Origin of the sequence: Streptomyces sp. NPDC094147 (assembly GCF_044764265.1) — a bacterium.
GTDB lineage: Bacteria > Actinomycetota > Actinomycetes > Streptomycetales > Streptomycetaceae > Streptomyces.
The window spans coordinates 1-57,671 of the sequence record NZ_JBIWHT010000027.1 but is presented as its reverse complement, the minus strand read 5'-3'; the positions used below and the strand labels follow the sequence as shown (position 1 = coordinate 57,671).

The 57,671-nt window shown below is 71.7% G+C and carries 44 protein-coding genes (1 of these 44 running past the window's edge); 18 read left to right on the top strand and 26 right to left on the bottom strand.

Features of this window, described 5'->3' with window-relative positions; all coding sequences use genetic code 11:
- The 6 genes from ACIQ8J_RS28960 to ACIQ8J_RS28935 all read left to right on the top strand — a co-directional run.
- Nucleotides 1-1,360: the final stretch of an amino acid adenylation domain-containing protein gene (locus tag ACIQ8J_RS28960; RefSeq protein WP_403607987.1), read on the top strand. The gene continues 3,947 nt to the left of window position 1, outside the view; only the last 1,360 of its 5,307 coding nucleotides appear in the window; its start codon lies beyond the left edge, outside the window; its stop codon occupies nucleotides 1,358-1,360.
- Between the two features lie 103 nt (nucleotides 1,361-1,463).
- Nucleotides 1,464-6,152, top strand: coding sequence for an AMP-binding protein (locus tag ACIQ8J_RS28955; RefSeq protein WP_403275432.1), 4,689 nt, complete (start codon nucleotides 1,464-1,466; stop codon nucleotides 6,150-6,152).
- A 178-nt stretch (nucleotides 6,153-6,330) separates the two neighbouring features.
- The gene (locus ACIQ8J_RS28950; protein WP_403275430.1) at nucleotides 6,331-9,933 is read left to right on the top strand and encodes an amino acid adenylation domain-containing protein; all 3,603 of its coding nucleotides are present in this window, start codon (nucleotides 6,331-6,333) and stop codon (nucleotides 9,931-9,933) included.
- A gap of 7 nt (nucleotides 9,934-9,940) precedes the next feature.
- Nucleotides 9,941-11,128: a Gfo/Idh/MocA family protein gene (locus tag ACIQ8J_RS28945; protein WP_403275428.1), complete on the top strand. Its 1,188-nt coding sequence runs from the start codon at nucleotides 9,941-9,943 to the stop codon at nucleotides 11,126-11,128.
- A gap of 25 nt (nucleotides 11,129-11,153) precedes the next feature.
- Nucleotides 11,154-12,092, top strand: a complete 939-nt coding sequence (locus tag ACIQ8J_RS28940) for an LLM class F420-dependent oxidoreductase (protein WP_403275427.1) — start codon at nucleotides 11,154-11,156, stop codon at nucleotides 12,090-12,092.
- 2 nt (nucleotides 12,093-12,094) lie between these two features.
- Entirely contained in the window at nucleotides 12,095-13,384 is a 1,290-nt protein-coding gene (locus tag ACIQ8J_RS28935; RefSeq protein WP_403275426.1) for a tryptophan 2,3-dioxygenase, read from the top strand.
- Between the two features lie 72 nt (nucleotides 13,385-13,456).
- Here the strand turns inward: ACIQ8J_RS28935 and ACIQ8J_RS28930 are convergent, their stop codons facing one another.
- The 20 genes from ACIQ8J_RS28930 to ACIQ8J_RS28835 form a co-directional block, all read right to left on the bottom strand.
- The gene (locus tag ACIQ8J_RS28930; protein ID WP_403275425.1) at nucleotides 13,457-14,689 is read right to left on the bottom strand and encodes a glycosyltransferase; all 1,233 of its coding nucleotides are present in this window, start codon (nucleotides 14,687-14,689) and stop codon (nucleotides 13,457-13,459) included.
- The gene (locus ACIQ8J_RS28925) at nucleotides 14,686-16,668 is read right to left on the bottom strand and encodes a PIG-L family deacetylase (protein WP_403275423.1); all 1,983 of its coding nucleotides are present in this window, start codon (nucleotides 16,666-16,668) and stop codon (nucleotides 14,686-14,688) included. Before ACIQ8J_RS28925 ends, ACIQ8J_RS28930 begins: the two co-directional genes overlap by 4 nt.
- Before the next feature lie 82 nt (nucleotides 16,669-16,750).
- Nucleotides 16,751-16,897, bottom strand: coding sequence for a LuxR C-terminal-related transcriptional regulator (locus ACIQ8J_RS28920; protein ID WP_403275422.1), 147 nt, complete (start codon nucleotides 16,895-16,897; stop codon nucleotides 16,751-16,753).
- A gap of 174 nt (nucleotides 16,898-17,071) precedes the next feature.
- Nucleotides 17,072-17,929: a zinc ribbon domain-containing protein gene (locus tag ACIQ8J_RS28915; RefSeq protein ID WP_403607985.1), complete on the bottom strand. Its 858-nt coding sequence runs from the start codon at nucleotides 17,927-17,929 to the stop codon at nucleotides 17,072-17,074.
- A gap of 343 nt (nucleotides 17,930-18,272) precedes the next feature.
- Nucleotides 18,273-18,836 (bottom strand): phage tail protein, encoded by a 564-nt coding sequence (locus ACIQ8J_RS28910; RefSeq protein WP_403275420.1) that lies wholly within the window; start codon nucleotides 18,834-18,836, stop codon nucleotides 18,273-18,275.
- Nucleotides 18,833-20,803: a putative baseplate assembly protein gene (locus ACIQ8J_RS28905; protein ID WP_403275419.1), complete on the bottom strand. Its 1,971-nt coding sequence runs from the start codon at nucleotides 20,801-20,803 to the stop codon at nucleotides 18,833-18,835. The genes ACIQ8J_RS28910 and ACIQ8J_RS28905 overlap by 4 nt, the downstream gene beginning before the upstream one ends.
- The gene (locus ACIQ8J_RS28900; protein ID WP_403275418.1) at nucleotides 20,803-21,237 is read right to left on the bottom strand and encodes a GPW/gp25 family protein; all 435 of its coding nucleotides are present in this window, start codon (nucleotides 21,235-21,237) and stop codon (nucleotides 20,803-20,805) included. The genes ACIQ8J_RS28905 and ACIQ8J_RS28900 overlap by 1 nt, the downstream gene beginning before the upstream one ends.
- Nucleotides 21,234-21,551: a PAAR domain-containing protein gene (locus ACIQ8J_RS28895; protein WP_403275417.1), complete on the bottom strand. Its 318-nt coding sequence runs from the start codon at nucleotides 21,549-21,551 to the stop codon at nucleotides 21,234-21,236. The genes ACIQ8J_RS28900 and ACIQ8J_RS28895 overlap by 4 nt, the downstream gene beginning before the upstream one ends.
- Before the next feature lie 77 nt (nucleotides 21,552-21,628).
- Nucleotides 21,629-23,458, bottom strand: a complete 1,830-nt coding sequence (locus tag ACIQ8J_RS28890) for a VgrG-related protein (RefSeq protein WP_403275416.1) — start codon at nucleotides 23,456-23,458, stop codon at nucleotides 21,629-21,631.
- Nucleotides 23,455-24,177: a LysM peptidoglycan-binding domain-containing protein gene (locus ACIQ8J_RS28885; RefSeq protein WP_403275415.1), complete on the bottom strand. Its 723-nt coding sequence runs from the start codon at nucleotides 24,175-24,177 to the stop codon at nucleotides 23,455-23,457. The genes ACIQ8J_RS28890 and ACIQ8J_RS28885 overlap by 4 nt, the downstream gene beginning before the upstream one ends.
- Before the next feature lie 84 nt (nucleotides 24,178-24,261).
- The gene (locus tag ACIQ8J_RS28880; protein ID WP_403275414.1) at nucleotides 24,262-24,690 is read right to left on the bottom strand and encodes a phage tail protein; all 429 of its coding nucleotides are present in this window, start codon (nucleotides 24,688-24,690) and stop codon (nucleotides 24,262-24,264) included.
- Nucleotides 24,691-24,708: 18 nt separating this feature from the next.
- Nucleotides 24,709-25,098, bottom strand: coding sequence for a hypothetical protein (locus ACIQ8J_RS28875; RefSeq protein WP_403607983.1), 390 nt, complete (start codon nucleotides 25,096-25,098; stop codon nucleotides 24,709-24,711).
- Nucleotides 25,099-27,778: 2,680 nt separating this feature from the next.
- Entirely contained in the window at nucleotides 27,779-27,937 is a 159-nt protein-coding gene (locus ACIQ8J_RS28870) for a DUF6760 family protein (protein ID WP_403275411.1), read from the bottom strand.
- Entirely contained in the window at nucleotides 27,934-28,404 is a 471-nt protein-coding gene (locus ACIQ8J_RS28865; RefSeq protein ID WP_403275410.1) for a hypothetical protein, read from the bottom strand. The genes ACIQ8J_RS28870 and ACIQ8J_RS28865 overlap by 4 nt, the downstream gene beginning before the upstream one ends.
- Complete coding sequence (locus tag ACIQ8J_RS28860) at nucleotides 28,401-28,841, bottom strand: phage tail protein (protein WP_403275409.1); 441 nt, start codon at nucleotides 28,839-28,841, stop codon at nucleotides 28,401-28,403. The genes ACIQ8J_RS28865 and ACIQ8J_RS28860 overlap by 4 nt, the downstream gene beginning before the upstream one ends.
- Before the next feature lie 61 nt (nucleotides 28,842-28,902).
- Complete coding sequence (locus ACIQ8J_RS28855; protein WP_403275408.1) at nucleotides 28,903-30,459, bottom strand: phage tail sheath family protein; 1,557 nt, start codon at nucleotides 30,457-30,459, stop codon at nucleotides 28,903-28,905.
- Nucleotides 30,460-30,719: 260 nt separating this feature from the next.
- On the bottom strand, nucleotides 30,720-32,861 hold the full coding sequence (locus tag ACIQ8J_RS28850; protein ID WP_403275407.1) for an AAA family ATPase: 2,142 nt from the start codon (nucleotides 32,859-32,861) through the stop codon (nucleotides 30,720-30,722).
- Entirely contained in the window at nucleotides 32,858-33,562 is a 705-nt protein-coding gene (locus ACIQ8J_RS28845) for a DUF4255 domain-containing protein (protein ID WP_403275406.1), read from the bottom strand. The genes ACIQ8J_RS28850 and ACIQ8J_RS28845 overlap by 4 nt, the downstream gene beginning before the upstream one ends.
- Complete coding sequence (locus ACIQ8J_RS28840) at nucleotides 33,559-36,732, bottom strand: hypothetical protein (RefSeq protein WP_403275405.1); 3,174 nt, start codon at nucleotides 36,730-36,732, stop codon at nucleotides 33,559-33,561. The genes ACIQ8J_RS28845 and ACIQ8J_RS28840 overlap by 4 nt, the downstream gene beginning before the upstream one ends.
- 143 nt (nucleotides 36,733-36,875) lie before the next feature.
- A complete protein-coding gene (locus ACIQ8J_RS28835; RefSeq protein WP_403275480.1) occupies nucleotides 36,876-37,547 on the bottom strand; it encodes a response regulator transcription factor in 672 nt (223 codons plus the stop codon).
- 312 nt (nucleotides 37,548-37,859) lie between these two features.
- Here ACIQ8J_RS28835 and ACIQ8J_RS28830 point away from each other — a divergent pair, with 312 nt between their 5' ends.
- Entirely contained in the window at nucleotides 37,860-39,167 is a 1,308-nt protein-coding gene (locus ACIQ8J_RS28830) for a hydrolytic protein (protein WP_403275479.1), read from the top strand.
- Nucleotides 39,168-39,384: 217 nt separating this feature from the next.
- Here the strand turns inward: ACIQ8J_RS28830 and ACIQ8J_RS28825 are convergent, their stop codons facing one another.
- Nucleotides 39,385-41,175: a DUF4157 domain-containing protein gene (locus ACIQ8J_RS28825; RefSeq protein ID WP_403275404.1), complete on the bottom strand. Its 1,791-nt coding sequence runs from the start codon at nucleotides 41,173-41,175 to the stop codon at nucleotides 39,385-39,387.
- Between the two features lie 171 nt (nucleotides 41,176-41,346).
- Nucleotides 41,347-41,895: a sigma-70 family RNA polymerase sigma factor gene (locus tag ACIQ8J_RS28820; RefSeq protein WP_403275403.1), complete on the bottom strand. Its 549-nt coding sequence runs from the start codon at nucleotides 41,893-41,895 to the stop codon at nucleotides 41,347-41,349.
- 656 nt (nucleotides 41,896-42,551) lie between these two features.
- On the opposite strand from ACIQ8J_RS28820, the gene ACIQ8J_RS28815 reads away from it, so the two are divergent.
- The 9 genes from ACIQ8J_RS28815 to ACIQ8J_RS28775 all read left to right on the top strand — a co-directional run bounded on the left by ACIQ8J_RS28815 (nucleotide 42,552) and on the right by ACIQ8J_RS28775 (nucleotide 51,707).
- Complete coding sequence (locus ACIQ8J_RS28815; RefSeq protein ID WP_403275400.1) at nucleotides 42,552-43,313, top strand: DeoR/GlpR family DNA-binding transcription regulator; 762 nt, start codon at nucleotides 42,552-42,554, stop codon at nucleotides 43,311-43,313.
- Nucleotides 43,314-43,394: 81 nt separating this feature from the next.
- The gene (locus ACIQ8J_RS28810; protein ID WP_403275478.1) at nucleotides 43,395-44,756 is read left to right on the top strand and encodes an ABC transporter substrate-binding protein; all 1,362 of its coding nucleotides are present in this window, start codon (nucleotides 43,395-43,397) and stop codon (nucleotides 44,754-44,756) included.
- 1 nt (nucleotide 44,757) lies between these two features.
- A complete protein-coding gene (locus tag ACIQ8J_RS28805; protein ID WP_403275398.1) occupies nucleotides 44,758-45,720 on the top strand; it encodes a carbohydrate ABC transporter permease in 963 nt (320 codons plus the stop codon).
- Nucleotides 45,717-46,568, top strand: coding sequence for a carbohydrate ABC transporter permease (locus tag ACIQ8J_RS28800; RefSeq protein WP_403275397.1), 852 nt, complete (start codon nucleotides 45,717-45,719; stop codon nucleotides 46,566-46,568). Before ACIQ8J_RS28805 ends, ACIQ8J_RS28800 begins: the two co-directional genes overlap by 4 nt.
- A gap of 75 nt (nucleotides 46,569-46,643) precedes the next feature.
- Nucleotides 46,644-47,633 (top strand): zinc-dependent alcohol dehydrogenase family protein, encoded by a 990-nt coding sequence (locus ACIQ8J_RS28795; protein WP_403275394.1) that lies wholly within the window; start codon nucleotides 46,644-46,646, stop codon nucleotides 47,631-47,633.
- On the top strand, nucleotides 47,630-48,640 hold the full coding sequence (locus tag ACIQ8J_RS28790; protein ID WP_403275393.1) for a carbohydrate kinase: 1,011 nt from the start codon (nucleotides 47,630-47,632) through the stop codon (nucleotides 48,638-48,640). The genes ACIQ8J_RS28795 and ACIQ8J_RS28790 overlap by 4 nt, the downstream gene beginning before the upstream one ends.
- Nucleotides 48,641-49,402: 762 nt before the next feature.
- Nucleotides 49,403-50,146 carry an alpha/beta fold hydrolase gene (locus ACIQ8J_RS28785; protein WP_403607981.1) on the top strand — a complete coding sequence of 248 codons (744 nt, stop codon included), beginning with the start codon at nucleotides 49,403-49,405 and terminating at the stop codon, nucleotides 50,144-50,146.
- A gap of 319 nt (nucleotides 50,147-50,465) precedes the next feature.
- Complete coding sequence (locus ACIQ8J_RS28780; protein ID WP_403275391.1) at nucleotides 50,466-50,699, top strand: hypothetical protein; 234 nt, start codon at nucleotides 50,466-50,468, stop codon at nucleotides 50,697-50,699.
- A gap of 90 nt (nucleotides 50,700-50,789) precedes the next feature.
- Nucleotides 50,790-51,707, top strand: coding sequence for an NADP-dependent oxidoreductase (locus tag ACIQ8J_RS28775; protein ID WP_403275390.1), 918 nt, complete (start codon nucleotides 50,790-50,792; stop codon nucleotides 51,705-51,707).
- A gap of 397 nt (nucleotides 51,708-52,104) precedes the next feature.
- Here the strand turns inward: ACIQ8J_RS28775 and ACIQ8J_RS28770 are convergent, their stop codons facing one another.
- Nucleotides 52,105-52,671, bottom strand: coding sequence for a TetR family transcriptional regulator (locus ACIQ8J_RS28770; RefSeq protein ID WP_403275389.1), 567 nt, complete (start codon nucleotides 52,669-52,671; stop codon nucleotides 52,105-52,107).
- A 121-nt stretch (nucleotides 52,672-52,792) separates the two neighbouring features.
- On the opposite strand from ACIQ8J_RS28770, the gene ACIQ8J_RS28765 reads away from it, so the two are divergent.
- Nucleotides 52,793-53,734 (top strand): SDR family oxidoreductase, encoded by a 942-nt coding sequence (locus ACIQ8J_RS28765; protein ID WP_403275386.1) that lies wholly within the window; start codon nucleotides 52,793-52,795, stop codon nucleotides 53,732-53,734.
- Nucleotides 53,735-54,467: 733 nt separating this feature from the next.
- Entirely contained in the window at nucleotides 54,468-55,172 is a 705-nt protein-coding gene (locus tag ACIQ8J_RS28760; protein WP_403275385.1) for an alpha/beta fold hydrolase, read from the top strand.
- 175 nt (nucleotides 55,173-55,347) lie between these two features.
- On the opposite strand, the gene ACIQ8J_RS28755 is transcribed toward ACIQ8J_RS28760, so the two are convergent.
- The 3 genes from ACIQ8J_RS28755 to ACIQ8J_RS28745 form a co-directional block, all read right to left on the bottom strand.
- Nucleotides 55,348-55,470, bottom strand: coding sequence for an AraC family transcriptional regulator (locus ACIQ8J_RS28755; protein ID WP_403275477.1), 123 nt, complete (start codon nucleotides 55,468-55,470; stop codon nucleotides 55,348-55,350).
- A 3-nt stretch (nucleotides 55,471-55,473) separates the two neighbouring features.
- Nucleotides 55,474-56,874 (bottom strand): S41 family peptidase, encoded by a 1,401-nt coding sequence (locus ACIQ8J_RS28750; RefSeq protein WP_403275384.1) that lies wholly within the window; start codon nucleotides 56,872-56,874, stop codon nucleotides 55,474-55,476.
- Between the two features lie 373 nt (nucleotides 56,875-57,247).
- Nucleotides 57,248-57,598 carry a VOC family protein gene (locus ACIQ8J_RS28745; RefSeq protein WP_403275476.1) on the bottom strand — a complete coding sequence of 117 codons (351 nt, stop codon included), beginning with the start codon at nucleotides 57,596-57,598 and terminating at the stop codon, nucleotides 57,248-57,250.
- Nucleotides 57,599-57,671 lie beyond the last annotated feature (73 nt).

The following is a 57,671-nucleotide window of genomic DNA, read 5'->3' as shown; positions in this document are numbered from 1 at the left end:
CGACTCGATCGCCACCTCTTCCTGGGGCGACACCCATCCGCTGTCACATCTCCAGGAACGCATCTGGCTGCTGAGCCGCCTGGAGGGCGGGAACGAGGCGTTCAACCTCACCCGGGCCTTCCACCTGACCGGCGAGGTACGACCGGACCTCCTTGAACAGGCACTCGCCGCCGTCGTCGACCGGCACGAATCGCTGCGCACTGTCATGCGGCAGTCGGAGTTCGGCCAGCAGGTACGGGCCCCCGGTGAGTGCCGTCCACCGCTGACCGTCGACAGCGCCGACGGCCCGTGGAGCCCGGCGGCGGCCGTCGAGCGGGCGAGAGGACAGGCGGGGCGCCCCTTCGACCTCGCGCGGGACGTCCTGCTCCGCGGTGCGGTGACGACGTTCGCGCACGGCGGGCACCTGCTGATCCTGACCACCCATCACATCGTCGCCGACGGATGGTCCGTCGAGGTCCTGGTGGCCGATTTCTTCGAGGCGTACGGGCGTCTGCGGGCCGGCCAGGCCCCCTTCCCCGCGCCGCTGCCCAGACGGCACCGCGACTATGTCCACGCCCTGGACGACCTGGCCCGCCGGGCCAGGGAGGAAGCCGCCGACTACCTGGAGCGCTGGGCCGACCCCTCGGTGTCGATCAGACCGTTGCCCACCGACGCCCCACGGCCGCCCGTACCGTCCTTCCAGGCCCGCAGCCTCCATCTGGAGTGCGCGCCCGATGTGTACGAAGGACTACGGGACCTGGCCCGGACCCATGGCGTGACGCCGTTCGCCGTGTGCGTCGCGGCGATCCACGCGGTGCTCGCCCAGTGGACGGGGGAGCGCCAACAGGTTCTCGCCGCCAGCCTCGCCGGTCGCGATCTGCCCGGCATACGCGACCAGGTCGGCCTCTTCGCCAACACGGTGCTGCTGCGCGGCGAAGTGGCCCCGGGCGACCACTTCGCACAGGTGGTGCGGAGCACCGGCGCCGAGGTGGAAGAGGCGCTGCGTCATCAGTACCTCGCCCTGTCCGATGTGGTCGCCCGCATCGGGACACAGCGCCACGGCGGACTGTCGAGCGCTCCTTCCGTGGGCATCACCTGGCACAGCATCGACAGGGACGCCGAGGTGGCGGGCGTCGCCGAGCGGTGTGGATTCAGCTGCGAACCCGTCGAGATGGATGAACCCGCGTCCCGCGCGGACCTGTGGTTCTTCGCCCTTCCCGGAGACGCGCTGCGGTGGCAGATCATCTACGACGCCGCACTGTTCCGCGAGGAGACGGTGGCCGCGGTCGCCCAGGACCTGTCGGAGCTGCTGCGGCAGGCGGCCCGCGACCCCGGTCTGCGGGTCGGTACCGCCGGACCGGACTTCGAGGTGTACCTGTAGCGCCCGGCACCCGCGCGCCGGTCCCGTCGCGCCGTCACCTCCCCATTCACCTCCGCACACTGCCGTTCCCCACGTCACCACTCGCTCCCCGCCGGAGGGCACGTTGATCCACAGCGCACTGTCCCAACTCCGACCGTCCCAACCGGACTTCGCCGACCAGCCAATACGGGAGGCGGAAGTCCGCCTGGAATCAGAGGCGTTGGCCGCCTTCGACCGCGCCGCACGGCACGATCGGTGGAGTGAACTGACACTCCTGCTCTCGGCTCTGACCTGGTACACGGCGGGCACGGGCGAAGACCGGCCCGTGCGTGTCACGGTGCCGGGACCGGACGGCGCGGCGCGGTCGTTCCGCGTGCCGGTGGACCGCACCGCCTCGCTCCGCGCCCACGTGGGCGCGGTCAAGGAGCAACTGACGGCCGCACTGCGCGGGCGCCGCGGGACGCCGGAGGCGGACGGGTGCGACGTGTACGCCGATGTGTCGGGCTCCGAGGAACCGCCGGAGCAGGCCGGGGTGGCCGTGCGCTACTCGGGTGAGGGCCGGATGCGCGTATGGATGCCGGCAGGCCCGGGAAGCCCGGAGGCGGTCGCCTCGGCGATCGGCCGGTTCCTGCTCGGTCTCGACGAACCCGAAACGTCCCTGGCGCGGATCGCCCTGCTCAGTGACGATGAGCGCGCGCAGGTCCTTGGCTTCGGGACCGGACGGCCGATGCCCGAGTGGACGCAGACGTCACTGGTCGAGCTGTTCCGCGCGAGCGCCCTCGCCTTCCCGCACCGGACCGCCGTGATCGACGGCGAGCGCGACATCGAGTACGCGGAACTCGACGCCGACAGCGACCGGATCGCGCACGACCTGCTCACCCGGCACGCGCTGGAACCCGGACAGGTCGTGGCCGTCGCCCTGGACAACGGGATCGACGGCATCCGGGCCATGCTCGGCGTCCTGAAGGCCCGCGGAGTGCTCCTGTGGCTCGACCCGACCTGGCCCGAGGAGCGGCTCCGCGCCCTGTGCGCGGACGCCGACGCCCGTGTCGTGGTCACCGACGCGGGTCCGCCACCGGCATCGCTGGCCCCGATCCCCTGCCTCGCGATCGGCGCCCCGTCCGCCGGTCCGGCCGTGAATCTGCCGCGGGTGTGTCCCGATGACACCGCATATCTGCTGTACACCTCCGGGTCGACCGGCCGTCCCAAGGGCGTACTCGTCGGCCACGGAAGTCTCGCCAACATGCTGCGGGACCAGAGCGCGTACGTCGGTGTGACTCAGGACGACAGGGTGCTTCAGCCGTTCTCACCCTCCTTCGACGTCACCATGCTCGCCACCGGAGCGGCACTGGTGACCGGAGCCGCCGTCGTACCGGGGCGCATGCGGCACTCCACGGACGATTTCGCGGCGGACATGCGCGGGAGCGGAGTCACGGTCGCATTTCTCGTACCCACGCTGCTCCGCTCACTGACGCCCGAGGACCTGCCCGACGCCGGCACGGTCATCAGCGGCGGTGAGCCCTTGCAGGAGCCGGACGTGCGGCGGTGGTGCGGGGCGGGCCGACGGCTGATCAACTCCTACGGCGCCACGGAGACGACCTGCTGCACCAGCGCCAGTGACGTGGTGCTCGGCGGGGAGATCACGATTGGCACACCGATCGCCAACACCTGGATCCGCGTGCTGGGCACCAGGGGCGAGCTGATGCCGATCGGGGCCGTCGGAGAGATCTGCGTGGAGGGCGCGGCCGTGGCGCAGGACTACCTGCACGCCGACGCCCCGCCGCTGGCGCAGCCCGTGCCGGGGCTCTCCGGTGTACGCCGCTACCGCACGGGCGATCTCGGGCGATGGTGTGCCGACGGGCGCCTGGAGCTGATCGGGCGCCGTGACCGTCAGGTGCAGATCGGCGGCCACCGCGTCGAACCCGCCGAGGTCGAGGCCGCGTTGCTGAACCATCCCGGCGTCGACGCCGCGGGTGTCGTCGTCTCGCAGGGGCGCCTGTGCGCGTTCGTGGCCGGGGACGGCGTCCCGGACCCGCGTGTGCTGTCGGCCGAGCTGTCCAAGGTTCTGCCCGCCCACGCACTGCCGGACCGCACGGTACTGCTGGCGCGGCTGCCGGAAACCCCCGGTGGCAAGACCGATCTGGAGGCCCTCACCCGGCTGGCGGCCGAGGAGGACGACGGCGAGTCCGCGGGCCCCCAAGGACCGTGGGAGGAGCGCCTGTTCCACCTGTGGCAGGAACTCCTGGAGCAGGCTCCCGCCGGAGTGACCGACAACTTCTTCGGCCTGGGGGGCACCAGTCTGACGGCGTTGCGGATGCTGTCCCGGCTGGAGCTGGAGACGGGCGTATCCGTGGCTGTCTCCACCTTCTTCGAGGCTCCGACGGTACGGGCCCTGGCGGCCCGCTGCGCCGAGGTCCTCGCGGCGCCCGCAGCAGCCCCGGAAACCGGGGCCACCCCGGAATCCGGCCGCCGGGAGGACCACGACCAGCCGCTTCCGCTGTCGCCTGGGCAACTCGGTGTGTGGCTGGCGTGCGCTCGCGGCGAGGCAGGTGCCACGTACAACGTTCCCCGGTGCTTCGAGCTGACGGGTGCGCTCGATGTCGACGCCCTCCGCGCCGCGGTGTCCGACCTCGGGCGCCGGCACGGGGCTCTGCGGACGACCTTCACCTCCCTGCGGGGCACGCCGGTGCAACGCGTCCATGCGGAGCCCTTGACGTCCCTGGAGATCCTCCCGGCGCCCCCGGGCCCCGAGGAGCGTACGGCGCTGATCGACATGCTCTGCACCACCCCGCTCTCGCTGGAGACGGGGCCGCTGCTGCGCGTCGTCCTCGTCGAAGGGGAACAGTCCAGGACACTCGTCGTCATCGCTCACCACATCGTGTGCGAGGGGTGGTCGATGGGACTGCTGCTCGGTGACCTCGCGGCGCTGTACGAAGCCCGCACTCGGGGAACCGCGCTTCCGCGCCCGCCCGCCCTGCCCTACCAGGCCGTCGCCGAGCGGCAGAGCACGCAGGCGCACTCCGAGCGGGCGGTGCGGCAACGGGCCGAGTGGCGAGAGCACTTGTCCGGTGCCCGCGGGGTGACGTTCCCCGCCGCTCCCGGCCCCACCGCCGTCAGCCCCGCGTCCGGCCCGGCGGTCGGCGGCTGCGTCACCCGCCGCTTCACCTCGCTGGACCGCGACAGGCTGCACGAGTTCGCCCGCAGCCGGCAGACGAGCGCGTTCGCGGTGGTCCTCGCTGTCGTGTCCTTCGCGTTGCGCGAGGCATCCGGTCAGGAGGACGTCGTCGTCGTCTCACCCGTGTCCCTGCGGGGCGAGCCGGACCTGGACGACCAGATCGGCGTGCACCTCAACATGCTGCCGCACCGGGTCGCCACACAGGGCGCGCACACCATGGCCGACATCGTCGCCCGGGTGCGGGAAACCGTTCACTGGGGCCTGGACCGGCGAACCTGCCCGTACACCGACATGCTCGCCGACCTCGGGATTCCGGGCGCGGCCTTCCCCGTCGAACTCGACTACCGTGCCGCCGATGTGAGGGCGGATCCCGCCGAGTGGGCCCTGGGAGACGTCATCGGCCGACGGCTGCCCCGGCGGACGGCGGTGGCGCGCAAATTCGGCTGGGACCTGCTGTTCACGGAGGACGAGCAGGGTCTGCGCCTCGAAGCGCTGTACGACACCGCGGCCCATACGGAGAGCTCGGCCGAGGGCATCGTCACGCGCATCGCGCGGCTGCTGACCGACACCGTCGACGGACGTGACCCGGCGCTGCGGGCGGCGCCCGCCGCCGCGAGTGACGCCAGTGACGCGGCGACCGCTCTGGCCGCCCGCCGCGCCCGGCTCAAGCGCCGCATGTCCGGAGGTTCCGGGGCCGACGCCCCGGCCGACGTACCGGCGCGCCTGCCCGAGCCCGGCCAGTCCATCGCGGAACGTCTCGACAGCGACCGGGAGTTGCTCGACGGCCTGGCCGACCACGGCGGCTTCGTGCTCTACCGTGACACCGGCGCCGACTCGCCCGAGCGGTTCCGTGAGGTGCTCGACCTGCTCGGCTCCGCTCCGTTGCCCTACGAAGAGCGCTCCTCCGACCGCCGTGAAGTGGCGCCGTCGCTCTACACCTCGACGGAACACCCCGCGGACCAGCCCATCAAGCTGCACACCGAGCACTCGTACGCGCAGAGCTGGCCCCTGCGCCTGACGTTCTGCTGCATCCGCCCGGCCGACTCCGGCGGCGAGACCACCGTGGCCGACCTGTCCGCGATCACCCAACGGCTGCGCCCCGAGACCGTTGCGAGGTTCCGTGACGAAGGCGTCCGTTACGTCCGCAACTTCGGCGGTGGCCTCGGACTGGAGTGGCCCACGGTCTTCGGCACCCACGACCGCGAGGAGGTCGAGGACTACTGCCGCCGCCATGACATCGCGTACGAATGGCGGGGCGAGGACCGGCTGCGGACGACCTTCTGGCGTCCCGCGCTGCGGACCCATCCGCACACCGGACGGGAAGTCTGGTTCAACCACGCCTACTTCTTCAGTCCCAGCAGCCTCGACCCCGCCCTGCGTGACGAACTGCTCGACCACTGCGACGCGGACGACCTGCCGTTCAGGACGCTGTACGGCGGCGGGCAGGAGATCGAGGACCCGGTGATCGAGGAGCTCGGGCGCGCGTACTCCGCGACGCTGCGCAAAGTGCGCTGGCAAAGGGGAGACGTGCTGATCGTGGACAACATGTCAGCCGCCCACGGCCGCATGCCCTACCAGGGGCGCCGCGAGGTACTGGTGGCCATGTCGCACGGCCACACGCCCGACCCGACCACGTGAACCCGTCGTCCGGCAGGCCGGTGCGCAGTACGCCCCGGCGATAGCCGCGGGAGACGACTCGACGGCGTACCAGCCGCCCACCACTCGAAGACCGGCCGGACACGGTCTGCCGGCGGCCCCACCGCCCACCTCCCTGCGAACGGCCCCACCACCAGGGGAGAAGGAGCCAGAGCCTTCCATGCACGCCTCGCCCACCCAGCAGCGATTCACCGACGTCTGGGGTGCCCGTACGCCCGAGACCCGGATCGTCGTCGCCCACGACGCGGGAATCACCCAGGCCGACATCCGCGAGCGGCTGCGGTCCGCCGTCGACCGTCACGAAGTCCTGCAAGCCGACGGTGCACACCCCGAACCGTCCCCCGCCACGACGGACCCGGCGGACCCGGCGACCCTCACCTGGAGGGAGGGCGTCGTGACCTGCGCGCTTGGATCCGGTCCCGAGGGGGAACACCGGATCGAGCTCCGCGCCCCTGCCGACCGGCTCGACGCCACCGCCGCGGCGCGCCTCGCCGCGACCCTGATCGGGGACGCCGCGTACGAAGGACCGGGCCAAGCGGACCTCGCGGCCTGGGCCTGGGAGACACTGGCCGCCCGTGAAGCGGACGGGGTGACCCACTGGGACGGCGCCGAGCAGAGCTGCGCCGCCGTGCCGCCGCTTCCGTGGGGCCGCAACTCGGCCCCCGCGGAGCTGCGCCCCGCCGCCACGCCCATCGCGTGGGGCGACCGCGAGCACGAGGCCCTGCACCGGTGCGCGGCCGCACTGGGGGCCTCTGCCGCGGACGTCCTGTGCGCCGCGTGGACAGCGCTCCTCGCCCGCTGGTTCGACCTCGACACACTGCTGCTCGGCGACACCGTCGACGGCCGGGATCTGGACGAACTCGGCGCCGTACCAGGGCTGTTGGAGCGCACCCTGCCGTTGTCCCTCACATGTGACCACGACCGCGACTTCGCGGCACTGGCCCGTGAGGTCGCCGAGGAACGCCGCAAAGCGGCCGCCTTCCAGGACTACTTCGTGCTGCCGTCGGGGACGGACACATCTCGTTGTCTGCCGCTTGCCTTCGTCTGGCGTGACCCGGACTTGGTGGACGGGACCGCACCGCGGAGCCGTGTGGTGTCGCTCGACTCCCTCGTGGAACCCTTCTCCCTCCGCCTGGACGCGAGGACCTCACCCGACGGCGTCGACCTGCACCTCGCGTACGACAGCACCCTGGTCGCGCCCCCGCTCGCCGAGGAACTGCGCGATTGCCTGCCGCACTTCGTGCTCGCGGCGTGCGAACGGCCCGAGACCCCGCTCGGTGACCTTCCGCTCACCGCCGGGCCCGCGCCCCGGACCCCGTGGGAGGAGAACCCGCCCCCGGCACTCGTGGACCCCGGCCCCGGCATCCGCCGACGCCTGGCGGACGTCGTGGCCTCGGCCCCGGAGCGGCCCGCGCTGCGCCACCACGGCGTCGTGCGGACCTACGCCGAACTCGTGGCAGGCGCCGATGAGATAGCCGGTCGCCTGACCCGGCTCGGCGCCATGCCGGGAGACCGGGTGGCCGTGCGCATGCCCACGACACCGCAGGCCATCACGACACTGCTGGGAGTGCTCCACGCCGGTGCCGCGTACGTACCCATCGATCCGGATCTGCCCGAGGACCGGGCACAGCACATCCTGAGCGACAGCGGCGCGCGGTTCCTCGCCCACCCGGACGGCGAGGGCGCCACGCGCATCGACCTGCTCGAAGGACCGTTCCCCGACCGCTCCACGCACGACGCCTCCCACGCCGGCCGGGAACCGCTCGCCTACGTGCTGTACACCTCCGGATCGACCGGCCGGCCCAAAGGCGTGCAGGTCCCCGAGCGCGCGGTGACAAGCCTCGTCGACGCGCTGGCCGCCCCGGTCTACGACGGCCTCGGCGACGGTCTGCGCGTGGCGCTCCTCGCCTCCCTGGCCTTCGACGCCTCGGTTCAGCAGATCTTCGGCGCGCTGCTGCGCGGGCACACGCTCGTGCTGATCGATCCCGAAGTGAAGCGCGACCCGGTGCGGCTGTGCCACGAACTCGTCGAGCACGGTGTCGACGTCGCCGACTGCACGCCCAGCCTGCTCCAACTGCTCACCGCCCACGCGGCACCGTCGCTGCGCCGCCTGCCGCTGCGCCGCCTGCTCGTCGGGGGCGAACGGCTCCCGGCCGGTACGGTTGCCCGCTTCCACGAGCTGGGTGCTCCCGAGTCCGCCGTCGTCGTCAACGTGTACGGACTGACCGAGAGCGGCGTCGACTCCGTCGCGCAGGTCGTGCGCGGCGCGGGCGGGTTCCACCCCGCGCGCGAGGACGTGCCCATCGGCAAGTCCCTGACGAACAGCGAGGTCCGGGTCACGGATCGCTCGGGTCGGCCCGTACCCCGAGGGGCCGTGGGGGAGATCCGCATCGCCGGGCCCTGTGTCGCCCTGGGATACACCAACGACGAAGCGCTCACCGAGGAGCGCTTCTGCCCGCGTCCAGGGCGCCCGGCGGAGCGCGTCCTGCGCACCGGTGACCGCGGGTGGATGGATGAATCGGACGCGCTGCACTTCGCCGGACGGCGCGACGGGCAGGTCAAGATCAGGGGCCACCGGGTGGAGCTCGGCGAGATCGAACGCGTCCTCGGCGCTCACCCCGACGTCGAGTCCGCGGCCGTCATCGCCTACCGGACGCCGGGCGGTGACATCGAGCCCGCCGCGTTCGTGGCGGGCCCGGCCGTGCCGAGGCGGGCCGAAATCCGCGCCCACCTCAAGCAGTCGCTGCCCGCCGTGATGGTGCCCCGCCTGATCACTTCGGTGCCCGAGATCCCCCTCTCCTCCAGCGGAAAGCTGGACGCCCAGACCCTGCTCGCCCTGCTGCACCGAGGGGGGTCGGGCGGCGAGGGACCGGACCGCGGGCTCGCCGACCTGGTCCTCGACACGCTGCGCGGGGTCCTCGACGACCCGCTGCTCGGGCCCGACGAGGACTTCTTCGAAGCGGGTGGGCACAGCATCCTCGCGCTCCGGGCGGTCTCCGCACTGTCGCGCGCGCTCGACCGGGACGTCTCGTTGCGGTCCCTCCACGACCATCCGACCGCCGACGCGCTCACCCGGCACCTCCATGACAGCCGCTCCGGCAGCGCCACCCGCGTCGTACCGCTGCGACCCTCGCGTCACGACGCCCTGCCCGTCTTCTTCCTGCCGCCCGCCGCGGGCATCCCCTACATCTTCACGGACTTGGTAGGCGAGCTGCCCACCTCGTACGCCCCGTGGGGAGTCGACTACCTGACGCCGGACGGATCGGTGGAAGCCACGCTCCACGAGCTGGCCGAAGCCCTCGCCGAGGAACTGCTGCTCCACACCGACCACACAGTGGTGCCCCTCGTCGGCTACTCGCTGGGAGCCGCCGTCGCGTTCGACCTCGCGCGTCTGCTGGAGCGGCGCGGACGCCGGCCCGCACTGGTCCTGATCGACCGGATGCTCAACCCGCCGGCTCCCTCGGCGGAGCGCACGACGCTCATCGAAGGGGCGGAACACACCGATGTCGCCGCCCGTCTGGATGTGCTGCTTCCCCTCGCCGCGGGACACACCACGCACGGCGTCGTCGAGAGCCCCATGGTGACCCTGGAGGCAGCCGGAAACCCCGTCCCCGCAGGCATGACGTCATGGCGGGCGCACACCACAGGCTCCTTCCACCACACGGTGATCCCCGGCTCGCACCACACGCTGCTCGCGCCGGAACATCTGCCCGCCCTTCGCGAACACCTCCAGCACAGCCTCAGCCTCACGACCGGAAGGTGACACCCCCATGAACGCGGACACCGACACCCTCATCGCATCCCGACGACAGCCGAACCGGCCCACGGGCGTGGCCATCCTCGGCTGCGGCTCGGTCAGCGCGCGGTACCTGCGCATGCTGCGCCACTTCAGCATCCTGGAAGTTCTCCACTGCGCCGATCTGGACCCGGAACGGGCCCAGCGGCGCGTCGAGGAGTTCGGCCTCGGCAAGCCGTCCACGTGGCAGGAGGTCCTCGACGACCCCGACGTGTCGATCGTCGTCAACCTGACGCCTCCCTCCGAGCACTTCGCGACCACGGAAGCGGCCCTGCGCGCGGGCAAGTCCGTCTATGTGGAGAAGCCGCTGGCCACGGATCCCGAGGACGCCCGGCGGCTGCTCGCGCTCGCCCGTGAGTCCGGGCTGCTCCTGGCCTGTGCGCCCGACACCGTGCTCGGACGCGGTCCGCAGACCGCGATCGCCGCCGTCGCCGCCGGTGAGATCGGCACCCCGGTCCACGCCTCTGCGTCCATGCTCAGGTCCGGGCCCGAAATATGGCACCACGACGCGGACTTCTTCTACCGGCCGGGCGCCGGGCCCCTGCACGACATGGGTCCGTACTACCTGTCCATGCTCGTCCACCTCCTGGGTCCGGTGACCGCGGTCAGCGCCCAGAACCGGATCAGCGACCGCGAGCGTGTCATCGCCCGCGGCCCCCGCGCAGGTGAACGCATCGAGGTCGCCACACCCACCGTCACCGTCGCCTCCCTGGACTTCGCTTCGGGCGCGATCGCCACCCTGGTCTGCTCCTTCGACGCCTGGGCGGCGACCTCGCCGCACATCGAGCTGCACGGCACGGCGGGGTCGCTCGTCCTGCCGGACCCGAACCTCTTCGACGGCCCGGTCCGGATCGCCCGTCCCGGCGGGGGCGGCCTGCAGGACCTCCCGGCGCTGCCGGGCTACGTGTACGACCGCGGGATCGGCGTCGCCGACCTCGCCCTGGCGCTGCGCACCGGCGGTGTCCCGAAGGCCGATCCGGCCCTGGCCCTCCACGTCCTTGACGTGATGCACGCGGCGTTCCTGGCCGCCGAGCGACGCACCACGGTCGAGGTGCACAGCACCACGACACGCACCGAGCCGATGCCCACCGACCTTTCGGTCTACGGGTGGACCGGCATCGCCGACCCCGACGAGGACGCCCGCCTCGCGAAGATCCGCTGACCCACCCGTACCGAAAGGCACCTCCATGCGACTGTGCATCCTGACCGAACCGCAATCCGGCGCGAGCTATGACGACGTGCTGCGCGTCGCGCGGGCGGCCGAAGACCTCGGATTCGAGGGCTTCTTCCGCGCGGACCACTACGTGCCCATAGGCGGCGGGGACGGCAGGCCGGGGCCCACCGACACCTGGATCACCCTGGCCGGTCTGGCCCGGGAGACCTCCACCATCCGGCTCGGCTCGCTGATGACCTCCGCCACGTTCCGGGCGCCGGGACCGCTCGCGATCAGCGTCGCGCAAGCCGACCACATGAGCGGCGGGCGCATCGAATTCGGGCTCGGCGCCGGCTGGTACGAGCCGGAACACACCGCCTACGGCATTCCCTTCCCGGACGTGGTCGAACGGTTCGACCGGTTCGAGGAGCAACTCGCCATCATCACTGGCCTGTGGGAGACGCCCGAAGGCGAGACCTTCGACCACGTCGGCAAGTACTACACGCTGACCGACTCACCGGGGCTGCCCAAGCCCCTGCAACGCCCCCGCCCGCCCCTGCTCATCGGTGGGTACGGCACCCGCCGCACCCCTCGCCTCGCCGCGCGGTACGCCGATGAATTCAACCTGGCCTATCCGGGCTTCGGGCAGGTCGCGGAGGCATTCGACCGCGTCCGCCGGGTCTGTGCCGAGGTGGGCCGCAGTGAGAGTTCCCTGGCGTTCTCCGTGTCGCAGGCCGTGTGCTGCGGGCGGGACTCGGCGGAGATCGCCCGGCGCGCGCCCGCGGGACGTGCGCCGGAATCGCTGCGGGAGAAGTGGCTCGTGGGCACTCCGGACGAAGTCGTGGACAAGATCGGGAAGCTCGGCGAGCTGGGCGCGAGCCGGGTCTATCTCAGAACTCACACCCTCGGCGACATCGACCAGTTGGAGCTGCTCGCCCACGAAGTACTCCGCCAGGTCGGCACGGGGAGCTGAGGATGGTGCGCGCCCTGGCGGAATGGCGCTCCGACGGAGATCCGGGCGTCTTTCCCTACGCCTCCGTCGTCGACGCGTACCAGCTGGTGGGGAAACACTTCGTGGAGGGGGAGTTGCTCGCATCACTCGCCGAGGTCCGTGACGCCCTGCCCACACTGCGCGGGGCAGCCCGGGACCGAGAGCTGCTGGCGAGCTTCCTGGACACGGCGCTCGACAAGCGGGACGGGCGCTACGACTACCAGACCTATCTCGCGCTCGGTCTGCTCCTCGGTCCTGCGGACCCGTCGGACCGGAAGGAACACGCCTGCCCACAGCAGCGGGACCGACTGACCGTCCAACTCATCGCCGACATAGTGGAGTTCGAGCTGGACGCCTTGGAGGGCAGGACCGATCTGCTCCCGCTGATGCGTCCCGACGCGCGCACGGTGGACAAGCGCTGCCGCCTGGGCATGCGGGCGGCGGGTCCGGCGCTCGCCCGCCTCGGCCTGGCGGATCCGGCCGCCCCTCTCGCGCGGACCGTCCAGGACGGTCTGAGCGAACAGGCCCGCGACTTCTGCCGCACCGTCCGAGGGGAGACCCGGCCCGAAGAACGGCGCCGCCTCATGCTCAGCATGCTGCCCGCCTACACCGTCCACGACGAGCACCTGTTCATTCGTGTGCTCCAGTGCTTCGAGTCGACCTTCGCGACGCTCGCCGAGCACTTGGCCGCAGCGGTGGAAGGCCTTGACGGTCACCAGCCCCTCGTCGCGGCCGAGCGCCTTGATGCTGCGACCGCGGGACTTCGCGAGGCGGCCCCGCTGTTCTCCCTGCTTGCGACGATGAGCGTCGAGGCGTTTCAGACCTTCCGTTGTTACACCGAGGGCGCCAGCGCCATCCAGTCCCGCGGCTACAAAACCGTGGAATCGCTGTGCCGGAGGCCGGACCCGGACCGCGTGGAGTCCGCCGCCTTCCACTCCGTGCCAGAGGTTCGCGCACGTGTGCTCAACGGCATGCCCACCCTCGACAGCGCGTTCCGGGGCGCCGACGAGGCCGGCCGGCTGTCCCCGCAGACGCGCGGGATCGTCGGACAGGCGATGGAGGGGTTCTCCACCGCACTGGTCCAGTGGCGACAGACCCACTACCGGCTGGCGGTGCGCATGCTCGGCGAGGAGCGCTCGGGAACCGGCTACACGGAAGGTGTGCCGTATCTGCGGGAGGCGCGCTCCGTTCCGGTATTCCGGGAGGCGCCGAGCGAGTCCGGCCGACCTTGCCCGGTGACCGTGCCCTTGGCGCCGCCGCTGCACGGCGATTGAGGAGGAGCCGGTACGTGAGCCGCCGACCCCACGGTCTCGGAGGTCGGCCGCACACGGCCCGGCACACTCCCGTCAGGGCCGGGCCTCGGCCCCCGACGGGTCGAGGGCCGAGCGGCAGGCCATCCGCTCGGCCCGGTGGCGGCGACGGGCGAAGTCACCGCGCCGTGCCTCCAGTTCGGCGAAGAGGGCCTCCCAGCGCTCGGTCACCCGCTCCGCGGAGAACCGCTGGGCCCCGGCGATCGTGTGGGTGCCCAGGGCATGCAGAGCCCCTCTGTCGCCCATCAGCCCGGCGAGCACGGCCGCGATGGCGTCCACGTCACCATTGGGCACCAGCCGTCCGTCCACACCGTCCCGGATGATCTCGGAAGGACCGTTCGGGCAGTCGTAGGACACCACGGGGACCCCCGCCGCGAGGGCCTCCAGGATGACGAGGCCGAATGATTCCGCGCGCGAGGTCAGCAGGGCGAGATCGGCCTTGGCCCACTCCTGGGCCATATGAGGGCTGCTGCCGTGGAACCGCACACTGCCCGATACTCCGAGTTCCCGGGCCAGCGCCTGCAATCCACTGCGCTCGGGGCCGTCGCCGAAGACGCTGAGCACCCACTCGGGGTGCTCCGAAGACGCCTTCGCGAACGCCCGGATCGCATGGTCGACCCGCTTCTCCGCAACGAGCCGTCCCGCGATCACCACGGTCCTGCCGGTGAGCGTCGAACGCGGACGGAGCGCTACGGGCAGCGAGTTGGGGATCGTCGCCAGCAACGGCGCGGCATCGCCCAGCGCCTCCTTGAACTGGGCCCGGCTGCGCTCGTTGACCGTCACCAGCGCGTCGAGCAGAGGCGCGGACGGCAGCGGCGGAACCCCGGCCATGCGGTGCTCATGATGCACCGTCAGAACTTCGGGCCTCGTCAGATGTACCGCGGCCGATGTGAGCGCGGGCGTCGTAGTGACCAGCACATCGCAATCGATGGCCGGCAGCAGGAGCCCGAGCTCCATGTCGGAGAGCCGGGTGAAGATCTTCCTCTCCCAGGCCGGGGCACTGAACTCGGTGGGCAATCCGGCCAGCGCCGCGCATTCGGCCACGCTGAGACCCGTCGGGGACACCGGGCGTTCGGCGCCGCGGCTCCGGTCCACCAGATAGCGCACGGTGATCTGCGGGCCGATGGTGAAGAAGGGCCTTTCCGCGGTCTTGAAAACGCTGACGATCCCGACGTCATGCGCGGCGGCGAGTTGTGCGGCCTGGGTGAACACCGCCCGCTCCGTGCCTCCCATCACATCCGCCCAGGTGAGCAGAAAAGTGATCTTCAAAGAACATCCCTTCGTGGCGGCGCACCCGGGGCAGGAGACCGCGGGGTTTCCTGCCCCGGACGCTCGGTCGTGGTCCGGCGCTCGAAGACCCGTGATCCGGTCTCCGTCTCGGTGAAGGCGAGCAACGAGCCGTCGATGCCGAGCCCGGCCAGGACGAATCGGCCGGAGCCGTCCATGGCCGCCGAGGGGGTACCGACGGTGAACACATCCGGCACGGTGCACCGCACGGCCCCCCTGTCGCGCGACACATCCATCGCCCACGCCTGCAACGCGCCCTGATCGGTCCGCTGTACGAGCAGCACCTGGTGCCCTTCGCCCGCGGCGAGCGCCACCGGTCCCAGACCTCCCTCGGCCGGCGCCGGGAACGCGACAAGCCGCCAGCCGCCGTCGTCCAGCCGTCGGTACGCGCATGGAATGCCGTCGGCACAACGGAACGCCAGCACCAGGGCGCCTTCCGCGGTGACCACGGCGGCGGGGGGACTCACCGGGACGGGCAGTGCGGAGGTGTCCTGCCCGATGGGGAGAGCTCCGGGCGCGGACTGCGCCCAGTGCCGAAGTCCGTGCCGTCCGGAACCGAAGAGGTGGACCATGCCCCGGACATCGGTGACCGCGGCGAGCGATTCCCTGACGTCCGAGTCGGCGAGCTTGATCCAGCGCTTCGGTTGTCCACTCGTACCCGTTCGCACGGCTACCGACAGATCCCCCTGCCGGGCGAAGACGAACCGGTTGCCCCCACCGTCGACGGCCACCGCGGGCACACCGAGCCGGTCCAGTCCGCAACGGGGGTCGTCGGGCGTCCACAGACCGCGCCATGCGTGGAACTCTCCTTGGGGTGACTGCTCGATGAGCCCGGTCTCCAGGACGTCCTCACCGACCCCGACCGACGGCTCCGCAACCCGCGACGCATGGATCCGGCGGCTTCCGCCAGGGCCGGTGGTCACCGCGAGGACCGGCAGCAGTCCGTGCCCGCCCACCTGCCGGAGGCCGGTCCAAGCCCGCTCACCCGCCTCCTGTTGCCGAGACATCACCACACTGCCGCCCAGGACCCAGAACGCGGTGACCCTGCCGTGAGCGTCCGTCGTCAGAGCCGGACCGGCGCCGTCCCACCGAGGGGTGACACTGTGGGCCCACCCCGTCATCCGGGACCGGCCCTGCCCCACCGAGTAGTCGCCGCAGCCCCCTGGGTTGCCGCAGTCCGAGGTGGCAAGACCCCCGTAGACGTCCAGCGCCTCGACCTTGTGATCCAGTTGCACCGCGCTCAGATTGGCGGGCCAGCGCGCGTTGTAGTAGCCGCGGTACGCCTGGACGAAGGAACGGCCCCGGGCCCAGGCGTCGTCCCGGGAAAGCGCGGCCAGGACGAACTTCGCGGCGACGGTGTGGTCCCGGTGGTCGGAGAAGCCGGGCTGGTCGAAATGGCGCCGGTGCGGGGCATCGTGGCTCTGATGATCGGGGAGCGGATCCAGATAGTGGACGACTCCGGGCCGGTAGCGCTCAAGGAGCCACGCGATGGCGTCGATCAGCCCGCCCCGGGTGTAGCCGGACTCCTCCGCCACGGGGCTGCCCGGTGTGCGGAGCGTCGTCGCTGTGCCACCCGGTCCGTGCCACAGCTCGGCGAGGCCCACGTACGGCGTGTCCGGGAGCGCCTCTTCCCGTAGGCCCAGGTGCACCAGCGTGACCTGCGCGCCGAGTTGTGCCGTCTCAGCCGACGCCCCGTTCGGCATCGCCAGGGCCGAACGCGACCAGCGGGCTCCTGTCACCCCGGCCGACATCCAGCTGTACGCCTGGCGCAGTCCCTGCATTCGGGCGCTCGCGTACGCCGGCTGATCGGGTTCGGCGGGTGCGTCGGCGCCGGGTATGTTGTTGCGGCCGTCGGACTCTCCGGCCGTGATGTACACCGTCACCACTCGGTGGCCCGCGCGGAGTGTGGCCACTACCTCGGGATTCATGAAGTACAGGTCGTCGTCCGGGTGAGCGACCACCTGCAACAGTGTTCTGGAAGCCTTCATCCGTCCCTCCGCCGTCGGCCGACCCGGGCTGTCCGCTGTCGTCCGCACGCAGCGCTCAGGCCAACGCACGGGCCCGGTTGCGCAGTTGGAGACGAGAGGTCCGATTGCGCAGGACGTTCTGCACTGTCCGTTCGGAATGCGCGAGCTGGACTGTGATCTCCCCGGTACCAAGATCCTCCGCCATCAACCGCAGGATGTCCACCTCCCGCGGCTCCGTCGCGTGCTGCTACCTCGGTGGGCCGCGAAAATGGCCCGCGGCAGCCGCGCCGGTGTGGCCTCTCGCTGTCATACCAGGCCCCCCGGGGGCGCCACCGGCAGGGACGAGCTTGCGCAGGCTCAGTGCCGCACGGCTCAAGTACCCCGGGCTGGCGTCCCGTCAGTCCCGCCTGAAGAACTCGACCTCTGCCAGGGCGATATGGCGCCCCGGGCCCGTCCCCGCCGCCGATCGCACGACGAGTTGGACCGTGACGACGTCGCTGATGCCCGTCGGGACGGTCTGCGGACCGGGCTTGTCGTTGAGGGTGATCGACTTGTGGGTCACCTGCCCCTTCGACGTGGTCGTGACGAGGTCGAGGGCGATGGGCCGCGCCTCGCTGCGGTACACCTGGGGATCCGTCGAGGCTCCACTGGTCACGACGAGGTCCACCAGGCGGAACGGCGCCCGGAAGGTGAACGTCAGCGAGTCGCCGACCGCCGGGGCGCCCCAGTACCTGTTGTTGAGGCCGTCCGTGGCGCTTCCCGCCGGGTGACCGGGCACCTCGGCGCTCGCGGTGACCCTGGACGGGCTGACGGCCGTCGCTCCGCTGAGCTTGTCCCGGGTGTCCTCGAACAGGGAGCGCCCCGCGGGCAGCAGGAACAGGGCCCCGATGGCGAGGGCGGCCAGGACGGCCAGCGTCACCAGCGCGCGGAACAGACGCCCCGAGCCGCCGCGCACCCGGCGACGGAACGGCCAGCGGGTGCGCCACCACGGCAGCGGAGCCACCGGCTCCGGCGCATCGAGCGGTGCGGCGCAGCGCCGGCAGAACTTGCGGCCGGGCCGGTTCGGCGTGCCGCACGCCGGGCAGGGCGGACCGTCCGTCTCGCGCACTTCGGCGGGCCGCACGACGGGCCGCGCCGCCACCGGCTTCGCGGGCTGGACGGCGGTGATGGGGGCGGCATCGGCGGCGTCCGACCGCGGCGGAACCGAAGGCTCTGGTCGCGTGGGTGCCGTGGAGGTCGGCCGCGCCGGTGGCACGACGGGCCGGGTGGGGCCGGCGGACGCGGTGCGAGGGGGCGTGGGAGCGGGGGCGGCAGGACCGGCGGACTGAGGCGCGGCAGCCGCAGAGGTGCCCTGTGCGCCGTTGGTCCCCCGCGTGCTGCCCGGTGCGGCCGCGTCGCTTCCCGCGAGCGTCGCCGTGTCGGCCCCTGTGGCAGGCGGGTTCGTGGTGGCTGCTGCCCCGGCAGCGCGCTGCGGTGCCGCGGCGCCCGGTGCCGACTCCCCGCTCTCCTGGGACCACCCCAGGTACGAGCCGCAGTTGCCGCAGAAGTCGTCCGTATCCCCGTTCGCGGCGCCGCACTCAGGACAAGAGCGCATGGCCTCAACTCCCCTCGTGCGCGGGCGGTCCGGGCAGGACCTCGACCCGGCAGGTGACGTGGACGGGGCAGGACGCCCGGACGACGTCGAGCACCTTTGCCTCGTCCACGGTGCCGGTCCGTCCCGGCCGCACACGGACCACGACCTCCTCGACTGCCTTTGCGGGCAACTCCGAACCAGCGGTCACCGACCAGGTCGCGCCACCGCCGTCCACGACCTCCGCCTCCACGCCGAGGCACAGCTGGAGCCGTTCGACCAGCCCGCGCCGGGTGCCGCGCCTGCGGTGCAGCTCCATGGCGCGGACGACGACGTCACGGCGCAGCTCGCCTGGCCCTCCCGGGGCGATGTCGATGCCCACCCAGGAGGACAGCCACTCCACGAAGTCCGACGGCGCGAGACGCGGATCGAGGTAGGCGGGGAGGTTGTCGAGGGTCGACAGGACGGGAGCGAGGACCGTGTCGAGCCCGGCGGTGAGCCGCTGCGCCAGATCGTCGTCCGCGTACAGCGAGGGCAGCAGACCACCCATCGGATGGCGGCTCGCCAGCCCCGGAATCGCGGCTCTGGTCATCGGTCGGCACCGTCCAAGTCGGCCTCGTTGACGACGACTTGGTGCTGGTACGAGAACACGAGCGCGTTCGCCCCGACGTCGACCCGCTCGGCCGGGGCGCCGCGGCGCCCCGTGATCGGGTCGGCGGGGAAGAGCTTGACCTCCTCCACCAGGCCGCGCCCGGCGACCCGCTGGAGCACGCCGAAGACCTCTCCGTACTGCACCGGCCTGCCGAATGCCCAGCCCTCCCCGTCGGCCCCGCCGCGCAGCGGGTTGAGGTGGCCGAACAGCGCCGCGAGCGCGGTCTCGCGCACCCGGTCGGCCTGACCGGCGGGCACCACGAGCCGGGCGACGACCGTGACGCCCTGGTAGGCGGGCGGCTCCACGACGAGCCGCGTTCCGACCAGGCGCCGCTCGTCCAGCGCCGTTGCGATGGCCCGCAACACCTGCTCGGACGGGATCAGTTGCTCGAAGCGCAGCCGGTCGCCCTCGCCCTCGTCCGCGACCGCGTCGGGCACCACGAGCACCCGCACCGCGCCGCCCTCGCCGGCAGTCGCGGGCACGCAGCGCACCCGGCGTATCGACGGCGCGGCCTGCCGGGCCACGATCTCGTAGTCCTCGGCAGTGACGGCCCGCTCCTGCATGCGCAGTGCGTTCGGCGCCCGCAGCTTCGCGTTGTCGACGCTCTCGCCGTCGACGCCGCCGCGCGCCGCCTCCCGGTTCTCGACCCGGGCGATGTACGGAACGGAGCTGCGCAGCACGGAGATCGCGCCGCGCGCGACGTTCCCGCCCGCCCCGCCGCCCGTCCGGTAGCGGAGCACCCGCACGTGCGCGCCCTTCTCGGGCACCGCGCCGTACGTACGCAGCGATCCGTCGGGCTCGCGTACGGCGGGCGGGAACGCGAACGTGCCCGAGGTCGCGTCGATCACCACGTGCCGGTCCTCCGGCGAGGAGTCGCCGAAGTGCTCGACGGCCCGCCACGTCTGCCAGCCCTGGTTCGAGGACACCTCGACGACGGGCGGTTCCCCGTCGAGCAGGATGGGCGGCCGGGCCACGGAGAACTGCTGGCCCGCGACCCCCTCGGACATCCCTAAGGGCACGTCGGTGACGGTCTCCGCGTGTTCCACGGGCGCGGTGCCGCCGACGGTGAACACCTCGGCCTCGCGGACCGTCGGCGACTCGGAGTAGAACGGCTGACCGGGCCCCGGCTCCGTGACCCGGCAGCGCAGCCAGCCCCCGCGGGTGCCCGCGACCACCGAAGCGGTGTGCCCGGCAGGGACGTACACGATCACTTCGCCCGGCCGGTTGAGCCCGCCGGTCGTGTCGGATCCGGTCTCACAGGGCAGCCAGCGCGCGCCGTCCCACGCCTCCCACGCCAGCGGCGGCTGACGCGGGTCCACGCCGACGCCCTCGACGCGGCTGTCGAGGTGCACCGAGACGATGCACCGGGGCACCGCCGCGGGCAGCCCGAACAGCATCGCGTCACCTGGCGCGGGGGCGGCCTGGAAGCAGCGGATGTCACGGCCCTCGGCGAGCACCGTCGTACGGTCCGTCTGCTCCCCGCCGACCGGAGCCGTCACCAGACGGGTCAACTCACTGGGCACGATGGGCAGTTCCTCGGTGGTCGCGAACACCACCGCTTCCTCGTTCTCGCCGCGCGCCGTCGCAACCTCGGCGCCGGCCCGCAGCGTCACCGTCTCGGGCTGCGGCGCCGAGAGCCAGAAGTCGACCTCCGCGGTGGCCGCCGCCGGCGGGAACAGCCGGATGCCGAGCAGGTCGAGGAACGCCGAATAGTTCTTCTCCGGCACCCGGTTGAGGCGGTACAGGAGCTGGTCGACCATGTACGCGAACGTCTCGATCAGCGTCACGCCCGGATCCGAGACGTTGTGGTCGGTCCATTCGGGCGCGCGCTGCTGCACGTACCGCTTGGCCTCGTCCACGAGCTGCTGGAAGCGGCGGTCGTCCAGATTCGGCGAGGGCAGGGCCATCAGCTCGCCTCTCCGTACGAGGTGCCGTCCCCGGCGCCCTCGTGGGACGGGATCGTGTAGAAGGGGAAGACGAGGTTGCGGCGGTCGTTGGTGGACCGCACCGTGTACCGCACGTCGATGTAGAGGACGCCGTCGTCCATGGCGTCGAACGCGATGGCCACGTCGTTCACCTCGATGCGCGGCTCCCAGCGCTCCAGGGCCACGTGCACCTCCTGGGCGATGAGCCCGGCGGTGGCGCCGTCGCCCGGGGCGAAGACGTAGTCGTGGATGCCGCACCCGAACTCGGGCCGCATCGGCCGCTCGCCCGGCGCGGTGCCGAGCACGAGCCGGATGGCCTCCTCGATCTCCCGGTCCCGCTCGACCATGCCGATGCCGCCGGTGGTGCCCACGCGCAGCGGAAAACCCCAGCCGCGCCCGATGAACTTCTCGCTCACATCGGCCCCCCGATGAGGACGTCGAACGCGCCGCTCACGATCTGTGCTCCGCAGGTCGTCTGGTCCCGCATGCGTGCGGCGGGCAGCCCGCCGATGAGTACTTCGCCGGACAGCAGCCCGGCCGGATTGGGCAGAACCAGGTTCGCCGGACCCAGCGCCAGGTGCGGGGGGACGACGCACTCGTGGAGGCTGCCGGTGACGGCGGCCGGACGGCCCCCGATGAGCACGGTGGCGACCGCGAGCGCCCCCGGGGGCGGGGTGGCGATGACGCCGCCGTGGTTGGTGGCGTCGCCCGTACGGGCTGCGGGGGGCATGGTTTTCTCTCCTTGCCGATGCTGATGGCCGTCCGCCGACGGAAGCTGTCGGAGCGTCAATTACTGTTGTCATCAGGTCAGTTGATGCGGATGAGTGCTGCCTTCAGGACGGCGAGCAGGCCGCCGTCCACGTTGACCGCGGTCTTGCCGTTGATGTTCACCGAGGTGCCGCCCACGGAGACGTCGCTCGTGGCGTTGATGTCGACCGAGGCGCCCTTCACGGTCACCTTGCCCGTCCCCGCGTCGAGGGTGATCCCGGACGGGGACAGGGTCACGGAGCTCATCGGACGCGAGCCGCCCGTGCCGTACACGGTCAGGGAGATGCGGTTGCGGCGCTCGTCGAGCCGTACTTCGAGCCGGTCGTCACCGCTGGCGAGCCGCACCCCGGACGGTCCCCTGCCCGGGGTGTCGAGCAGCTCGACGCGGTTGCCCGAACGGGACACCAGGGAACGGCGGTTGACCGTGCCGCGCGATCCGTCGACCAGCGGCCCCCGGTGCGGCGAGGGCTTGTCCACGCCGTTGTACAGGCCGCCGATGACGTACGGAGCGTCGAGGAGCCCCTGCTCGAAACCGACGAGCACCTCGTCGTTGACCTCGGGGCTGAACACGCCGCCACCGCCCTGGCCGCCCCACTGCACGGTGCGTACCCAGTCCGTCTCGTAGTCCGCGTCGAGCCACGGGAACTTGAGGCGCACCCAGCCCCGCCCGCCGCCGCCCGGCTCGCGGATGTTGGACACCACACCGATCGCGAGGCCCGGCATGCGCGGCCCCCGGGAGGGCGCGTTGGCGCCGGTGGCCAGGCCCGCGAGGGAGCGGTCGGGGGAGGTGCTGACGAGCACCGTCGTCCGGTAGCCCCCGTGCGGCTCCAGGACGTGGTGCGCGGCGGTCGCGGTGTAGCGCCCGGAGAACGCGGGGCCGACGTTGCCGAGGGCCACGGGCACCCCGGCCCGCAGCATGGGGTTGCCCTCGACCACCGCCTCCAGCTCCGCGAACCCCGAACTCACCGAAGCCGCAACGGATGTGGCGACCGCCTCGGTCTCCGCCTGGGTGCGGTACGGCATGTCGGTGACGGTCAGCCGGGAGGAGCCGCCGAACGCGCTGCTGACCACGGACGGCTTCATCCCCGGAGTCACCGTCCGGCTGAGCACGGACGGCTGCCGGGTGACCAGCGGAGTCTTCGTGTTGACGTCCCAGCCCCGCACCTCGACGTTCCCCGCGCCGTCGGCGCCGGTCAGCACCGCCCGTAGGGCCAGGAGGTTGCGCGGGTGCTCAAGGACCATCGGGTTCTGCGTGGCCGACGTCGAGGGGGCGGGCGCCGACGCGGCGGGCTTCGGCTTCGCGAACTGGAGCAGCCCCTTGTCGTCGACGCGTACCTGCGCACCGCTCTCACCGGCCAGGAACTGCAGGAAGTCCCAGTCCGAGACGTTGGCCTGGGACAGCTGCTGGTACGTGATCGGGGCGGCCTCGACGCGCCCGCAGGCGAGCCCCGCCCCGGCCGCGACCTTGCGCACGATGGCCGAGGCCGTCATGTTGCGATACGCCACCACCTTGCGGCCGCGCTGCAACCGGTGCGCCTTGGAGTACGCGCGCACCACGGTGAACGATCCGGTGGTGTCACTGTCCAGTTCGAGGGCCGTCACCTCTCCGGTGAACAGCAGCTCCCGCGCCTGTCCCTGCACGGTGACGACCGAGATGCGCAGGGCGGTGCCGATGGTGATGCCCGTCGCCTTGAGCAGTTCGTGGTCCGGGTCGCGGTAGGTGAGGACTGCCGCGTCGGGCAGTCCGACGTTCTCGTCCACCACGCAGCTCACCAACTGCGTGATCCACTCGGCCGGCAGCTCCGCGGGAGCCTCCACGATCGGGTCGGCGGCGAAGGACCGGCCGCCCTGCGCCTCGGGCGTCGTCATGGTGTCTCCTCCCGTACGGCGCTCTGCGCGCCCGGCACGAGCAGTTCGGTGCCGGGCACGAGCACCATCGGATCGTCGATGCCGTTGGCCTCCGCGATCACCCGCCAGGCGGTGGCGTCCCCGTACTCCCGCCAGGCGAGCAGCGGCAGGCTGTCACCCGGCACGATCCGGTGGGTGCTGCGCGCCTCGCGCGCACCCGAGGTGGGGTTCTGGCCCGGCGGATCGACGCTGGCCTCCTCGATGGAAAGGCTGCACTTCGCGCGCAGGGGCTTTCCGTCGGCGTCGAACAGCGTGTACGTGACCGAGAGTTGGGACATCACGCCGTTGAACGCCGTGCTCTTGGTGGAACCCCAGTTGAAGCGCACCCAGGGACTCGCGGGCTTCTTCCGAGCGAGACTGCTCCGCGTCGGCACGCACGCCTTCATCAGCTTCTCCACGGCCTGCTCCACCGAGTTGTCGTGCTTCGCCGTCCCGTCGAGGAACACCTCCAGGCTCAGCGAACGCGGCCCGCTGCCCACGAACTCGGGAAGTGCGGACTGCCCCGCCATCCGGGAGGGAGTGCGCCGCCACTCGGTGTTCTTGCTCAGCGACAGGGACGACGGATTGAACTGGAGCTCGACCAGCTCAAGGACGCCGCCGGGCTTCGCACCGACCCGCGCGGGCGGCTCCATGATGGTGAGCTTGGCGCGGGCACGGCTGGTGCGGACTGCGGGTGACATGCCGGTTCCTCCTTCCGTCTGCGATCACGGTGACGGGACGATGAGTTCACAACTCCCTTCAAACACAAGATGATTGATGAAGCATCAGGACACCTTCAGCCCCTCGTGTGCGATCTCCAGGGCTTCCACGGCGGCCTGCGAGTCGGCGGGATCGAACGACGGACCCTGCCAGCGGACCGGCACGATGCCGAGGACCTGCCAGCTGATGATGGGAGTGCGATCCGGCTTCAGCGCGACGATCTCGCCGTCCTTGGGCTCGACCTGCTTGACGATCTCGTCGAACCAGCGCGCGATCTTGGCGGTGTCCTTGGTGACCGGGCGGGTCAGCGTGATGTTCGACCAGGTGACACGCCCCGGCAGTTGCCAGTCGAAGCCGTTGTTGCCGCCCTCGGCGTACGTCTCGACCTCGACCTGGGCGCCGAGCCCCGAACAGGTCTGGAAGGTACCGAGGTCGTTGCCGCCGATGGCGAGCCGGAAGAACGGCGTCGTCGCGAAGATGTCGTCGGTGGTCATGTCATGGGTCCCTACTTCTCAGCGGCGGCCGTCGTACAGCCGTCCGGCACGTTCTCGTCCACGGCGCACATCGGTGCGCAACAATCTGGCCACCGGGTCGATGAGCCGCCGCGCGAGATCCTCCACATCGATCCCGTCGCCGCGCTCCGGCGGCGCCGTGCTCGTATCGGCCGACGCCGAGGCCTTCTTGACCGGTACGGGGATGCGCGAGCGGGCTGCGGAGGTCGGCGGCACGTCGGTGGGTTCGGTGTCCTCGGGAACGCGCTGGACCGCCGCACCCGCCGCCGCAGTGGTGCGAACGGCCGCTTTGAGCGGCGCGTCGGGACCGCCGGGCGCATCGGGGGCCGTCGCATCCGGGGGCAGGGGGACTGCCGTGGGCGGCGCCGTCGCGACCGGCAGACGCTGCACGGATTCCGCCGTGGCGGGCGGTGCGGGCCGGACGACCGGGGTACGGCGCGGCCCCCTCACCCCGGGGACGGTGTCCGGGGTGGGGGAGCGGGCGGCGTCCTGCGCAGTGGGTCCGGACTGCACCGTTGGGAGCGCGGGTTGCACTTGAGGGGGCGCGCCGTGCGAGGTCCGAACCGCCTCCTCATGTGAGGGCTCGTCCCGGCGTTGGGACGCCTTCGGCGAGCGAGGCGAGCCGGGTGGCATCGAGGCCTGCTGGCGGGAGGGCGCCTGCTGGACGGTGGGCGTCGGTTCCCGGCTCCATCGTGCGGGGGCGACCGGGCGGCTGGTGGCGGGAGAAGGCGTGGGCGACGTCGCCGAAAAGCCGGAACTGGTCACGGTGTTCACGCTCAGCGACCGCTCGGGGAGCAGCGCGCGCGACCGCTGAAGCACTGGCAACGCGGCGGCTCGCGCGGCGCCGTACAGGGACCGGCCCGTGGCACGCGCCCTGGCCAAGGGGGCTCTGCCGCCCGTGGCTTTGCCGGCGCGCGACGCTCCCGCGCGCTGCACGGGGGCGCGAACGGCCGTGCCTCGTACGGACAGCGCCGCATGCCCGGCCTGCGGCGCGGGTGAACTGGCAGGCCTGATGGGGGAGTTCGGATTGCCGGGTGTGACGGTCCGTCGTGCAGGGCCTGGGTTCCTGCCCAGGAGAGGGGCACCCGGAGCGGTGGCCGTCGGCGGCAAGGAGTGGAGCGGTGTGCCGATGCCGCTGCGGGGCCGGGGGCCAGTCTGGTTCGAAGGGGCGTCGGGGCGCGGCAGTTGGGCCGCGCCGCCCGCAGATGCGGGCGCCTGGCCTGATGCATGGGCCGGACTCGACGATGGATGTCCGGCCGGTTCGGGAACGACCTGACGCTGTGCGAGGGGCAGGGGTGGGGACGGGGTCGTTGACCGGGTGCCGGGGGTGGCGGTCGAGCGGGACTCGGTGGAGCTCAACAGTCTCGCACTGGCGGGCAGTTCATGCAGCGGTGCACCCAGTGGGGGCCGTACGGGGGCGAACGGTCCCGGGGCGGGGGAGGGTGCGGTGCTGCGCTGGACGGGAGCGGGTTCGGGGGAGGGGGCGCTCGTCGTGGGTGTCGTGGGTGCGGAGTCGGCCCGGTGTTGTGCGAGGGGCATGGGTGCGGGTGGAGTCGTCGGCCCGGTGCCGGGAGTGACGGTCGAGCTGGACTCGGTGGAGGTCAACGGGGCGGCGATGGTGGGCAGTTCATGTCTTGACGCACCGAGTGGGGGCCGGGCAGGTATGTCCGGCTCAGGGGCAGGGGCGGCTTCGGGGGCCGGGCGGCGCTGGATGTCCCGCGCTGGGAGAGTGGACGCGTCGGATGGGCTGCCCAACGTGGGTGTTGTGGGGGTGGGGTCGGCCCGGTGTTGTGCGAGGGGCATGGGTGCAGGGGGCGTGGTTGGCCCGGTTTCGGGGGTGACGGTGGCCGGGCTGGACTGGGGCGGGGTCAACTGGCCGCTGTCAGTGGATAGTTCAGGCACCGGTTCGCCTAGTACGGGCCGCGCCGGCGGGGCGAGCGAAGGGGCCGGGGAGGGCGCTGGGCTTAGCTGGATGTCCGCCTTCGCGGGAGCCGTACCGGGCGTTGGCCCCGGGGCGTCGGATGACGCGGGGCCGCTCGAAAGTGGTTCCGCGCCGTTGCCGTCGCCGGGGTGTGCCGTGACACCTGGCGTACCTCCGCCGGGCGTCGACGCGGGAGCCTGCGGCGGGAAGGCGGGCACCCTGCGGAGCCGCATGGCCGGGCGCAGCGCGAGGGTCAGATCGGGACCGGCCGGCCGGGGTCGGGCGGGCACACCCTCGCCTCCGGGGGCTGAGAGCGAGGGTGCGACGGATGCGGCGACGGGAGGCGTGGGTGCGGCGCCGTCACGTCGAACTGCGGCTCGCTGAACGGGAGGTGAGATGACCGTACGGAGCTGCCGCCGGGGGAGTACGAGGGCGTCGGGGCCGGGTTGCCGCGGCCGAGTGACCTGCGAGTCCGCGCCGCTCGGCATGTCGCTCTGGCGCGAGTGCCCGGCGCCCGTCGCCCCTTCTCCGCCCGCGAGTGCGGCATCTGTGCCGACCTGCTGCCGCGCGGGTGAGGGGCTCGCGCTGGCGCCTCGTCCCGGAGTCGCCGTGTTCCTGGAGTCCCCGGGGTTCCTGGTGCTCCCACTGCTCCCAGGTTCCCCCGCTCGGGCGGAACGGCGTACAGGCGTGGCGGCGGATCCTCCGGCGTCCGGTCCGCCGCCGGAAGGCTCGGGTGCGGTGTCGGGCCGGGGCTGCCGCCGCACCGCGCGCAGGAGCAGAGGTCCGCCATCGGTCGCCGTGGCGAGGGCGGTCGACGGGCGGGTGACCCCGTGGATCAGGCCCACGGGGGCGTCCGGCACGACCGCGTGCCCGAGGTCCGTGCCGAAGGAGGGGTTCTGCCACGCGGCGAGGTGCGAGCGGAACCGCAGCCCGTCGCTGACGCCGCGCGCCGAGCGTGCGACCGTGACCGTCGGCGGGTCGAGCTGCCGCCAGCCGCCGTCCCAGTCGCCGGGCCGACGAGACCGGGCCGGGCCGGACTCCGAGGACGGCCCAGGGTCCTGGGCAGATGTCCGAGCAGGCCGGTCCGGGATGGGCCCCTGAACCGGCCGGTCCGGGGCGCGACGGAACCTGTCCCAGAACCCCATCCGATCAACCGCCTTCGTTCGCACGGGTGTTGATCCGCGCAATCTCTCGTACCCACTGCTGACGTTCGGCGTGGGTGAGGTCGAGGATGTCCTCACGCCGCCAGTGGAAGTGATAGGCCACGTACGCGAGTTCCTCCCGCAGGCGGGGGAGCGCGTACGTCACGATTCCCCCAGGCGCCCACCCGAGAAGTCCACCTCGAACGAGCCACTGCACAGCGGGCAGGTCACCGCGGCGTGCGTGTGGCCCTCGCTGTTGATGCGCCGGTAGAAGTCCTGGAGGAAGGCGACGTCCGTGGCGTACATCCGCTCCACGATCCCGGCGTGCACGTCCTTGATGTCGCCGAGCCGGGTGATGACCTGGCTCAGCAGCACCACGCTCAGATACGCCGGGTTCTCCTTGACCCGCAAGTCGATCTGCGGGCGGAGCTCGTCACGCGCGGTGGCGAGGCGCATAGAGCCGTGCCGATGCTCGTTGCCGTCCTCGTCCACGTAGCCGCGCGGCAGCTCGAACTCGAATTCCGTGCCGAGGTTCTGACGCCTCGACGCGGGAACGTGTGGTGCCTCCTGCCCGGGGTCCGACGTGTCCAGGAACTCCTCCGGGTTGCCCGGCGAGACGGTGCGACGCCTCATTCGACCTCGATCTCCTCGAACTGGATCGTCACGGTCTCGGTGGCCGCCGTGGATTCACCGGACTTGAGGGACGGGCCCTCCCACTTGCTCACCCAGCCGTTCTTGAGGTTGACGCGGCGGACGGTCTGCTTCTCGGTGTCCTTGTACTCGATGGTGATGTTCTGGCGTGCGGAGTTGATCGCGCCCTTGTTCAGGGTCTCCTTGATCCACTTGGTGAACTCGCTGCTCTTGTCGAGTCCCCGGGTGATCGTGACCTCGCCGGCCTTCCTCGCGCCGGGCTGCTTGCGGATGACGCTCTCGCCCCGGTTGGTGTTCTGCTTGATCTCGACGACGTCTTCCTCGACGGAGACTCCGCTGACCTCCTGGATCATCTCGACTAGATATCCGCCCAGTTGCACGCCGAAGACGTGGGTAGTGAGAGCGTCACCATCTGCCATGGCTGTGGATCACCTTTCGTGGGGTGGGGCCGGTCGGGTGCGGGGGCTGCCGCCCCGCGGCTCACTCGTCGACGAGACTGGTGCTGTCGGAGTACTGCGAGAGTCGGAAGATCACGAACTCGGCGGGCTTGACGGGGGCGACCCCGATCTCGCAGATGACCTGGCCGAGGTCGATCGACTCCTGCGGGTTGTTGTTCCGGTCGCACCTGACGTAGAAGGCCTCGTCCGGGTTCTGGCCGAAGAGCGAGCCGCGCCGCCACTCCTCGGTGAGGAAGGCGCCGATGTTGCGCCGGATGCTCGCCCAGAGGCGGTCGTCGTTGGGCTCGAAGACGACCCACTGGGTGCCCAACAGGATCGACTCCTCAAGGTAGTTGAAGAGTCTGCGGACGTTCAGGTAGCGCCAGGCCGGGTCCGAGGAGAGGGTGCGCGCACCCCAGATCCGGATGCCGCGCCCGGGGAAGGCCCGGATGCAGTTGACGCCGATCGGGTTGAGGAGGTCCTGTTCGCCCTTGCTGAGCCGGAGGTCGAGGTCGACGGCGCCGCGGATGACCTCGTTGGCGGGCGCCTTGTGCACGCCGCGCTCGGCGTCGCTGCGTGCCCACACGCCGGCCACGTGACCGCTCGGCGGCACCGTGGTGTTCCGGCCGGTCGCCGGGTCGAACACGCTGATCCAGGGGTAGTACAGGGCGGCATAGCGGGAGTCGTACCCCGCCTCGTCGTTGCGCCAGGTGCGTACCTGCTGGGCGTTGAGGTCGGGCGGGGTGTCCAGGACGGCCACCCGGTCACCCATCTGCTCGCAGTGCGAGATCACCGCGAGCTGCACGGTCCTGAGGCCCTCCGCGTCGATGTCTCCGCGCTGATGGGCGCTCATCAGGTCCGGGACGACGACCATCGTGATCTCGTCGATGGCTTCGAGGCCGGAGAACCCGGTGCGGGCCGTCGCGTCACCGACGTACTCGGTGGCATCGAGGCGGGCGACGCCGTTGGACGAGGCGGTCGTGGCGGGTGCCGGAGCCGGGGCGGCGGGGAGCGCGACGGTCTGGCTCTGCGGGCGGTTCTGCGTCGCGCCCCGCTGCTCGGTGGCAGTGATGAGCTTCGACTCGCGCAACTGCGTGAGGACGTAGCCCTTGACGCTCTTGCGGATGGAGAGGTCGTAGCTCTCGGCGACCCTGTCGCCCTGGCGCACCAGCAGCTTGAAGCGGTCCTCGGGCGGGTTCTCCCCGTCGGGCTCGGCGATCTCCAGGGACAGACCGGAACCGGCCCCGGGCAGCGCGGCGAAGAGGAAGCCGCCGAGCGCGACGGGCTCGGGCGCCGCCTCGACGGCGACCGGGGGGCGGTTCGATGCGTCGGCCGCGGACGCGCCGACGCGGACGACGTAGGCGGTGCCGCCGCCGTTGGCGAAGTAGCCGTAGACCGAGTGGGCGAGGTAGGTGTCCGGGGTGAAACCGCCGAACGTCTGCACGTACTGGTCCCAGTTGGTCACCAGGGTCGGCTGGTGGAACGGTCCCGTCTCCGCGAAGCCGACGAAGGCAGCGACCGCGGTGCCGACTCCTTCGATCGGCCTCGCACCGGACTGCACCTCTTCCACGTACACGCCCGGGGTGAGGTACGAAGGCATGCTCGCTCCCTAATACGTCGGCGGTCAGTTCAGTCACTTGCGAGTCTGGGAGGTGGCGCTGCCGCACGACAGGCCTCGGCGTCTCAGGCCGGGGGCAGAGTCACTGCCTTTTGCGGGTACGTCCTCCGGCCGCTCCGAAGGTGTCGGGCGCGATCTCACCCCCGCGGCCCGGCATCCCGCGGCCTTGTACGGCCTGACGGGGCAGCCACGACTGTCCCCGAGGTGCAGCGGCGTGTTGACGTGGGGCAGAGCCGACAGCCCTAGGGACGGATCGGCTTCTGGTGGGCCGCGTCGAGCCAGGGCCCGAACTCGGTCTCCAGGACGAGCCGTCCGAGCTTGCGGTACTCCTGCAGAACGGCGGTGACGACCTGCGCCATGCCGAGCGGGCGGCCCGCCTCCGCCGCGAGATACGCGGCGGTCACCGTGCAGGCGCGGATCGACCCGCCGGCCAGCTCGAAGCGCTCGGCGCAGAAGTCGAGGTCGAGCTCCTCGTCGCGCGGCAGCTCGGTGCCGAGGCACTGGTCCCACAGGGCGCGGCGCTGGCGCACATCGGGCATCGGGAACTCCGCGACCACGTCCAGGCGACGCGTGAACGCCTCGTCCAGGTTGGCGCGCAGATTCGTGGTGAGCACGGCGATGCCGTCGAACGACTCCATGCGCTGGAGCAGATACGCCGACCCCATGTTGGCGTGCCGGTCGTGCGCGTCCTTGACCTGCGAGCGCTTGCCGAAGATCGCGTCCGCCTCGTCGAAGAGCAGCACCCCGTTGGCCTCCGACGCCTCGACGAAGATCCGCTCCAGGTTCTTCTCGGTCTCACCGATGTACTTGTCCACGATGGTCGACAGGTCGACGACGTACAGCTCCATGCCGAGGTCGGCGGCGATGACCTCGGCCGACATGGTCTTGCCCGTGCCCGACTCGCCGGCGAACAGGGCGATCACCCCGCGGCCGCGCCCGCCGCCCGGCCGCATCCGCCACTGCCCGAGCACCTGCTCCCGGTGCCGGGCGCGCAGCGCGAGCTCTGCGAGCTGGTGGCGCGTGGCCGGAGGGAGTACGAGATCGTCCCAGCCCACCGAGGGCTCGGTCCGTCGGGTCAGGCGCTCAAGACCGGCGCCGTTCTGTGCCCGCACGGCGTCGCGCAGGTCGGCCGCCGTCACGGGGCGCCCGGCGAGGGCGGCGACCCGGGTGGCGACGGTGGCGGCCCTGCGCACCTGGCCGGAGTCGAGGCGGTAGGCGGCGAGCGCGCCGACGAGTTCGTCTACCGGCGCGGGGTGCGCGGCCCCGATGGTCTCGGCCGCCTGACTCAGTGCCCGCCGCCACTGCCGGGCGAGCTGCTCCGGTGACGGCGGAGCCACGGTGATGCGCACGGGGCTCTCCGTCGCCCACAGCGGGTCCCAGCCCTTCCTGCCGTACGTGATGAGCGGGATGCCGTCGGCCGCCGCGCACAACTCCCTTAACAGGACGGCCCGTTCGGGCTGTTCCGGTTCGAGGGCTTCGAGCGGCCCGAGCACGATGCCGCCACCGCTCAGCCTGGCCTCGGTGGCCACGACGCGCGGCAGATGGCCGGTCGGGACGTGGGCGGCGGCCGCGGCGGCGCTCTCCGCGACGAGGGCGGGGACGTCGAGGACCAGCGGACGGCGCCCCGCGGCCAGCAGCGAGGCGACCGCGAGACGCCCGGCGTCGCCGCCCCGGTCCAGCAGATGGACCAGGCCGCTGCCGGTGCGGGCGGCGGCCGCCACGCGGTGACTGTCGCCGTCGGGCGGCTCGGCAGGGTACGCCGTGCGACCGTGCTGGACGCAGAGCACGCCGAGCAGCCGTGCGTCTGGCTCCTCGTCCCCGAGCAGATGCGCCGTCACCCGGTCCGGCACCCTCAACACCCGGGAGAGCTGCGGGCGTTGGGGCTCGGTGATCTCGACGAGACCTCCCGCGACGAGCGGCGCGGACGGAGTGAGACGGAAGCGCCCCGCGCCGGCGGCCGGCAGACCGCACAGCTCAAGGGCCAGGCCCACAGTGGGCCTGCGCCGGCTGAGGTCGTCGTTGAGGTAGCCGTAGAGCCGCTCGAAGCGCGCGTCGAGATCGGGCGCCACGGCGACGAGCAGCAGCTCCACATCGAGGGGGGACAGGCCGAACGCGGTGGCCAGTTGGTGCAGGACCGACCCGGGCGGGGGCGCGGGGGAGCCACCGGTGACGGAGGCGGACGCGGGGGGCTCGTCGAGGATCCGCTGGACCGCCTCGGGTGTGAGGTACTGGCCCAGGTACGGGTCGTCCGGGTCGGGGTCGACGGCGCGGCGGGCGGCCACCGCCTCGCGCACCCGCTGCTCGACGAGCCGCAGCCGCACCCAGAGGTGGTCGTCGGACCCGCCGGGCTCCGCGCCGGACAGCACATGGACGGCCTGGCTCATTCCTGGCGCCCTCCGCGACGGCGCCGCGCGGGCGTGGGCCGGCGTTCGCGCGGCGACGAGAACCCGTCGGGTCCCGGGTCGCGGATGCCCTCGTAGCGCAACTGACGCCCCGGTACGTCGCCGTCGGCGATCGTGGACGAGGCGACGGACTTGACGATCAGACCCTCGGTGACCGGCGGCCCCGCCGGTGTGGTCTCGCCGGACAGCGGCGCGATGACCGTCAGGCTGATCGAGGCCTTGAGCTCGCCCCCGAGCGCCGACCACACGTCGTGGGCCGACGGACCGTCCGGGCCGCCCGCCGCGAACAGGGGGACGGCGAGGCCGAGTTCGGCGAGAGAGCCGGTGAGCACCCGCTTGGGCAGCATCTCCTGAGCGATCAGGCGCCGCAACACCTGGGAAAGCAGCCGGTGTTCGTCCTGCGGGCGATTGGTCCACGCCGTGACCAGGTAGGTCAGCTCGAACCAGCGCGGCGGTGTGCGCCACGCGACGACCAGGCCGTCGGTGTCGTACTCCTCGGCCGTGCCGGAGCGCCGCCGCGCGGCGTCCTCCCGGATGCCGTACAGGAACACGCTGACCGTCGGGGCGTTGCGGCGCGCCGACCAGTCCCGGGTCGGGGCGTCGAAGACGAGGTCCACCCCCGCGTCCTCCAGACCCGCCTCGGCGAGCAGCAGGCGCAGCCCCTCGTCGACTTCGTGGATCATCGGCGCTCCACCTCGTCCGGCGGCTGCACGCTGCCCGTCACGACGAGGAAGTCCGTCGTGACCGGGCTGAAACCCGGACCTGCGGCGGTGATGACGCGGGGTCCGGTCTGGTCTTTGGTGAGGATCAGGAGCTGGCCGATGAACGTCCCGTCCGGGCCGGGGAGCGTCGGCGCGGCGGCCGCCGTGATGCCCGGCCGCCAGGTGAAGGCGACGGGCGCGCCGGGCGGGAAGTCCTTGCCGCGCACCGAGGTCACGAATCCGGGTTTGCCGATGGGCGGCACGGCGACGATGCGCGGCTGCAGGATGCGCAGCGTCGCACGGGCGAAGTTGTCGTTCGGGTTCGCGTCCGTGCCCGTCGTGGTGAGCGTTCCGGTGACCTGGGTGCGCTCGGCCTGCTTCGGGCTCAGGACGACGCGTACGACGGCCGAGGCGCCCTCGGGCAGATCGGGCAGGGCACACTGGAGGGATGCGTCGCAGCCGGCCGGCGGTGCTCCGCGGGGGATGTCCGGGGGCAGTCCGAGCTGGAGGCGCAGCCCGGTGGCCAGGGCGTTGCGGCCGTTGCTGACCGTGTACGTGACGACGACGTGGCCGCCGACGTAGCCGGGGTTCGGTTGCGCGGTGACGGTCACGCCGGGGCCCGCCGCGGGCGGGGGCGGCGCCGGAGGTGTGGGTGGCGTCGTCGGTGGTGTGGTCGGTGGTGTCGCCGGCGGTGTCGTCGGGGGCTGCGTCACGGGGGCGACGGGCACGACGGTCTCGGAGGCGTTGTCCGTCGGGTTGGGGTCGAGGACGGCGCCGTTGACGGACCAGCCGATGCGCTGGTCACCGGTGCTCACGCCGGTCACCCGCACGGTGACGGGCACGCTCGCGCCGGGCGCGACGACACCCAGGTCGCACTGGAGCGAATCGGCGGGACACGTCCCGGCGGGGCTGGTCAGCCCGCCGATGCGCAGGCCCGGGGGCGGCGCCGCGGTGAACACCGTGCCGGGGGAGGCCGCAGGGCCGTTGTTGACGACGGTGACGGTGATCGAGGCGGACGAACCGACCGTGAGGGAGGGCAGCCTGGCGGGTGCGTGCACGGCCAGGTCGACGGACTGCTGGACGCTCGGCTCCTTCTGCCGTCCGGGCAGCGTCTTGGTGAGCCATCCGACGCCCCCGGTCGCCAGGTCCAGGGAGTTGAGCGCCTCCGGCTCGTTCGGGGCCGGCCCCCTGCGGGAGCTGAACACCAGCGTCTTGCCGTCGGCGCACCAGGCCACGTCGCGCGGCTGGAACGGCCCGGTCGCGGAGGTGTCGGGCAGCGGCCGACGGCACGCGTCCGGGTTGCCGCCGAGCCCCGCGGGGGCCACGACCTTGCAGTCCGCGCCCGTGACGGATGCGACGAGGAGGCCGTCGCGCTCGTTGACGCGGCCGCCGCCGTCCTTGCGGTTGAACACGAGGGTGCGGCCGTCGGGTGAGAACGCCGGGCTGTCGTCGATCACGTCGCAGGCGCCGGGGCAGATCGTGGCGCTGAAGTCCCTCTGCTGGTCGAGGGAGTTCGCCGGCACCATCCAGATGTGTTTGTTGCCGCCGCCTCCGTTGATCACCGCATTGCGGGTGAACGCGATGGTGGTGCCGTCCGAGGACCAGGTGGGCTGTGCGTCACCGCCCGCCGCCTGACCTGCGGGCGGCGTGATCTCGTGGACGATCGCGCCGGTCGCCGTGTCGGCGATCAGGATGCGGCCGGGCCCCGAGGCACTGCCGGTCCCGCCGGGCGACGTCCTGGTGAAGGCGAGGAACTTGCCGTCCGGCGAGAAGGTCGGGTCGGTGTCCCAGTCCTTCGGGCCGCGCCCGGCGAGCGGCATCGGCGCGGCGTGCGATCCGTCGGCGTCGGCGAGCCAGATCCGCTCGATCCTGCCGTTCTGCGAGTCCTCGAAACGCGTCAGGACGATCCGCCGCCCGTCCGGCGTGTAGTTCTGCCGTTCGTCCCAAGGGTCGTACCCGGCCGCGGGGTTGAAGAGCGGATCGGCCGCCGGATCGGTGTTCGTGTCGGCCGCCGGGTCCTCCTTCAGGATGGTCAGCCCGAGGTCGCGGGGGTCCGAGCCGTCCTGCCGCGCGTCCTGGAGCGTCGCGACGTGCACCGCGGGCGCGGAGGTGCGCGCCACGATCACCTTGCCGCCGTTGAGAGGGCCGAGCCAGGCCGGCGAGTCGACCGCGCGGTTCTCGCTGAGGACCAGCGTCGGCGCGTCCGGCGCATGCGCCTGGGTCCGGTAGACGTGGTCCCAGTCGCCCTCGCAGCCACAGGTGCGGTCGGGACTGAGGAAGAGCAGACCGTTGCCATCGGGCAGCCAACTCGCCTCCCTCGTACGCCAGTTGGCAGCCTCACCGGCGAGGAGCGGGCCATCCGTGCCCCTGCCGTCAGTGACGCGCAGGCTCAGGTTCCGCTGTCCGCTCGCGGTGAACGTATAGGCGACGAGGTCACGGTGGGCGGAGTCGCCCACCGGGTTCCACACCGGCTCGCTCGCCTGCCCGGCCTGGGTGCCGGTGAGGAGGGTCGCCGTCCCGCCGTCCAGTGCCCGCGTGTAGATCTGCCAGCCGCGCAGCGGATCGGAGTCGCTCGCGTACGCGATGCGGGTGCCGTCGGGCGACACGGTGGGTGAGACCTCGTCGGCGGGGGAGTCGGTGAGTCTGCGCAGGCCGGATCCGTCGGTGCGGACCAGCCACAGGTCCCGCTGGGTCTGTCCGGCGGCGCTGCCGGGCTCCGCCGAGTCGAACACCACCGACGCCCCGTCCGGGGTGAGGCGCGGATGCGCGGCGTCCCGCCCGGTCGTCAGCTTGCGCACGGCGCCGGTCGCGTCGCGCAGGTAGACCTGCGGCCTCACGTCGTCCCGCAGGCTGGTGAAGACCGCCACGTCGCCGTGCGCGGCGGGCTGTTGGTCGAAGTGGGCGGGTCCGGCGCCGAAGAGCGGCGTGCTCGACGTGGTCGTGCCGACCTCGCCGAGGCTGCGGTGCTCCGTACCGGCGTACGCGATCCGCCCGGCGCTCGGCGCGGCCGCGTCCGCCGCGTCGGCCTCGGCCCGGCCGCCGAGGCCCTGCCCGGCCGCGGCGCCCACCACGAGCAGGGGCACGAGCAGCAGAAGGGCGGCACCGATGCCGCGCGGCTGGTGCCGCCCGTTGGGGCCAGCGGTGCCGATCACGGTCCACCTCGCAGTCTGGGAACGGTCTTCGCGCACCACCCTCACGGCCGGGCCGGGTCCCAGGACAGGCCGCAGGGGCCTGTCCTGGGGGAAGAGCTCCTGCGCTTTAGGGCAGAGCGGGCGCCCCGCCCGGCACCCAGCCGCTAGATGAGTCCGTGCCGCATCGCGTATCCGACCGCGTGGGCACGGTTGCGCAACTGGAGCCGGGTGGTGACCTCGTGCAGGACGTTCTTCACCGTGCGCTCCGAGTACGACGTCTTCTGCGCGATCTCGGCGGTGTCGAGGCCCTCCGCGACGAGTCTGAGCATGTCCGCCTCTCTCGCCGTGAGGGTGGACTGGCTGAACCCGCGCGGGTCGAGCACGGAGCCCTGCACGCCGCCCAGGTGGTCGAGGAGCCTGCCGAGCAGGTCACCGGGGAGCATGCCCTCCCTGTTCGCGAGGGCCGTGATCAGCTGCACGAGCCGGTCCTGGTCGGCCTCGGCGCGCCGCAGTATGGCCGCGACCCCGGACTCCACGACGGTCTGCAGCGCCTTGGGGCCGAAGGCGCCGACGACGAGCCCGGTCCTGGTGGCGGTGTTGCGGCGCAGCCGGTGGAGCAATGTGACGGTGCCGTCGTCCACGGTGTCCACCACGACGAGCGATGCCTGTGCGCGCTCCGCCTCGGAGTCCGCGAGCAGTTCCACCTCGGGCCGCTGGCGCAGCTGTTGGACGACGCCGGTGTGCAGGATCAGGTCCTCCGCGTAGACGGACACGGAGACACGGCGGGGTTTGGTGTGGGGGGCGGAGGGCAGCGTCGCCCTCAGCTCGGGCGACATGTGGGGCCGCACCGGGATCGTGACCGTGCTCTGCTCGTCCTGTGATGGCATTGATGCGTACTCGATTCTTGAGATTCCGTCCAGACCTGTGTGGGGGGTGTCTGTGCCGGGGCCGGCATGGGCTTTCGTGTGGTGGCGGGTGGTGAGTGCCGTGCCGCGGGCGTCCGCGGCAGGGCCAGTGGGGGCAGTGCCGGGGTGCGCGGCGGGGGCACCATGACTGCCCGGCCACTGCCCTCCGGCCTCTCGTGCAACGGACGCCACCGCGTTTAGGTTCACCGCGTGACCGCATCTGCCGCATCTGCCGAAATTGAAATCCCGCCGGTGACGGTGACGCCCGGCGGTGAGGCGACCACGACCCTGACCGTCCGCAACGACGGCGACATCGTCGAGGCCTACACGCTGGAGACCGTCGGCGACTGCGCCGCGTGGAGCACCGTCGAACCGGCCCGGGTCTCGCTGTACCCCGGCACGTCCGAAACGGTGACCGTGCGCCTCGCCCCGCCCCGCTCGCCCGAAGTCCGAGCCGGTGACATCCCGCTCGGCGTGCGCGTACTGCCCGCGGAGCACCCGGAGTTGGTACGGGTCCCGGAGACGACCGTCCACGTCGAGGCGTTCCGGGAGCTGCGGCGGGAACTCCAGCCGCGGCGCAGGCGCGGCTGGCTCGGCGCGCGCTACCGGGTCGCCGTGCGCAACCAGGGCAACACCGCCGCGGACGTCGCCTTCACCGGCCGGCAGGCCGGTGAAGAACTCCGGTTCGGCTTCACCCCGAGCCGGCCCCGCCTGGAGCCGGGGGAGTCCACCGAGGTACGCCTGCGGGTGCGGACCGGCAAGGTGATCTGGTTCGGCAAGCCGGTCACCTGGCCGTTCCAGGTCGATGTGGCGCACGCCGAGGAGACCGCCTCCGGCGAGGCGGGAGAGGGGCAGGTCCGGCCGCCGAGTGAGCAGCTGGGTACCGGTCAACACCCGTCTCTGGAAGGGGAGTTCGTCCAGCTCTCGGTCTTCCCGAAGTGGCTGCTCGCAGTATTGGCCGCGCTCCTGGCACTGCTGATCGCGTGGTTCGCGCTGGTGCGCCCCGCCGTGCAGAGCACCGCCAAGCAGGCCGCCAACGACGCCGTCAGCAAACCGAGCCCCAACCCGAGCGCCCAGCAGGGCGGCACGCCCGGCACGGGAGCCGGCAGTCAGGGCAAGCCCTCGGGTGGCGGTGCGGCGGGATCGGGCGGCGGCAGCGGATCGAGCCCGGAGCCGGGCACGGTCGGCGGCGGCCAGCAGAGCTCGGCCACCGTCGACGTCCAGACGGACGGCGGCGCGACGAATACGGGGGTCTACAAGGTCCCGGCCGGGAAGGTCTTCGGCATCACCGACATCGTCGTGGCCAACTTCCAGGGCGACGAAGGGGTTCTGACCATCACCTTCGGAGACCGCAAGATCACCACGATCGCTCTGGAGACCTTCCGCAACCAGGACTACCACTGGGTGACTCCTATCGAAATCCCCGAGAATGCCACGGTGACCGCGAAGGTGACGTGCGCGAAGCCCGGCACACCCGCCACCGGGAAGCAGGCATCCGGGTGCGATGAGGTGTTGAACGTGAGTGGGGTGCTGAGCGATGTCAAACGATGAGGCGGACTCCGGACGGTCGTAGTGCCAACGCGTGTGCGTCCAGGGGCATTTGGAGCTCAACCCCGTCGCCCAGGTCCCCGAGCCGGCGTGCCCGTTTGGCATGCGGCCACCTCGTCGTTCGTGGCACCGCCGGCGTGCGCTAAACGGAACGAGGCCCGGTGCGCAGGCACCGGGCCTCGTGAAACAGTCCCGCATCAGGATGCACGGGGCCTCGTGATCAGCCCTGCATCAGGATCGTCAGGACGAGGCGGTTCTGTCCGCTCTGCGGGGTGAAGCGGTTCGCCCAGCCCCACTGCTCGTGGAAGCTCTGCATGTTCTCCACGGGCCCGTACATCTGGAAGTACCACTGGGGGTCCCCGGAGCTCAGGGTGTGCTCTTCCTCGTGCCGCGCGTAGTTCTCCATCGTGATGTGGTCGCGTCCGCTCTTGGCCACGACGGAGGCGAAATGGAAGTCCAGGCCGCCGGAGGTCGAGTCGGGGCGCAGCCCCTTGATCATGAAGATGTCGCCGACGCCGGCCTTCGCGGTGAACTCGTTGACCTTGAACTTCTCGTACGCGGCCTGGAGCCGGGGCAGTTGTGCCGGGTCGTCGCGGAACGCCATGACCCCCTGGATCATCTCGCTGATGACGGCCGCAAGGCCCGGCAGCCTGCTCTGGTCCCTGATGGCAGCGTTCCTGGCGGCCCCGTACCGGGTCCGGAGGTCGTTGACCGCGGCTGAGCCCGCCAGCTCGCCGATGACCTTGAAGATGGCTTCGAAGTAGAGGTCCTCACCGGTGAACTGCGGTGCGGGCCGTGCGGTGACCTCAGTGGCGATCTCGTTGCAGCGCTGCGCGAGCCGCACATCCAGACCGCGCTGCGGCGCCTGGCCGTGCCCGGGGTTGCGCACCACGGGTTCGACCTGCCACAGCGTCAAGTTCTGGTCCATGATCTTGATGTTGAGGAACCGCTTGGTCCGCCGCAGTGTCAGATAGCCCTGACCCTGGTCGAGCCGCACCTTGCCGTGCAGTTGGGCGTTGGCCTTGTCGATGCGATCGGCTGTGGCGAAGAACGTCTTGGCCTGGCGGCCGTCGGTGATGTGCTCCACCGCCAGGTCCATCTTCTCGGCCAGCCGCAGCGGTACCTGGCCGTTGTACACGACGTTGAGGCTGCCGTCGGCCGCCACGAAGCTGTCCGCCTGCCGGGGCCCGGTGCGCGGGTCCTGGACGATGCGGGGCCGCTCCTCCTGGCTGGGGAAGAAGTCCGGTGCGGCGGGCCCGGGTTGGCCCTGGGCGTCGAGCGTGCCCATGTTCGGGTAGTCGGCGTCGCCGGGGTGGACGACGACGAAGCGCTGAACGGGGTTCGCGGCCGCCCTCTGCGCCGGCGCGCTGTGGTGGGCGGCACGGCCGGGTGCCTCGTGCGAGGCGTCGGCAGCGGCCTGGAGGGGCCGGGCCAGGACGCGGCGGGCGTTGTCCTCGGCGGCCCGCTCGAAGCGGTCCGAGGGGTCGCTGACCCGCAGCCCGTTGCCGTGTTCGGTGCCCGCGACCGGTCCTTGACGCTGCTGGATCACATGGGTCAACTCGTGGGCGAGGGTGTGCCGGTCGCCGCCTCCGTCGCCGATGACCACGTGGTTGCCCGAGGTGTACGCGCGCGCCCCCAGCTCCAGCGCCGAACGCTGGGCGTCGGCACCGGTGTGCACCCGTACATCGGAGAAGTCCGCGCCGAGGCGGCTCTCCATCTCCGTGCGTACGGCCCCGGCGAGCGGCTTTCCCGACGCCCCGAGAACCTTGGGGACCATGGAGGGTTCCACCGGCTCGCCGGCCGAGGCGTTGTGGTCCTGCGGGGGCCGGGCCCGTCGTTGCAGCGCGCGCACCGCCGCGGTGTTCCCGGCGGTGCGCTGGAGGTCGAGCAAGGCGGCCGGGGACAGGAGACCGGCCGGAGGCCGCTCCGTCTCGCGGTCCGCCGGCTCGGCGCGCGGCTCCCGCCGCAGCGCCTTGGAAGTTGGGCCCTGCTTCTGTTGTACGACGCGCACGGGGCGCCTCCCTGCGTGATCCCGTCGACGGTGAACCGATCTCTTCATGCTGCCGGTGCGCGTGGGGCCGGGAACAGAGTCATAAGGGGTAGTCCCGGGTGCCCTGGCGGGGCAGCTCACCTTCCTGTTCGGACCTGCTGGCCCTCTGAGGGGGTGGGGCGTGACGAAGCGTCAAACAGCCGTGAGGCCACGGTTGTTGAGGCCGTCCCGCAGGGCGCGCATCGCGTAGTGGGTGCGGGACTTGACCGTCCCGGGCGGTACGCCGAGGACGCGTGCCGTCTGGTTGACACTGTGACCGAGGAAGTAGACGTGCAGCAGGACCTCGCGCTGGAACGGCGCGAGGTCGCGCATCGCGTCCACCACCACGTGCGCCGTGAGCGCGTGGTCGACCCCGTCGGCCACCGGCAGGTGCGTGACGTCGGGCACTTGCTCCTCCGGCGGGCGCGCCCGCCGCCCCCGGTACCCGTCGATGACCAGGTTGCGCACGACGTGGAAGAGCCACGGGCGCAGCGCCGCGGTCGCGGGGTCGAGTTCGGCGGCGTGCTGCCAGGCGCGGATCGCCGCCTCCTGGAGGACGTCCTCGGCGCGGTGCCAGTCGCCGTCGAGGAGCCGGGTGGCGAAGCGGAGCAGTACGGACCCGTGCCGCTCGTACAGGGCCCGCAGGAACTCCTCGTCGGGTTCGATGTAACGGGCGTCGGGGCGGATCGCTAACTCGGGCATGATCATTGCCTCCGGGCACTCCAGCAGTCGGACATCGCTCGGAACCGACAGGGCCCACCTGTCACACGGAGCGATGGGAGAAGTTGTAAGCCCAAACGGGCAGACCGGACGGGCCCGTTCTGCTGCGCATCACGACCGAATCTGGCCGTTTCCCTGGAGGTCGACGGCCCCCCGACTTGCCCGGCCGCTGGACGCGGGCCGGGTTCCGGTGTCCGAACGGTCGGTGCGCGGGCCCGTTTCGCACCCGGTTTCCTCCCGATCACTGCCCGAACGGGGCCCGGAGCGGTACGCCGCGGCGACGGCACCGGGTGCTCAGCGAGTACCTCGCGGGTGGCCGACACGGTACGGCGTCTCCAGGGGGTTCCGATTCATGGGCGCCCGCGTTCGGCTGACGGACCGGGTCAGGAACTGGGCTGTCCAGCCACCCCGAACCGCCCGATTCGGCACCCGATTCGCCGCCGACGGGCACCCGCGCGGTCTCCGATCACCAACTCGGGCCGCGTGGCCTGCGACGGGGCGGCTGGGCAAACGGTCAGATCCGGGCGCGCTATGGCCTGGAACGGGCCGGTCCCCTTGAACGCCGCGGCGGTATAAATTCTGGCGGGCCCACTCGGGCGTCCGATGCCCGAACGGGCCATGAGGGGTAGGTAGTTGGGATGCGGTCGGAGGAGCGGCACCACAGGCTGCTGACCCTGGCGCGCCGGGACGGCCGGGTGGAGGTCGCGGTGGTGGCCGCGGACTTCGGGGTGGCACCGGAGACCATACGGCGGGACCTGAGCGAGCTGGAGCGCCGCGGCCTCGTGCGGCGCACCCACGGTGGCGCCTATCCGGTGGAGAGCGCGGGATTCGAGACCAACCTCGCCCAGCGGGTGACCCTGCACGTCGAGGACAAGCGCCGGATCGCCGCCGAGGCGGTGAAGTGGCTCGCCGGCGCGGAAACCGTGTTCGTCGACGAGGGCTACACGCCCCAGATCCTCGCTTCCCTCCTGCCCACCGACCGCCCGCTGACCGTGATCACCGCCTCCCTGTCGACGGCCGTCGCCGTCGCCGAGTCGGCGCACATCACGGTGCTGCTGCTCGGCGGCCGGGTCCGCGCCCGCACTCTGGCCACCGTCGGCTCCTGGGCCAGTTCGATGCTGTCCGGCTTCGTCATCGACCTCGCCTACCTCGGATCCAACGGCATCTCCCGCGAGTTCGGGCTCACCACGCCCGACCCGGCCGTCGCCGACGTCAAGGCCAAGGCCTTGGAGGTCTCCCGCCGACGCATCTTCATGGGACACCACGGCAAGTTCGGCGCCAGCAGCTTCTGCCGGTTCGCCGAGATCTCCGACTTCGAAACGATCATCACCGACACCGGCCTGTCCACCGCCGAGGCTCACCGGTACTCCCTGCTCGGCCCCCAGGTCATCCGGGTCTGACGCGGACACCGCGTTCCGGCGCACCGGAGCACGAGAGCCGCCCCGGGCCGTCCTTGGCATGCCCGCAGCATGACGGAAGGAATGATCCACGTGAGGACAAGCAGGCACAGCGCCCGAGCCGGGACCGCGGCCCTCTGCGGCGCGCTGCTCGCCGCGTGCTCCGGCGCCGGCGGGGCGGGCGGAGGCTCCGGCGCCCACTCCATCAACGTACTGATGGTCAACAACCCGCAGATGGCGGACCTCCAGAAGCTGACCGCCGAGTACTTCACCAAGTCCACCGGAATCACCGTCAACTTCACGGTGCTGCCCGAGAACGACGTGCGCGACAAGATCAGCCAGGACTTCGCGAGCCAGGCCGGGCAGTACGACATCGCCACCATCAGCAACTACGAGACCCCGATCTACGCCAAGAACGGCTGGCTCGCCCCGCTCACCGACCGGGCGAAGGCCGACAGCGCCTTCGACCAGAGCGACGTCCTGCCCGCCATCCAGGAGTCCCTGACGGCGTCGGGCCAGATCTACGCCGAGCCCTTCTACGGCGAGTCCTCGTTCCTCATGTACCGCAAGGACGTCCTCGCCGAGCAGAAGCTCACCATGCCGGAGCACCCCACGTGGCAGCAGGTCGCCGGCCTCGCGGCGAAGGCCGACGGGGCACGGCCCGGGATGAAGGGCATCTGCCTGCGGGGCCAGCCCGGCTGGGGCGAGGTGATGGCGCCGGTCACCACCGTCGTCAACACCATGGGCGGCACCTGGTTCGACAAGGACTGGACCGCCAAGGTCGACAGCCCCGAGTTCACCAAGGCCGTCAACTTCTATGTGGACCTGGTCCGTTCGCACGGCGAGGCCGGAGCCCCGCAGGCCGGCTTCACCGAATGCCTCAACGACATGACCCAGGGCAAGGTCGCCATGTGGTACGACGCCACCTCCGCGGCCGGCGCTCTCGAAGCATCCGGATCACCGGTCGCGGGCAAACTGGGCTACGCGCCCGCGCCGGTGGAGAGGACGAAGAGTTCGGGCTGGCTCTACACCTGGGCCTGGGGCGTGCAGAAGGCGAGCAAGAACCAGGACGACGCCTGGAAGTTCATCTCCTGGGCCTCCGGCAAGCAGTACGAGAACCTGGTCGGCGAGCAGCTCGGATGGTCCAGACTCCCGGCAGGCAAACGCACGTCGACGTACGCCAACCCCAAGTACGTGGCCGCCGCCTCGGCGTTCGCCTCCGCCACCAAGGACGCCCTCACCTCCGTAGACCCCCGCAACCCGGGAGTGCAGCCCAGGCCCGCGCCCGGCGTCCAGTTCGTGGGGATCCCCGAGTTCACCGACCTCGCCACCCAGGTCTCGCAGCGGATCAGCGCCGCCATCGCCGGGAAAACCAGCGTCGCCGACGCGCTGAAGGCCGGACAGGACCGGGCCGAGACGGTCGCCGACAAGCACAAGGGCCAGTGACATGGGCGTGCACACGGCCACCCGAGTGGCGCGCGGCGGACGGCTCGATGCCTCCCGGCCGGTCCGCCGGACGCGGGGCGGCGGCGCCTGGTCGCGCCGCGCCCCCCTGCTCCCGGCGCTGGTCTTCCTCATCGCGGTCACCCAACTCCCCTTCGTGGGAACCGTGGTGATCTCCTTCATGCGGTGGAACGCGCTCGCCCCCGACGACCGGGGCTTCGGCGGTCTCGCCAACTACAGGGCGGCGGTGACCGACCCGGACCTGCGCTCCTCGCTGGTCACCACGGTCGTCCTGACCGCCGTCGTGGTGCTGGTGAGCCTGCTCGTCGGACTCGGGCTCGCCCTGCTCCTCGACCGGAGGTTCCCCGGCCGGGGCATCGTGCGCACCCTCCTCATCGCCCCCTTCCTCGTCGTCCCCGTCGCCTCCGCGCTGCTGTGGAAACACGCCCTCTACAACGCCTCGTACGGTTTCATCAACGGCTCGCTGACCTGGCTGTGGCAGCTGTTCGGCAGCCACAGCGCCCCCCAGCCCGACTGGATGTCATCGATCCCTCTCATCGCCGTCGAGGTGTCGCTGATCTGGCAGTGGACCCCGTTCATGATGCTGATCCTGCTCGCCGGGCTGCAGAGCCGCCCGCCGGACATCGTCGAGGCGGCCCGCGTCGACGGCGCCGGCGCCTGGCAGATCTTCCGCCACCTCACCTTCCCGCACCTGCGCCGCTACCTGGAGCTCGCCGCCCTGCTCGGCAGCATCTACGTCGTCCAGAACTTCGACGCCGTCTTCACCCTGACCTCCGGCGGCCTCGGCACCGCCAACCTTCCCTACACCGTCTACGAGACCTTCTACCAGGCGCACGACTACGGCCAGGCATCGGCCGAAGGCGTCATCGTCGTCGCCTGCACCATGCTCATCGCCACCTTCGCGCTGCGCACGGTCTCGTCCCTGTTCAAGGAGGAGGCACTGTGACGGCCCGAGGCGGACGCGCTGCGACCGGCCTGCTGCGCCGCGGCATCTGGGGCTTCCTCGCCTGGTTCTGCGGCCTGTTCTTCTTCCTGCCGTTCGCCTGGATGGTGCTCACCTCGTTCCACGGCGAGTCCGACGCGGCGACCAACCCGCCCAGCATCGGCGCGGCACTGACCCTCCAGGGCTACCGCGAGTTCTTCGGCGCGAGCACCGGCGTCAGTCCGTGGCCGCCGCTCCTCAACTCCCTTACCGCAAGCGTCGTTTCGACCCTGCTCGTGCTCGCACTGGCCATCCCCGCCGCCTACGCCCTGTCCATCAGGCCGGTCCGCAAATGGACCGACGTCCTGTTCTTCTTCCTGTCGACGAAGATGCTGCCGGCCGTCGCGGGCCTGCTCCCCGTCTACCTGATCGCCAAGAACGCCGGAATGCTCGACAACGTCTGGCTCCTGGTCATCCTCTACACCTCGATGAACCTCCCGATCGCGGTGTGGATGATGCGCTCCTTCCTGGCCGAGGTACCCGTCGAGATGCTGGAGGCCGCCTCCATCGACGGCGCCGGGCTGCCCACCGTCCTGGTACGCATCGTGGCCCCGGTGGCCGCCCCCGGCATCGCCGCGACCGCTCTGATCTCCTTCATCTTCAGCTGGAACGAGCTGCTGTTCGCCCGGGTGCTGACCGGCGTCGTGGCCGGTACCGCGCCCGTGTTCCTCACCGGCTTCGTCACCAGCCAGGGGCTGTTCCTGGCGAAGGTGTGCGCCGCCGCCGTCTGTGTCTCGCTGCCGGTCCTCGTCGCCGGCTTCGCCGCCCAGGACAAGCTCGTCCAGGGCCTGTCCCTAGGAGCAGTCAAGTGACCTCCGGGTCGGCCAAGTGACCCCCGGAGCAGCCGAGTTCCCTTTGGATCAGCTAAGCGACCTTTGGAGCAGCCAGTGAAAGCAGCCGTCATCAGCTCCCCCGGAGCCGTGTCGATCGAGACGGTCGACGATCCGGCCCCGGGCCCCCGGGAGGTGGTGGTGCGGGTCGCCGCGTGCGGCCTGTGCGGCACCGACCTCCACATACTCCAGGGCGAGTTCGCCCCCAGCCTGCCCATCGTCCCGGGCCACGAATTCGCCGGAGAGGTCGTCGCCGTCGGCGTGGGCGTGGACGGCCTCGCGGTCGGCGACCGGGTCGCCGTCGACCCCTCCCTGTACTGCAACGAGTGCCACTACTGCCGCATCGGCCGGAACAACCTCTGCGAGCGGTACGCGGCGATCGGCGTCACCACCGGGGGAGCGGCCGCCGAGTACGCCCTCGCCCCCGCGGCGAACTGCATCCGCCTGCCCGACCACGTACGGACCGAGGACGCCACCCTGATCGAACCCCTGTCGTGCGCGGTGCGCGGGTACGACGTGCTGCGCTCCCCGATGGCGAGCCACGTCCTGATCTACGGGTCGGGAACCATGGGCTTGATGATGATGGAACTGGCCAAGCGGACCGGTGCGGCCACCGTCGACATCATCGACATCAACCCCCAACGCCTCACCACCGCACGGGAGTTGGGGTGCACCCGCGCCGTCGGCTCCGCCGAGGAGATCGAGCGGCCGCGCGGCTGGGACGTCGTCATCGACGCGACCGGCAGCGAACGCGCGATCCAGGACGCCCTGGGCAGGGTCGCGCGCGGCGGCACCTACCTCCAGTTCGGGGTGGCCGACTACGCGGCGCGGGCCACCATCGAGCCGTACCGCATCTACAACCAGGAGATCACGATTACCGGCTCCATGGCGGTCCTGCACAGCTACGAGAGAGCGGCCGAACTGTTCGCCGCCGGGGTGCTCGACCCGGACGTCTTCATCAGCCACCGGTTCCCGCTGACGGACTACGCCTCCGCGCTCGCGCAGTTCCAGGCGGGGCGCGGCCGGAAGATCCTGGTCACGCCGTGACCCCCGGCCTGCCTCGGCCCGTGCTCGTCATCGGCGAGGCTCTCGTGGACGTCCTCGTCCCGCCCGGCGGCGGCCGAACCGCCCGGCCCGGCGGTAGCCCCGCCAACGTCGCGCTGGGCCTTGGCCGACTGGGACACCGGGTGCGGCTCGCGACGCGCATCGGCGACGACCCCCTCGGCAAGGAGATCCACGCCCGGCTCGCGGGCAGCGGGGTCGCGTTGACGGACGGGTCCGTCACGGACGGCGCGACCTCGACGGCGACCGCCCGGCTGGACGCGGGCGGTTCGGCGACGTACGACTTCGACATCCGCTGGGACCCGGTGCCCGACGCCGTGCTGCCCGCCTTCACGGGCGTGCCGAACCACCTGCACACGGGGTCCGTCGCGGCCACCCTGCGGCCGGGCGCCGACCTGGTGCTCGCCGCCGTCCGGGAGGCGAGGGGCCCGGCGACCGTCTCGTACGACCCGAACCTGCGGCCCGCACTGCTGGGCAGCCCCGCGGCGGAGCGCTCGCGCGTCGAACAACTCGTCTCGCTCAGCGACGTGGTGAAGGCGAGCGATGAGGACCTGGCCTGGCTCTACCCGGGCCGTGCCCCCGCGGACGTCGCGCGTGAGTGGGCGACCGGCGGGCCCGCGCTGGTCGTCCTCACGCTGGGCGGCGACGGCGCGCACGCCTATTGGCGCCGGGGGCACGTCGAGGTACCGGGCCGACGGGTGGATGTCGTGGACACGGTGGGCGCCGGTGACGCGTTCATGGCGGGGCTGCTGAGCGGCCTGATGGTGCGGGGCCTGCTCGGTGCGGGGCACGGTCCAGGCCACGGGGAGCGTGCCCGGCGGACGCTGGACCGGGCGACCGCCGGGCCGCTCCCGGCGCCGGAGCTGACCGCAGCCCTCTCCCTGGCCGCCGGCGTCGCGGCGCTCACCTGCACCCGCGAGGGCGCCGACCCGCCGACCCTCGCCTCGCTCGGGCAGCCGCTGGTCAACCGGGGTGCAGGCGGAGCTTGGTGAGGATGCGCCACCGCTTCCCGCCCGCCCCGGCGGCCTGAGCGACGCGCTCGAACTCGGCGTCCAGCTCCGGACGCTCCGCCCTCCACCGCAGTACTCGGCCCTACTGCGCACCCCCGACGCCACGGCCGAACGCGCGGTGCCCGTTGGATTCCCGCACCGAAGCTGACACTGCCGGGGGCAGGTAAGGACAGCCCGGCAAGCCCATACTCAGGTCCATGGGCAGCAAATCGAAACTCGGAGAGTTCCTGCGGACGCGCCGCGCGCAGCTGCGACCCGCTGACGTCGGGTTGCCGGTGTTCGACGAGCGCCGAAGGGTCTCGGGACTGCGGCGGGACGAACTGGCCCTGGTCGCCGGGGTCAGCGAGTCGTACTCAAGAAGGGGGCGCGCCCGGTCGATGCCGTCGCGGCCCGTCGAGGGGGCTGAGCCGTCCTTTGCGGTGGGCCTACCACCTGCCCCTATTCGGGGGCGTGCACCGTCGCGGCCGTACGTGCACGCGGCCAGGCTGGAGGGTGTCGAAATCATTCGGCGGATCGAGGTCGTCGACGACCGGCCCGGTCCACCCCTTCATCCTCACGGAAGGAATTCCCGTGGCCAACCCCATCGCACGGCGACGGCGGTACGCGGCTCTCGCCTCGGCCGCCGTCGCACTCGCAGCCTGCGGTGCTGCCACGGCGCAGGGTGCGCGCCCCGCCGTGACTGCGTCCCGGGCCACTGCGACGGCATCCCTGTCGGCAACGGCGGTTGCCCAGCCCTCGCTTCACATGGTCACCAACAAGGGACACACGCTGGCGTTCTACGTCACGCCCGGCCGACTGCCGGCCATCGTCCTCGACGCCGGCGGAGGGCTCGACGCGTCGTACTGGAAGAAGATCGCGCCCGTCCTCGCGAAGAGCACCGGCTCCGAGATCATCACCTACGACCGCTCGGGGGAGGGCCGCAGCAGTGACGTACCAGGGCCGTGGAAGGCGCAGGACGCCGTCTCCGACCTCGCGGCCGGACTGGCGCAGCTGGGAGCCACGAAGGACGTGGTCCTGGTCTCCCACTCCCTCGCCGGGGAGATAGCGACCTACTTCGTCCGGCAGCACCCGCACTGGATCACCGGTGCCGTCCTGGTGGACGCCAGCCTCCCCGAGTTCTACACCGACAGCGAGACCGCCAAGCTCGTCGCCGCGAACGAGCAGCAGATCGCGGCGCTCAAGGGGCAGCCGCAGACCCGCGCGATCCGTCAACTCCTGGCCGTGGCCGCCAATTACGGGCCCGTACACCGCGCATACCACAAGCTGGCGTGGCCCCAGGACGTTCCCGCCACCGCGATCGTGTCCTCCGGGACCCCCTTCGTGACGACTTCCGACGCACAGCTCTGGCGGCAGGCCCAGCAGGAGTTCGTCGGCGCCGCACCCAACCGGCGCCTCGTCGTGGCAGAGCACAGCTCACACGACATTCCGGTCGACCGGCCGGACGTGGTCATCAACGCGGTACAGGAGATGGTGAAACGGGTCCGCTGAGGATGCGCCGCCCTCACGACCGGGTGCCTCGGCGACACGGAGCTGTCCGTACGGCCCCTCGCCGCATCCGGGCGGTGACCGACAGCCTGCGGCCGGTGGCCGCGGCGCACGCTGCCTGACCGGCCGGGCCATGTCCGGCGGCTCCGGCGCGGGAGCTTCTGCACACGCTCCGCACCGAGTGGCAGCACCACGATATAAAGCTCGGTTACGGCTACGACGACGGTGCGGTCCTTCCGGACGGCACACCGCCGCGCGAACGCGACCCGCTCGGACTCGACCACGTGCCCGGCGCCCGGCCCGGCGATCGCGCGCCGCACGCGTGGTTCGAGCACGACGGAGCGCGGACGAGTACGCACCAGCTGATCGCGCCGGTCCGGTTCCTGCTCTGACGGAGCAGCCGAATCTGGCCCGCCGTCACTTCCTGGGGCTCGGTCGTCAAGAGAGGGTCGGGGCCGAGGAGTTCTGCGAGATCGCGGTGACCCGGCTGCGCGGAGCCGCGCTCCGCAACTGTGACGTGCTGGCCCTCTGGGGCGGCTCGGGTCCGTTCACCTGAACAGAGCGGCAGGCATAGACAGGGACCGGACGCTGTTATGAATGGGGGAGCTCGACTGCGACGTACATAGACGCACTAAGGGAGCGGATCATGTCGAAGGCTGTGCGGTTCGACGAGTATGGCGGGATCGGCGTCCTGCGGGTGGCGGACGTACCTCTTCCCGAGCCGGCCGAGGGGGAGGTGCTGGTCAAGGTGAAGGCCGCCGGTATCAACCCGGGTGAGGTGAAGATCCGCGAAGGGCTGTTGCACGACCGCTGGCCCGCCACCTTCCCCTCGGGCCAGGGCAGCGACCTGGCGGGGATCGTCACGCAGGTCGGGGCGGGAGTGGAGGGCTTCGCCCCTGGGGACGAGGTCGTCGGCTTCACGAATCGGCGGGCCAGCCATGCCGAGTACGTGATCGCGGAGGCAGGAGAGCTGGCGCCCAAGCCCGCGGGTGTCCCCTGGGAAGTGGCCGGGGCGCTCTTCGTGGCCGGGACGACGGCGTACGCGGCCGTGCACGCGGTGTCGCTGACGCCGGGCGACACGGTGGTGGTGTCCGCGGCGGCCGGCGGTGTGGGGTCCTTGACGGTGCAGCTGGCCCGGCGGGCCGGGGCCGAGGTGATCGGCATCGCGGGCCCGGCCAACCACGCCTGGCTCGCCTCCCACGGGGTCACACCGGTCGCATACGGCTCGGATCTGGCCGATCGGCTGCGCAAGACGGCGGATCGCATCGACGCGTTCATCGACACCCACGGCGACGGCTATGTGAAGCTGGCGCTCGACTTGGGGGTGGACCCGTCGCGGATCGACACGGTCATCGACTTCGCGGCTGTTGAGGAGTACGGCGTGAAGGCCGAGGGCAGCGCGTCGGCGGCGAGCGTCGAGGTCGTCGCGGAGCTGGCGTCGCTCGTCGCGGAGGGTGAGCTGGAGGTGCCGATCGCCGGGGTGTTCCCGCTGGACGAGGTCCGGGCCGCGTTCGAGGAACTGGAGAAGGGGCACACCCGGGGCAAGATCGTGCTACTGCCCTGAGCCTGCTGGATCCGTACGCGGCGGGAACAGCCGCGCTGCGCGAGGGCGTTCACGGCTTGAGGACGCTCTCTTGCCCGCCTGGCTGTCGTCAACCACCCGGGCTTCCGCCTACGAAGTGCGCACCCCCCCCGCTGTCCCAGCGCAACAGCACTTCGTCACCCGCGGCCATCGTCAGGTACGGCCCGACGTGCATGACGATCGGCAGGTGCCCGTCGTCGATGGATACCCTGCCGTCGGCCGCACCGCCCCCTCGACCACCGGCGCTGCCGGCGAAACGCCGCGCACACGATCCGCGCCGGACTGGTGCCGCTGGTTCTGTACGTCATGCTGCGCCGACAACGAAGACGTCCGGTCCGAGAGCCTCGGCGGAGCGGCAGGGCGTACGGGACCGATGTGGTCAGGTGCCCGCCGTCACGGCTTTGAGTTCGGCGAGTGCTTCCCGCAAGAAGTCCGACAGGTCTCGGTGGCCGGTCGAGGCGGTCCAGCGTTCGAAGGCGACCTTGAAGACGGCGATGCCCGCCTCGGCGGCGAGGCTCGCGGCCGGCTCCTTCACACCGCGCGTCCGCAACGCGTCGGCGACGGTCGCGGACAAGGACGCGAGCTTGACCAGCTCACGTTCCCGGAGCTCCGCGTTGGCGGTGATGACGGCCTGGCGCTGGCGCGCGAACGCGTGCCGATCACGGAACTCGGCGGCGACGGCCTCCAGGGTCGTCCCCACCGCGTCCATCGGCGCCGCGGATGCGGGAAGGCCGGCAAGGGTGTTCGCGAAGAGCTCCTGCAGCACGCCCGCCCCCCCGAACAGGACTTCGCGCTTGTCGGCGTAGTGCCGGAAGAACGTCCGCTCCGTCAGGCCCGCCCGCTTGGCGATCTCGTCCACGGTGGTCTGCTCGAACCCCCGCTCGGTGTAGAGCTCCATGGCGGCCTGCTCCAGCCGGCCGCGTGCGTTTGGCTGCCATCTACCCATGTCCGGATTCTACGTGATGACAGTTCCTGACATCGAGTGCTACCGTCGATGTCAGTGACTGACATAGGTTGCCGTTGCCGCGGATCTACCGCAGTGGCGGTCCTCACCAGGAGGTCTTCTCATGCGTGTATTCGTCACCGGCGCTTCCGGCTGGATCGGATCCGCCGTCGTTCCCGAACTCATCGGCGCGGGGCATCAGGTCGTCGGGCTCGCGCGCTCGGACGCCTCGGCCGCCGCCCTCACCGCTGCCGGGGCCGAGGTGCACCGCGGCACCCTCGACGACCTGGACGGCCTGCGGAGCGCGGCCGCCGAGTCGGACGGCGTCATCCATCTCGCGTTCAAGCACGAGCTCGCCTTCTCCGGGGACTTCGGGGGTGCCGTGCAGGCGGACCGTCGTGCGGTCGAGGCGTTCGGTGAGGCGCTCGCCGGGTCCGACCGGCCCTTCGTCCTCGCCTCCGGACTGGCCGGGCTCGCGCCGGGACGCGTGAGCACCGAGCGGGACGGACACGACATCGACCCGCACGACACCACACAGCTCGGCTCCTCGGGGCCGGAGGGGCGGCGGGCCACCGCGGAGCTGACGCTCTCCCTCGCCTCCCGCGGTATCCGTACGTCCGTCCTGCGCCTCCCGCCGACCGTGTACGGCGCGGGGGACCAGGGCTTCATGGCCATGCTGGTCGGCATCGCCCGGGACAAGGGTGTCTCCGGCCACGTCGGCGACGGCGCCGCCCGCTGGCCCGCCGTGCACCGCCTCGACGCCGCCCACCTGTTCCGGCTCGCCCTGGAGGAGGCCCCCGCGGGCTCGACGCTGCACGCGATCGCCGACGAGGGCGTGCAACTGCGCGCGGTCGCCGAGGTGATGGGCCGCCACCTCGACCTGCCCGTCGCGTCCATCGCTCCCGCCGACGCGGCTGAGCACTTCGGCTGGCTGGGCGGCTTCCTGGCGTTCGACTGCCCGGCATCGAGCGTGCTGACCCGCGAACTGCTGGGCTGGCAGCCGACCCGCCCGGGGCTCATCGACGATCTGGAGAAGGGGCACTACTTCACCTCACCCGCCGCGTAACCCGCTTGCCCCCCGCACGGTGCCTGCCCGGCCCGCGGGCAAGCTCCGTGCGGGTCCGGATGGCGGCGTACGACCTGACGGGCCGCCGCCGCAGGTCCGAGCCACCGGCTACCGGAGCTTGCCGTCCACCATCCAACGCCGCTTCCACGGTGGGGAGTTGATGGCCTCGCAGTCCCGACGAGTCGCGATCGGCGGTCGGTCCGGACGCCGGAGTGTATGCGGGTCCACGCGGGTGGGAAGTCGACCCGGCGCGGTTGGGTCGCAGGCCGCCTGGAGTTCATGATCCACCTTGCGGCTTCTCCAGCCTCGGGAACCTCTCCTCCGCCTTCCTGGCGCACATCGGTGTCCGGCCGTCGGAGTACCGCAGGATTTCATCGACGGGTGGGCAATTGGCGCATGTCCCGAGCCGCCCGTGCCGTCTCGTGAGTTCGTGCACGTGGGCGGTGGTACGTCATTGTGCGGTGCCCCCGCGCCCTCGGAGGCCGGGCGGATTCGCCCTGTGCCAGCCGCGTCGGGGCGCGGAACGCGAGCAGGTCTTTGGCGGGAAGGTCGTGAACCGCCACTGGCTGGGGGCCGTCACCCCGATCGCCGTCCTGCGACCGCCTGGTCGCGACCACCGGTAAGCAGCTGGCCCGCCCCGGGCCCCGGCACGGGCTCCGACCGAAGTACCAACACCCACTCCCTCATCCACTCACTCACCCACCGGCCTTCCGGTTGGATGAAAGATGCAGCCATGTCCACAGCCGAGAACACCCTCCTGCTCGCGCACGGGGCCTGGCACGGCTCCTGGTGTTGGGAACGGCTCCTGCCTGCCCTGGCCGAACGCGGTCTGTCCGCCGTGACCGTCGACCTGCCCAGCGCGGCACCGGACGGGAACGGCGAGGCCGGCCTGAAGGAAGACAGCCTGGCCCTGCACACCGCGCTGGACCGCATCGACGGGCCCGCCACCGTCGTGGCTCATTCCCATGCCGGCGTCCCCGCCACCATCGCCGCCGCCGAGAACCGACGCATCACCCGTCTCGTATATCTGGCGGCCCATCAACTCGACGTCGGTGAAAGCCTGTTGGGGGTTCCACGGCAGGCCCCTGCCCGACCCGCCCGGGGTACGGTTCCGCCCCTGGACAACCCCCGGGAGTCCTTCTACTCCGAGCTGCCCGAGAGGGAGGCCGAGCGTGCCGTGCGGTGCCTGACGCCCCAGGACCTGCGGAGCCTCAGCGAACCGGTGACGGCGGCGGGATGGCGCGAGGTTCCCTCCGCATACGCCCTGTGTGAGAACGACCGGGCCTTCGCACCACAGCTCCAGGAGCGTCTGGCGATCCGCGCGGACAGCGTGCGCCGGCTGCCCAGCGGGCACTCCCCGTTCCTCTCCATGCCGGACCGGCTCGCCGATCTCCTGAACGACCTCCACCCCCGTACAGCGGGCGGCGCCGACGAGTGACCAACCGGCCACTCCCGGCGGGGAATTCTGAAGTCGGCGGGCGGGGCGATGTGATCGGGACGGTTCGGCAGGACACTGTGGACGTTCTGCTCGCTGCCGGGTGTCCTGCCACCGCCGGTTGTCCGTGAAGCGGACGGCGGCAGGAAGTCCGCGTGCCGGTGGCTCCGTTGCGCGTTCAGTTCTCCCCGGTCGTGGTCGAGCGGGCGGACTCGGTGGGTGTCCGGCCGTAGTGCTTCTTGAAGGCTCGGACGAAGTGGTTGCTGTCCGCGAACTGCCGGTGGGCGGCGAGTTCCGAGATGTTTCATGAATCGCCGCGCAGTACCCGGCGGGCCAGTGTGAGTGCCGAGTCCTTGTGCTGGACGAGTTCTTCCTCGGTGAAGACGGGGGTACGGAGGGTGGGCGGGATGCCGGGGCCGTCGTAGGTGTGGCCCCGCTGGTCCAGGTACTTCTCGTTGGGGAGTACGGCCGCCCAGTCCTTCGAGAGCGTGCGCACCATGATGTCGGAGAACACCCCCTGGGTGTTCTCGCCGATCCGGGTCACCGCGGGGGTGCGGCCCATCAGTGCCTGGGTGAAGGTCTCCGCCGCGCTCACCGAGCTCCCGCTCGTGAGCAGGGCGACGGGACCGGTCCAGCGGCGGGCGGTGGAGGGCTGCACGGTGATGGGCTGGGGGCGGGTGAAGCGGGTCGGATCGTCGGGGTCGTTGCGCGCGACCTTGGCGTACGCCGTGTAGGCGCGGTCGGTGAGCCTGGAGGCGATCCGCAGGCCGAGCGGGTCGGCGCCGCCCCCGTTGAGCCGGACGTCGATGACCAGACCGTGCAAGGCGGGCCCGTGTGCGGGGAGCAACGCGTCCATGGCGCGGTCGAGTTCGGCCGTCTGCTGCTGGAAGTCGCCGTCCTCCAGGTATCCGTCGAACGAGTCGATCCGCAGATAGCCGATCCCGCCGGGAAGTTCACCCACGCCCAGCCTTCCGCGTGCGAACGTCCGTTCCGGGGCGGCGAGTTGGCGTGCGACGGCCTCTGCCGCGCGCGTGCGCAGGTCCGGGGTGGGGACGCGGGTGCCGGGGCGCAGGCCGAAGTACACCGCCCTGCCCTGGTAAGCCAGACCGGTGTGGGCGTCGTTGAGCGGGCGGATCATGTCGGTGAGGATCTGCTGGAGTCGCGCGTCGGTGGTGTCCGGCGTGACGAGGGGCCGGTAACGGTCCCTGACGGCCCGCCAGTCGATGTGCTTCGCGGCGAAGAACGGGTAATTCTCCGCGAACGTGGCCCAGAACCGGTCGAACACGGCGAGCGGTCCCTCCCCGGCGGGCTGCCCGCACCGCTCGGGCAGGGCGGGCAGGCGCTCAAGGCGGCGTACCCCGGCCGCGTCGTCGGCCGCGAGGACCGCCCGCCGCCTGCCCTGCGGTGTGACGGTCAGCCACCCGACCCCGCCCTGGCCGTACCGCGTCGCTCCGCCCGCGCCTGGGGCGCCCACCTGGTCGGCCGTGACGTAGCCGGGCAGACAGCTGATCCGGGTGGTGTCGTACGTCGTGAGCTTCCCGCCCGAGATCGTCAGCACGGTGCCGTAGCCGTCCATGCGCCACGCCCCGTCCAGCGCCCCGGCCCCCGCCTCGGTCGCGGCCGCCGTCCCCGCCGCGCCGACGGTCAACGCCAGAGCCATCCCGACCGCCGCCAGCCGGGCCACCGTCCGCACTCCACGCACCATGAGCCCCTTTCACGTGCACCGATACGTTCGACGCTAGCGCCGGACGCATCCGAGGGCATCCGCCGCACCGGCCGACGTGGTCCTGCCCGAGTCGGAGGAATTCCGGCGCAAGAGGGAACTCCCGGCGTATCGACACGGCGCGCGGTCCGCCGCTGTCGCTCAGCGCGGCCTGCCCTGAGAGGAACAGGCGCACGGGCAAGCTTCGTTCACCCTCGGTTCGTCGGCCGGCCCAACCTCACGAAGAGGCGGTCGTTGAAGGGCGGATGCGGGCTGGAGGCGCCAAAATGGTCACGGGCCTTCTAGGCCCGGGAGACGCCCGCACGATCCATCAGCATCCCGGCTCCGCCGGCATGCTGATGGATCAAATGCTCAGCTACTGACGCCGCTGGCCAAGAACACAGAACTCGTTGCCTTCGGGGTCTGCCAATACGACCCACGATCGGTCACCCTGGCCAATATCAACACGCTGTGCGCCATGAGCCACCAGGCGAGCCACCTCGGCGTCCTGGTCATCAGGCCTGAAGTCGAGATGCAGTCGGCTCTTGACCTTCTTGCTCTCGTCAAGCCGGACGAAGTCCAACCCCGGCAGGCGATCCGGCTCCGGGCGGATCTCGAACTCCTCATCTGAGGAGTGGACGACAACCCAACCAAGAGCCTCGGCCCACCACTGCCCCAAGGCCACCGGATCTACCGAGTGAACAATTACTGACCCTTTCGGGTTCATGTCGGGTGTGGCGTGAGGACCAGCCCGGTTTCGGTGAGGCAGCCGTCGATGAGTTCGGGGTGGTGCTGGATAT

Excerpts from the sequence above, each read along its gene's own strand:
- ACIQ8J_RS28895 (WP_403275417.1), bottom strand. The coding sequence starts at position 21,551 with ATGCCCCCCGCAGCCCGTACGGGCGACGCCACCAACCACGGCGGCGTC.
- ACIQ8J_RS28905 (WP_403275419.1), bottom strand. The coding sequence starts at position 20,803 with ATGGCCCTGCCCTCGCCGAATCTGGACGACCGCCGCTTCCAGCAGCTC.
- ACIQ8J_RS28850 (WP_403275407.1), bottom strand. The coding sequence starts at position 32,861 with ATGAGCCAGGCCGTCCATGTGCTGTCCGGCGCGGAGCCCGGCGGGTCC.
- ACIQ8J_RS28765 (WP_403275386.1), top strand. The coding sequence starts at position 52,793 with ATGCGTGTATTCGTCACCGGCGCTTCCGGCTGGATCGGATCCGCCGTC.
- ACIQ8J_RS28835 (WP_403275480.1), bottom strand. The coding sequence starts at position 37,547 with ATGTCGCCCGAGCTGAGGGCGACGCTGCCCTCCGCCCCCCACACCAAA.
- ACIQ8J_RS28940 (WP_403275427.1), top strand. The coding sequence starts at position 11,154 with ATGCGACTGTGCATCCTGACCGAACCGCAATCCGGCGCGAGCTATGAC.
- ACIQ8J_RS28810 (WP_403275478.1), top strand. The coding sequence starts at position 43,395 with ATGATCCACGTGAGGACAAGCAGGCACAGCGCCCGAGCCGGGACCGCG.
- ACIQ8J_RS28950 (WP_403275430.1), top strand. The coding sequence starts at position 6,331 with ATGCACGCCTCGCCCACCCAGCAGCGATTCACCGACGTCTGGGGTGCC.
- ACIQ8J_RS28880 (WP_403275414.1), bottom strand. The coding sequence starts at position 24,690 with ATGACCACCGACGACATCTTCGCGACGACGCCGTTCTTCCGGCTCGCC.
- ACIQ8J_RS28745 (WP_403275476.1), bottom strand. The coding sequence starts at position 57,598 with ATGAACCCGAAAGGGTCAGTAATTGTTCACTCGGTAGATCCGGTGGCC.
- ACIQ8J_RS28815 (WP_403275400.1), top strand. The coding sequence starts at position 42,552 with ATGCGGTCGGAGGAGCGGCACCACAGGCTGCTGACCCTGGCGCGCCGG.
- ACIQ8J_RS28865 (WP_403275410.1), bottom strand. The coding sequence starts at position 28,404 with ATGAGGCGTCGCACCGTCTCGCCGGGCAACCCGGAGGAGTTCCTGGAC.
- ACIQ8J_RS28860 (WP_403275409.1), bottom strand. The coding sequence starts at position 28,841 with ATGGCAGATGGTGACGCTCTCACTACCCACGTCTTCGGCGTGCAACTG.
- ACIQ8J_RS28750 (WP_403275384.1), bottom strand. The coding sequence starts at position 56,874 with ATGGTGCGTGGAGTGCGGACGGTGGCCCGGCTGGCGGCGGTCGGGATG.
- ACIQ8J_RS28855 (WP_403275408.1), bottom strand. The coding sequence starts at position 30,459 with ATGCCTTCGTACCTCACCCCGGGCGTGTACGTGGAAGAGGTGCAGTCC.
- ACIQ8J_RS28805 (WP_403275398.1), top strand. The coding sequence starts at position 44,758 with ATGGGCGTGCACACGGCCACCCGAGTGGCGCGCGGCGGACGGCTCGAT.
- ACIQ8J_RS28890 (WP_403275416.1), bottom strand. The coding sequence starts at position 23,458 with ATGACGACGCCCGAGGCGCAGGGCGGCCGGTCCTTCGCCGCCGACCCG.
- ACIQ8J_RS28885 (WP_403275415.1), bottom strand. The coding sequence starts at position 24,177 with ATGTCACCCGCAGTCCGCACCAGCCGTGCCCGCGCCAAGCTCACCATC.
- ACIQ8J_RS28935 (WP_403275426.1), top strand. The coding sequence starts at position 12,095 with ATGGTGCGCGCCCTGGCGGAATGGCGCTCCGACGGAGATCCGGGCGTC.
- ACIQ8J_RS28760 (WP_403275385.1), top strand. The coding sequence starts at position 54,468 with ATGTCCACAGCCGAGAACACCCTCCTGCTCGCGCACGGGGCCTGGCAC.
- ACIQ8J_RS28910 (WP_403275420.1), bottom strand. The coding sequence starts at position 18,836 with ATGACCAGAGCCGCGATTCCGGGGCTGGCGAGCCGCCATCCGATGGGT.
- ACIQ8J_RS28820 (WP_403275403.1), bottom strand. The coding sequence starts at position 41,895 with ATGCCCGAGTTAGCGATCCGCCCCGACGCCCGTTACATCGAACCCGAC.
- ACIQ8J_RS28845 (WP_403275406.1), bottom strand. The coding sequence starts at position 33,562 with ATGATCCACGAAGTCGACGAGGGGCTGCGCCTGCTGCTCGCCGAGGCG.
- ACIQ8J_RS28945 (WP_403275428.1), top strand. The coding sequence starts at position 9,941 with ATGAACGCGGACACCGACACCCTCATCGCATCCCGACGACAGCCGAAC.
- ACIQ8J_RS28770 (WP_403275389.1), bottom strand. The coding sequence starts at position 52,671 with ATGGGTAGATGGCAGCCAAACGCACGCGGCCGGCTGGAGCAGGCCGCC.
- ACIQ8J_RS28775 (WP_403275390.1), top strand. The coding sequence starts at position 50,790 with ATGTCGAAGGCTGTGCGGTTCGACGAGTATGGCGGGATCGGCGTCCTG.
- ACIQ8J_RS28785 (WP_403607981.1), top strand. The coding sequence starts at position 49,403 with ATGGTCACCAACAAGGGACACACGCTGGCGTTCTACGTCACGCCCGGC.